Below are 43874 nucleotides of genomic sequence, written 5' to 3' on the forward strand. Positions count from 1 at the left end.
CAGAGATATGCAAGCACCCCAGCCACCCTAAGCTTCCAAAGCTTAGCTACCCCGAAATTCGCCCGCCAACACTGGGAAGCAGGCACAATCCATACACACGTTTTGTCCTATAACCCCCGATGGTTGTGGCCAGTCGTTTGCCGGTTCAGAATGGCAGCATGACAGCGTCCGGAGATGCAGCGCGCGACAAGAGGCTGGCGAAAATCGGTACGGCGGTGTTCGCCGTCGCTCCGGCTACCGCGGCCGGTCTGTTGCCATGGTTTGTGACCCGCTGGAGGGTGCAACAGCCTGTGCCGGGCGGACTGGCGGCCCAGTGCACAGGTGTTCTGCTGATCGGCGCCGGTGCGGCGGTGATCACCAATTCTTTCGCGCGGTTCGCCCTTGAAGGATTGGGAACGCCTGCGCCCTTTGCGCCACCGAAGAACCTTGTGGTCAGTGGTTTCTACAGGTTCGTGCGGAATCCCATCTACGTGGGCATTGGCGCCGCGATCGTCGGGCAGGGCCTCGTGCTGGGACAGCCAAAGCTGTTCGGCCTCGCGGCCTTGGGCGCAGTTCCCGTGGTGGCTTTCGTCAGGTTGTATGAGGAGCCCACCCTGGCCCGCAAGTTCGGCGCCGAGTATGAGGACTACCGTGCCAACGTCCCCCGCTGGCTGCCACGGCTCACTCCTTGGCAGCAGCCAGGCTAGCGTCGGCTCGGATTCGGTGCCGGGAATTGGAAAGCTCTCCACCGCGACTATTGGGGGATGCCGCGGTGGAGAGCTCATAGATGAATATACAGAGAATTTCTGGATATGGAAAGGAAGCCATCCCCCGTCCGGCGCGTCTCATCCCAGCACCAAGCCACTATGATGGTGGTTGTTCAGTGGATTGAACAAGCGTTGTGCCTCGGACCGGAGTTCCGCTGCCCCAGGGTGGCGTTTCTACCTGGCACGCGCCCACTCTGCGCCAGACGCACGAACCGCGAAGGAGAATCATGGCCGATTCCCGCACCCCCCGTTCCGCCGAAGGCTTGGGGAGCTCCTCGCCGGCGCCTGCCGTGACCCGCGCTGCTGCGGTCCTTGATGCCTTGGCGGAGGCCCCTTCAGGCAGGCTGACACTCAGTGACCTTGCGAGGGAACTCGGGATTCCGAAGTCTTCCACGTCAAACCTGCTGCTCGCTCTTGAGGAAGCCCGGCTGATTACCCGCGAAGGTGCCGATTTTTCACTTGGCCGGAAACTGGTTGAACTTGGCGCCGCCTACCTTAGCCGGCTCGACGAAGTCCAGGAGTTCTACAAGTTCTGTGAACAGGCGCCGACGCTCTCCGGCGAAACCGTGCGGATCGCGATGATCGACGGCGATCACATCATCTACCTGGCCCGCTACGAAGGGCACCCCGCCGTCCGGCTCACGTCGAACATCGGCGACAAAATGCCGCTTTCCCTCAGCGCCGTCGGAAAGGTCCTCCTGGCCCAGCTTCACGACCATGACATCGAGGCGATGTTCCCGGACGACGTGGAACTGCCTGTCATGACCCCGAAGTCCCTCCGGAGTGCCGCCGAGCTCAAGGCCCAGGTTGTCGCGATCCGCAAGCAGGGCTACGCCCTGGAGGATGAGGAATCCACACTAGGCGTGGTTTGCCTCGCCGTGCCCGTCCCCACCCACGGGGCGCATGGCCCCAGCCTCGGTCTCTCGGTGACAGCCCTGAAGGCCACTTTTTCCGAGGAACAGGCTGCCCTCATGGTGAAGGAACTCAAGGAGCTCGCCCACTCGCTGGGCAACCCGATGGGATAGATCTGGCCGCCCCGACGGGGTCATAAATAAATCTGATTACACCACTTGAAACTTGTACAACGTGCTGTACTCTGTTCAATATAGTGATTCACGCCATGGCGGCTGACACTATCTCGCCAGGCCAACGGGGGTCTGGAGTGTTCTTGAGGGAGTGCTTGTGACAACTCGTACTAAGACAAAGCTTGCTGATATGGACGGCGCAGTAGTTGAGCCGGAACAGCTGCGAAGGGCAACGCTTGCCAGCTCGGTAGGATCCGCCCTGGAGTACTACGACTTCTACATTTATGGTCTGGCTTCGGCCCTGATCTTCGGACCTCTGTTCTTCAAGCCCTTGGGTGAAAGCGGCGCATTGATCGCGTCTTTCGCTACCTATGGCGTTGGATTCGCTGCGCGGCCCTTCGGTGGCATTTTCTTCGGATTCATCGGAGACCGCTTTGGCCGCAAGGTGGTCCTCCTGATGACCATCGGCATGATGGGCCTTGCCAGCTTCGCGATCGGCTTGCTTCCGACGTTCGACCAGGCGGGCATGCTCGGAGCTGTCCTGCTGGTGACACTCCGTATTGTCCAGGGCCTGGGAGCTGGAGCCGAACAGGCTGGCGCAACCACGCTGATCTCCGAGGTTGCACCCCCTAAGCGCCGCGGCTACTTCGCTTCGCTGCCGTTCGTGGGCATCCAACTTGGAACCCTCCTCGGCGCCGGCACCTTTGCGCTCATTGGCATGGCCAATAAGGGCGTACTCGAAGGTTGGTTGTGGCGCGTGCCCTTCCTCGCGAGCATCATTCTGATCGTCGTGGCAATCTTCATCCGTCTGAAGCTGAAGGAAACCCCGGTGTTCCAGGAGCTTGAGAAGCACAAGAACGTGGTGAAGAACCCCGTTGGTGAGCTCTGGAAGCACTCCAAAAAGAATGTGCTCGTAGGCATCGGCCTCCGCATGGGTGAGAACGGCAACTCCTCGATCTACTCTGCCTTGCTCATCTCCTTCATGTCCGTCAAGGAAGGTGTCTTCCCTGGCGACAAGTTCATCGGCCCGGTCGGCTTGCTGATCGCCGCTGGATTCGCCGCCGTCATGGTGGTCACCTTCGGCGCCTTGTCTGACCGTATTGGTCGAGTCAAGGTCTACCGCTATGGGGCACTGTTCCAGGCGATCTTCGCTATTCCCGCGTTCTACTTGGTGACCCTCGGCAACGTGACCCTCGTGTGGGCCGTCATGGTTGTCGGCATCGCCCTTGGCGTGCAGTCAATGCTTGGTCCGCAGTGCCCGCTACTGCCGGAATTGTTCGGCTCGCAGTACCGTTTCACCGGTGTGGCATTGAGCCGCGAACTCTCTGCTGTCCTGGCCGGCGGACTCGTGCCCCTGGTTGGCGTCGCGCTCCTTGCTGCGACGGGCAACTCCTGGGTGGTCCTGGCGGTTTACTCGCTGGTCCTCGCGCTGATTTCATACATCACCACGTTCTTCACACCGGAAACAGCCGGCCGTGACCTTCTCTCCCTGGAGGATGCGAAGTAAGAAGTCCCGTACCACGAGGTACGCAAGCAGCGACGGTCCCCTCCTAGGTGCGGAGGGGACCGTCGCTTTTTCGTGCCCTACCCCCGGATAACCCCCGGCAAACCCGCCCCATACAGCAAAGCGGCCCCTCCGGAAACCGGAGGGGCCGCCACGATGGCGCTGGGAAGCCGGCGGTTTAGTAGAAGTGCACCGTGTCCACAAGGTGGGGGAGTTCCCCGCCGTCGAGGAACGTACGCAGGTTGCTGGCGAAGCGTTCGGCGATGAGGCGGTTCTCCGCGGCACTGAGTGCCGAGGTGTGCGGCGAGACCATGACCTTCGGGTGGTTCCACAGCGGGCTGTCCTGGGGGAGTGGCTCGACCGCGAAAACGTCCAGGCAGGCGTAGGACACTTGGCCGTTGTCCAAGGCTTCGAGGAGCGCGTCTTCGTCAACCACGGTTCCGCGGCCAACGTTGACGAAGACCGCGCCAGGCTTCATCGCCGAGAAGACCTCGTGGTTGAAGAGTTTCTCAGTGTAGGGAGTGCCCGGGAGGGTGTTGACAACGGCGTCGGCCGTGGCAAGGAGTCCGGCCAGGCCATCGTTGTCCGCGACCTCGTCGATTCCGTCGATCGCTTCGACGTTCCGCTTGGTTCCGCTCACCTTCATTCCAAGGGCGCGGGCGATGCGGGCGGTCTCAAGGCCGATTTCGCCGAGACCCGTGATGACCAGCTTGGAGCCGTTCACAAGTTTGGTGGGGGTGCGCAACTCGGGCCAGACCTTGGCAGCCTGGTCCTGTGCAAGTTCCCCGCTGCGCTTGAAGCCGTTGAGGATGCCCAGGGCTGCGAACTCGGCCAGCGGAAGGGCATGGACGCCTGCCGACGTGGTGACCTTGAACTTCTGCAGGGTCTCGCTGTCAAGCCCCGAGGCCTTCACGGCGCCACCGGCACCTGCGGCCATGGCGTGGATCCACTGCAGGTGCGGGTTGCTCTGTGCGATGCGGGCCAGGCCGGCCGGATTCTCGTTGGGGAAGCCGTACAGGATCTGGGCCTTGTTCAACATGGACCAGTAGCGTTCCTCTTGTTCGGGAGTCCGCTTGAAGTCCGGATCGCCCGAGTGGTCGGCAGGGAAGCGTTCCGGAGGAAGAAGCTCGGGTTCGTAGAGCACCGTGATGCTCGGATCTACTGCGCGGATACGCTCCACATGCTCGGCTTCGAGCGGGACTGCGATCGCGATGGTGAGTTCATCAGTCGTCATGGTGTTCATCATACTGAATTGAGGCTAGGATATTGAACAGTTTTTGAAAGATGAACCACAAAGAAGTGAGGTGTATGCGAAAGATGACCGCCAAGACCGCAGGTTTTGTGGGACTCGGGCTGATGGGCTTCCCCATGGCAGCCAATCTGCTCGGCAACGGCTGGGAAGTGACTGCGTGGAACCGTTCCGCCGAAGCGCTCGCCGAGTTGGAGAAGCTCGGCGGAAATCGTTCGGAGTCGGTTGCCGGACTCCGGGATCAGCCCGTCATCATTTTCATGCTTCCGGATCTCTCCTACATCCTGGATGCCGCCGCGCCGTTGCTCGAGTCCTGGCGCTCGGACGCGCCGCTTCCGGGGACCACGATCATCATCATGAGCAGCGTGTCTCCGGCCGCCGTGCAGGAATTCGGCCGGACGGTCCATAGCGCAAGCGGCGGGAACGCCGTCGTCGTCGATGCACCGGTCAGCGGGGGCACCAAAGGTGCGCAGGACGGCACGCTGGCCATCATGGTGGGAGCCGGCGAAGAAGACTTCCAGCGATCGCTTCCCGTGCTCCAATCCATGGGCACCACGGTCCGCCGCATGGGCAACTTGGGTGCCGGATCGCTGGCAAAGGCATGCAACCAACTGATTGTCGGGACTACGACGGCGGCCCTCGCGGAAGCCGCTGAACTCGCCGAGCGCTCGGGCATGGACGTCGAAACCCTGTTCGAGGTGCTTTCCGGAGGACTCGCCGGAAGCCGGGTCCTGGAGATTTTCGGACCCCGGCTGGCGGCCAAGGACTACGCGCCCACCGGTCCCGCGAAGTTCATGCACAAGGACCTCAAGTTCGTGCTCGAAAGCGCCGAAGCGGCCGGTGCCGCTGTCCCCATGGCGGCTGCCGGCGTCGAACTCTACCGCGAACTGATTGATCAGGGCCTTGGCGACCAGGACCTCGCCGTCGTCCGCCAGGCCATCGCGAACCTTAGTGACTCTTCCGTTAGCCCTTTGAACTACGTAAGGAAACAACCATGAGTGGACTCTTTGATCTCACCGGGCGCGTTGCGCTCGTGACCGGATCCAGCCGCGGCATCGGCAACGCGCTGGCCCGCGGATTGGCCGACGCCGGTGCCACCGTTGTCCTCAACGGCATCAACACGGAACGGCTCAAGGACGCGGAAGCCGCCATGGCGGCGGATTTCGGGCCCGGCCGGATCCACAGTTGTGCGTTCGACGTCACCAGCGATACTGAAGCGGCCCGGGGCATCGCCTGGGTCGAGGAGAACGTCGGCCCCCTCGATATCCTCGTCAACAACGCCGGTATCCAGCACCGGGTTCCGATGCTGGACCTGGATGTGAAGGACTGGGAGCGGGTCATCACCACCGACCTCACGAGCGCCTTCCTCGTAGGGCGCGAAGCCGCCCGTCACATGATCCCTAGGGGCCACGGCAAGATCATCAACATCTGCTCCGTGCAGACTGACCTGGCACGCCCCACGATCGCCCCCTATGTCGCCGCGAAGGGCGGGCTGCGCAATCTGACGCGCGCCATGACCGCGGAATGGGCGGCCTCCGGCCTTCAGATCAACGGCATCGCCCCCGGTTACATCCACACCGAGATGACCCAGAACCTCGTGGACGATCCCGACTTCAACTCCTGGATCCTCGGCCGGACGCCGGCCCACCGGTGGGGCACCGTGGCGGATCTCGCCGGTCCGGCAGTCTGGCTTGCCTCCGAGGCGTCGAACTTCGTCAACGGCCAGACGATCTTCGTTGACGGCGGAATGACGGTGGTCGTCTAATGAGCGCTTTCCAGCTTCCGCAGTCTTCACCCGCGGTCGTGGCCCACGCGGCCGGCGACCTTCGCATCGAGGACATAGCCCTCGTTGTTCCCGCCCCGGACCAGGCCGTTGTCGAGATCGCCTATGGGGGCATCTGTGGCTCGGACCTGCACTACTGGCTCCATGGCGCGGCGGGGGAATCGATCCTCAAGGCTCCGATGGTGCTCGGTCACGAAATCGTCGGGACCGTTGTCCAGCAGGCCGCGGACGGCAGCGGCCCGGCAGCCGGAACGCCCGTCGCCGTCCACCCCGCGACGCCGGCCCCGGGTGCCGCCAAGTATCCGGAAGACCGGCCCAACCTCTCCCCGGGCTGCACCTACCTTGGGAGCGCGGCGCGGTACCCGCACACGGACGGCGCCTTCAGCCGTTACGCCACGCTGCCGTCCCGCATGCTCCGGGCCCTCCCGGCCACGCTGGACTTGCGCACGGCGGCGCTGGTGGAACCGGCCAGTGTCGCCTGGCACGCCGTCGCCCGCGCAGGGGACGTTGCCGGGAAGACGGCGCTGGTGATCGGAAGCGGTCCGATCGGCGCGCTGGCAGTTGCCGTCCTCAAGCGCGCGGGGGCAGCCCGAATCGTGGCCGTCGACATGCACGACAAGCCTCTTGAGATCGCGCGCGCAGTGGGCGCCGACGAGGTCCTCAAGGGTGACGACGCCGAGGCGATCGCCGCGGTGGAAGCCGACGTCGTCATCGAGTCTTCCGGCAGCCACTTCGGACTGGCATCGGCCATCAAGGGCGCAGTACGCGGCGGGAAAGTGGTTATGGTCGGGCTGCTGCCCTCGGGGCCGCAGCCGGTCTTCATTTCGCTGGCCATCACCCGCGAGCTCGAACTGCTGGGCTCCTTCCGTTTCAACAACGAGATCGACGAGGTCATTGCCGCCCTCGCGGACGGTTCGCTCTACGTGGACCCGGTGGTGACGCACGAATTCACGCTGGACCGTGGATTGGAGGCCTTCGAGGTGGCCAAGAACTCGGCCGAATCGGGGAAGGTCCTGCTGAACTTCCAGCCTATGGCATAGGCTCTCAGCCGATGAGTCGGGCGGCGCGGGCGTTCAGCCGTCAGCGCCGCTCGACTGGAACAAATACCCGTGGCTGGCCTTCCCAGTCTGGTGACAGGTCGGCGATGGTCTCGCGCATGATGTTGGAGGCGGCCTCGCGGGCCTTGTCGCCGTCTCGGTCCCGGATGCCTTGGGCTACATCCAGATGCCATTGCAGGGCCGCTTCCTTCGGATGTTCCGGCATGAGGCCGTGAACGGTCCGGCCGGTGAGTGTCTCTGTGACCTGCCCGATCAGGTTCGCGAACATTTCATTGCCGGAACCGGAGAGCACCAGGGCGTGAAAGCGGATGTCGAGGTCCAGGAAGGTGGGCATGTCGCCCGCACGGCCTGCTTCCCGCATGGCCAGGGAAATGTCCACCAGTTCGCTGCGCAGGGACTCCGGAGCGTTTTCCGCGGCCAGTTCCGCCGCTACGGGCTCGACGGCGGAGCGGAGTTCGGCGAGGGAGCGCAACTGGGCGCCGCGGCCTTCTCCGGCCAGCCGCCAACGGATGACCAGCGGATCGAAGGGATTCCAGCGGTGCGCGGGGAGGACACGGATGCCAACACGCTTGATGGTTTCCACCAGTCCCAAAGACTGCAGCACCCTGACAGCCTCACGCACCACCGACCGCGACACTTTGAGCTCGTCCTCAAGGTGTTCAGCCAACATGACGTGACCGGTAGGGAGCTTACCGCCGACGATCCGGGTACCCAGATGCTCGACAGCGCGGTAGTGGAGACTGGTTGACATAGTCGTAAGCATAGTGGCGTTGATGGTTCCGCCACTGGAAGCCCGAGCGACGGTGAACTCCCCACAGCACGAGCTCGCAACATAGACTCTTTTGTGACGCGGACGTTTCCAAAACGTGGGCGCAACTTTCCCAGACGTGGTCCAAATACGTATGGTTTATTCCAGCTACTGCTCTAGAAAGCGTTTCCTCGCTCCTAGCAGGACTCGATGCACAAGAATGAATTGGAGTTTTGATGTCAGCACACATCGGTGTCACCGGCCTCGCGGTGATGGGCGCCAATCTGGCCCGCAACCTGGCCCGCAACGGCTTCACCGTTGCCCTCCACAACCGCTCCGTCGAAAAGACCGACGCCCTGCTGGCCAAGCATGGCACGGACGGCGACTTCATCCGCACGGAAACCCTCCAGGAACTCGTGGACTCCCTCGAGAAGCCCCGCCGCGTCCTGATCATGGTGAAGGCCGGCAAGCCGGTTGACGCCGTCATCGACCAGCTCGTTCCCTTGCTCGAGCCCGGCGATATCGTGATCGACGCCGGCAACTCGCACTACGAGGACACCCGCCGCCGCGAATCCGCGCTGGCCGAGAAGGACCTGCACTTCGTGGGCGTCGGTGTTTCCGGCGGCGAAGAGGGCGCCCTGAACGGCCCCTCCATCATGCCCGGTGGTTCGAAGGAGTCCTACGACGCTTTGGGCCCGCTGCTCGAAAAGATCTCCGCCAAGGTTGACGGCCAGCCCTGCTGCGCCTGGATCGGCACCGACGGCGCCGGCCACTTCGTCAAGATGGTCCACAACGGCATCGAATACGCCGACATGCAGGTTATCGGCGAAGCCTTCGATCTCCTGCGCTCCGGCGCCGGCATCGAGCCGGCCGAGCAGTCCAAGATCTTCGCCGAATGGAACAAGGGCGAACTTGCTTCCTTCCTGATCGAGATCTCCGCAGAGGTCCTCGGGCACGTCGACGCCAAGACGGGCAAGCCGTTCGTCGACGTCGTCGTGGACGCTGCCGGCCAGAAGGGCACCGGCCGCTGGACGGTCATCTCCGCCCTCGAGCTCGGCTCCCCGGTTTCGGGCATCGCCGAGTCCGTCTTCGCGCGTGCCCTCTCTTCCCAGGCAGAACAGCGCAAGCTTGGCCAGGAGCTGCTCGCCGGCGAGGAAATCGCCGTCGAGGTCCCCGAGAACTTCGTCGAGGACGTGCGCCAGGCGCTGTACGCCTCCAAGCTGGTTTCCTACGCCCAGGGCCTGGACATGCTGACCTCCGCCGCAAAGGAATACGGCTGGGACCTCAAGCTCGATGAAATCGCCTCCCTGTGGCGCGGCGGCTGCATCATCCGGGCCGAGCTGCTCAAGGAGATCACCAACGCCTACGCTGCCGTGGAGAAGCCGGCCAACCTGCTGTTCGCTCCGGCCTTCACCAAGGCGATCGCCGGCGCGCTGCCGGCATGGCGCCGCGTGGTGGCAACGGCTGTCCAGCTGGGCATCCCGGTTCCGGTGTTCTCCTCCTCGCTGGCCTACTACGACGGACTTCGCCGCAAGCGCCTCGCTGCAGCAGTCATTCAGGGACAGCGCGACCTCTTCGGAGCGCACACCTACGGCCGCGTTGACGCCGAGGGTACCTTCCACACCCTGTGGGGCGAAGACAAGTCCGAGATCTCGGCAGTCGACACCCACTAGGGCTTGCTGCCCCACTCGGTTCATGACAAAGGCCGGCACTTCCGCGTTACTGTGGAGGCGCCGGCCTTTGCCGTAGGCGGGTCGTGCGCATTCAACCCCGTCACACGAGGAGCAGTCCATGCCGCAACGCGTCGCATTTGTCACAGGTGCGTCAACCGGAATCGGTTTCGAAGCCGTCGTCGAGCTCAGCAAGGCGGGAATGGTCGTGTACGCGGGCGCTCGGCGGGTCGAAAAGATGGAACCGCTCAAAGCCCACGGAATCAAGGTGTTGTCCCTGGATGTCACCGAGGATGACTCGATGAAGGCCGCCGTGGATCTTGTCCTGGCAGAGCAGGGACGGATCGACGTACTGGTCAACAACGCCGGATACGGGTCCTATGGTTCCTTGGAAGAGGTGCCGCTGGATGAGGGCCGGCGCCAGTTCGAGGTCAACGTCTTCGGCCTCGCCCGGATGTCCCAGCTGGTGATTCCCGTGATGCGTGCTGCGGCTTCCGGCAGGATCATCAATGTGTCCTCGATCGGCGGCAAAATGTATGAACCCCTTGGCGCCTGGTACCACGCAACAAAATTCGCCGTCGAGGGCCTCAGCGACTCCCTGCGCCTTGAACTAAAGCCCCATGGCATCGACGTGGCAATCATTGAGCCCGCGGGCACGGACACGGAATGGGGAACCATCGCGGGGGAGAGCCTGCTGACTGTCTCGGGACACGGACCGTATCGCGGGCAGGCCGGGATCGTGGCGGCTGCTTTGGCGTCGACGTCGGGGACTGCGCTTTCGACCCGCCCGCGTACCGTGGCCCGCGCTATCGTGCACGCGGCAACGTCGGGAAGGCCCAGGACCCGATACCCGGTGGGCAGGGGAGCCTGGACCATTCTGGCCTTGCGGAGGGTGCTTCCCGACCGGGCCTTCGACACGGTTTTCTGGAACGCCTACAAACGTTTTTCCGGCTAGATCCGGTATTCGATGTAGTACTCGGCGGGGTCGACGGCGGGTTTCGTTTCGCTCTTGGCATCACGGTGCCGCCACGTTGCGGGCACACCGGTGATGATCGACTCAGGCGGTGCGTCCTTGACCACGACGGCGTTGGCGCCGATGGCACTGTCCGCGCCGATGGTGATGGGACCAAGGACCTTGGCCCCGGCTCCGATGGTGACGCGGTCTCCGATGGTGGGGTGGCGCTTGACCTTGGCCAAGGAACGGCCACCCAGCGTCACGCCGTGGTAGATCATGACGTCTTCGCCGATCTCGGCCGTCTCACCGATCACCACACCCATGCCATGGTCAATGAAGAACCTGCGGCCGATGGTAGCGCCGGGGTGGATCTCGATCCCGGTCAGGAACCGGGCAAGCTGGGAAATGAGCCGCGCCGGGAAGCGTAGCTCGGGGTTTTGCCACAATTTGTGCGTCAGGCGATGCGCCCAGATGGCATGCAGGCCGGAGTAGGCAAAAAAGTTCTCAAAGGAGCCTCGGGCCGCCGGGTCATGTGACCGGGCGGCCTCGAGGTCCTCCATAAGTCTTGCGAAGAAGCTCACAAAGACCTTTCTACAGGAAATGAAAGAAAGCGGTTGCGCGGGGTCCGCAATCAGCCGCGAATATCGTCAAAAAGCACCGTGGAGATGTAACGTTCGCCGAAGTCGGGAACGATTGCCACGATGAGCTTGTCCTTGTTCTCCGGACGCTTCGCGAGCTCCAGCGCACCCCAGACAGCCGCGCCGGCCGAGATGCCGCCCAGGATGCCTTCCTTGGTGCCGAGGGCGCGTGCGGTGGCCACGGAGTCCTCAAGGGTTGCGTCGAGGACCTCGTCGTAGACGTTGGTGTCAAGGATTTCCGGAATGAAGTTCGCGCCGAGACCCTGGATCTTGTGCGGGCCCGGGGCGCCGCCGTTCAGGATGGGGGAGTCCTTGGGCTCAACGGCCACGATCTGGATTTCGGGCTTGCGCTCCTTCAGGACCTGTCCGACGCCGGTGATGGTGCCGCCGGTGCCGACGCCGCCGACGAAGATGTCCACTCCGCCTTCGGTGTCCGCCCAGATTTCCTCGGCCGTGGTGGCGCGGTGGATTGCCGGGTTTGCCTCGTTGGCGAACTGCTGGGCCCAGATGGAGTTCTCCGTGTTAGCGACGATCTCCTGTGCCTTCTCGACGGCGCCGCGCATGCCTTCAGAGCCGGGGGTCAGCACAATCTCCGCACCGTAGGCGCGCAGCATGACGCGGCGCTCGGTGGACATGGTTTCCGGCATCGTCAGGATGACCTTGTAACCGCGTGCCGCACCGACCAGGGCCAGCGCGATGCCGGTGTTGCCCGACGTTCCTTCGACGATGGTGCCGCCCGGCTTCAGCGCACCGGACTTCTCGGCGGCGTCGACAATCGCCACGCCGATACGGTCTTTGACGCTGTTGGCGGGGTTGTAGAACTCCAGCTTCACGGCAACCGTGGCGTCCAAGCCTTCGGTGAGCCTGTTCAAGCGGACCAGGGGGGTTCCGCCGATCAGCTGGGTGACGTCGTCGTAGATCCGTGCCATGTAATCATGCCTATTCTCTGAATTCGCTGAAATAGCTACTGCTGAGGTCAGCCTAACGAGCGGTGCTACACGCTGCTACGCGCGGAGCCACGAAGAGTAATATTTCCGGGCCTTGGCGAGCTTCGGGTTGATGATGACCTGGCAATAACCTTGCTCGGGGAACTTGGCGTAGTAGTCCTGGTGGATGGACTCGGCTTCGTAGAATTCCGGCAGCCTGCTCACCTCGGTCACAATCGGCTTGGACCACAGTTCCTGGTTCCGGAGGATGGCTTCCTCGAAGAGGATCTTTTCTTCAGTGGTGGTGTAGAACATCGAGGAACGGTACTGGGTCCCGACGTCGTAGCCCTGGCGGTTGAGCGTGGTGGGATCGTGCAAGGCGAAGAACATGTCGAGGATGATGTCCGCCGGAATGATGTCCTCGTCGAAAGTCACTGCGACGACCTCTGCGTGGCCCGTCATTCCGGAACAGACGTCGTAATAGTCAGGGTTGCGGATGTGCCCGCCCGTGTAGCCGGAAACCACGGAACTGACGCCCTTGGTCTTCTGATAGACAGCGTCGAGGCACCAGAAGCAGCCTCCGCCAAGTACAAAAGTTTTCATGATCTCTTCAATGGCCGGGAGTCCTGGATGATTCCCGCACAACCTTACGGGAGTGTGACGGAGCAGATCCCGCCGGTGGCAACAATCTCAAACAGTCCGATGGCCGCAAGCGCGACTTGGCCGCCGGATGCGCAAGAATGTAATGCATGGAAGCTGTGAACACCGCGGTTGCAGATACGGGATCCGGGGAAGAATCGGAGAACGGTGCAGCCGGGACGCCAGGTACCCCCACGCTCGGTCAGGTCCTCTTGGCAGTGGAGGAGCTCTGGCCGGAATCGCTTGCCGAGGAATGGGACGAGGTAGGACTGGTTGTCGGACGGCCAACCGCTACCGTCACGAAGGTCATGTTCGCCGTGGATCCGACCCTCGCCGCCATTGAAGAGGCCATTGAATGGGGCGCCGAGCTCCTCGTTACGCACCATCCGTTGCTGCTCAAGGGCGTCACCTCCGTTGCTGCCACGAGCGCCAAGGGCCTCGCCGTCCATCGGCTCATTGAGTCCGGTACCGGGCTGCTGACCGTGCACACCAACGGGGACTCCGCCGTCGGTGGCGTTTCCGATGTCCTCGCCGACGCGTTCGGGCTGGACAATGTTGTCCCGCTGGCGCCTGCGGCCCACGGCCTGCCGGAAGAGGGGATCGGCCGGGTCGGCGACTTGCCCGAACTCATGACCCTGGGAGACTTTGCCGCGCGGGTGTTCGAGATCTTGCCTTCGGTGGCCGGCGGCGTGCGGGTCGCCGGGGACAAGGACGGGCTGGTGCGCCGTGTGGCCGTTTGCGGCGGCGCCGGAGACAGCCTCTTCGACGCCGTCCGGGCCAGCCAGGCGGACATCTACGTCACCGCGGATATGCGGCACCACCCGGCGTCCGAGGCGCGCGAAGCTGCCGTTGACGGGAGGCCGTACCTTGTTGACGTATCGCATTTCGCGAGCGAGTGGCTCTGGTTGCCCGCCGCGGCCGAAGCGCTCGGCAACGTGCTCGCGGACCAGGGCCACGACGTCGAGATCCGTGTGGCAACCACCAACAGCGATCCGTGGGACTTCATTCTGACTCCCGGCTAGGCCTGGCGGGCGAGGCAGGGGAGCGCCCTAGGCGATAGAGTCGAGACAAACAGGCCCAAGGCCTGGCTGGGGCTGAATACCAACCCTGGCACGATCAAGCGGAGGTAAGCGTGGCCAAGGCAGCACCGGCGGAACAGTTGAAATTGCTCGAACTGCAGGGGTTGGATGCGAAGCTCAAATCCTTGGCGAACCGCCGTCGCACGTTGGAGACAGACCCCCGCATCACTGATCTTCAGGACGCCCTCAGTGTGGCCAACGGTGCGCTCGGAACCGCGAAACTTGCCGTCCACGACGCCGAAACAGAGCTGCGCAGGTCAGAGGCCGACGTCGAGCAAGTGGCTAGCCGCATTGCACGGGATGAAGCCAGGTTGAACAGCGGCACCGGACTTTCCAAGGACCTCGTCGCGCTGCAAAGCGACATCGCATCACTGAACAAGCGCCGTTCGGACCTTGAGGATGTCGAGCTGGAAATCCTCGAACGCCTGGACGGACTCAGGGAGCGCCAAGCGGCGCAACAGCAGATCGTCGATGATATCCAGGGGTCCTTCTCCGGGATCCGTGCCGAGCTGGACGCCGCGATCGCCGAGATTGTTTCCGAAGAGACGGATGTACGCGCCCAGAGGACCGGCTTCGCCGAAGGGCTCGACGCCGGGATGCTGGCCATCTACGAAAAGACCCTTGCCAAGCGCGGTGTGGGGGCCGCCCGGCTTTTCCACGGCAAGTCCGAAGGCTCGGGAATGACGCTCAGCCCCGGCGACCTCGCCGAGGTCAAGGCCGCGGCCGAGGACGAGATCGTGTTCTGCCCCGACTCCGGCTGCATCCTGGTGCGCTCCGCCGAGTGGAACTAACCGCCTGTTCCCCACCCAACTAGCTCGCAGTTAATGTCGTTATGAGGCGTCAAAACGACATCTAGTGCTAGTTAGTTGGGGAGGATGATGCTGAGGGTGTGCGGCTTGCGGGCGGTGCCTTCCGTCAACTCCGCCGTCCAAATTTCCGAGGCTGCCTTGAGGAGTTGTTCGGGCGTCCCCGGCGCCTTTCCTCGGCGGCTCAGCAAGTGCCGGGCCAGTTCGCCGCGTGTGTGCTTGGCGAAGTGGCTGACGACGGTGCGTTTGCCATTGGACTCGGAAAAGACGTTGACGGAGACAGTTTGCGCCGCCGGCGGAGCCCAAGCCGCGGCATATGTGCTGGAGCGGCAATCCACCAGCAGTTCGCCCTGCACCCGCGAGGCGAGGGCCTGCGTGAGCTGCGGCTTCCAGAACGACGCGAGGCGCCCGACGTCGGGCAGTGCGGTTCCCATGGACAAGCGGTAGGCGGGCACGTGGTCGCCGAAACCGATGGCGCCCCACAGGGCGGACACCACAAGGATCGACTCCACCGCCTTGCGGCGCTGTGCCGGCGTCAGGGTCTTGTAGCCAAGCGCGTCGTAGAGGACACCGGAATACACCTGGTGGGCAGGGGCCGCGGGTNACCACAAGGATCGACTCCACCGCCTTGCGGCGCTGTGCCGGCGTCAGGGTCTTGTAGCCAAGCGCGTCGTAGAGGACACCGGAATACACCTGGTGGGCAGGGGCCGCGGGTTCGGCGTGGAGCCGGGTATTGCGTTCGACGTCGTCCCTCAAGGACGCGCCCACCCCCAGCAAGGCGAGGGCGTCCTCGTGCGCGCTGACCAGGCCCAGCGCATCGAGCACTTTGGCCCGGTAGCTGTTGAGTTCCGGAAAGCTCAGGGACTCCCATTCGACGGCGGAGCCCTTCTCAGCGGGGGTCTTGCCTTCGGAGGGCGGCAGCAGAATCAGCACCAGTCGATATTAGCTGTATTGCCAGTAATACAGGCGCCAGCTGCCTAGCGGTACCTTCCGGCAGTGCCGTCCGGAAATGCGCAGGGCCCGACGCCGGTAGACTGTAGGGCGGATGGGTTGACTAGGCGGCCGCGCGCCACGTGAGTGGCTCGAGGAACGTCCGGGCTCCATAGGGCAGGGTGGTGGGTAACGCCCACTCGGGGTAACCCGCAGGCTAGTGCCACAGAGAACAGACCGCCCGCGTCTGCTTGTGCCAGCACAGGCAGGCAGCAGGTAAGGGTGAAACGGTGGTGTAAGAGACCACCAGCTCCCTGGGTGACCAGGGAGGCTAGGTAAACCCCACCCGGAGCAAGGCCAGACAGGGCACGATCGAGGGCTGCTCGCCCGAGTGTCCGGGTAGGCCGCTGGAGGGCGTCGGCAACGGCGTTCGTAGATGGATGGTCGCCACTCCTTCGCCGGCAACGGCAGGGAGGACAGAACCCGGCGTATCGGTCAACCCATCCCTTCGCCTATGTGAGTGATTTCACGCGTTCCGGCGGCCAAGTCGTCCCGTGCCAGACCTTAGAATGGACAGTGAACGTAGAAGTTCCACCGCCGGTTCTGCGTTCGCAGCCGGCGGTTTTTCTTTGCAGCGTTCAAGGTGTCCGGGCAGACCGAAGTCCCGCCGATGCCAGTGCCGCAGGATTACTCCGGGCGGCCGCCATCTACGTACGAGGACGTATGTAGCTGACCCTAGGAAGGTAGTTCTGTGAGCCAGTCATCAGATTCTTGTCTTGATACGTGGATGGGCCGCGAAGCGCTGGCCGAGGCCATGATTCCGGTGATCGGCCGGCTGTACCGTGAGAACAACGTGGTGACGAGCATCCACGGGCGCAGCTTGATCAACAAGTCGTCGATGAACATCCTGAAAGCCCACCGTTTCGCGCGCCGGATGAGCAAGGACGAACTCCGTCTCGAAGAGACCGCGCCGCTGCTGAACATCCTGGCCGGACTTGACCTCGGGGCCGCTGCGATCGATATCGCCCGCCTGAACGAGAAGTACAAGGCCGAGGCCGCGGGCACGCCCCTGGAAGACTTCCTCCGCGCCGAGCTTGCCGGGGTTGTCGGGCGCCGCGGCGCGGACGACCGGACCAGCACCGACGTCGTGCTTTACGGTTTCGGCCGCATCGGCCGCCTGCTGGCCCGCCTCCTGATCGAAAAGGCCGGCGGCGGCCACGGCCTGCGCCTGCGTGCGATTGTGGTCCGCAAGGGCGCCGAGAACGACCTCGTCAAGCGCGCCAGCCTGCTGCGTCGCGACTCGGTGCACGGTTCCTTCGAGGGCACCATCCGCGTGGACGAGGCCGCCAACACGATCACGGCCAACGGCGTCCAGATCCAGGTCATCTACTCGGACAACCCCTCCACCGTCGACTACACGGCCTACGGCATCAAGGATGCCCTGGTGGTGGACAACACGGGCCGCTGGCGCGACGCCGAAGGCCTCTCCCAGCACCTGCAGAGCAAGGGTGTGGCCCGCGTGCTGCTCACGGCTCCGGGCAAGGGCGAGCTGAAGAACATCGTCCACGGCATCAACCACTCCTCCATCGAGGACTCGGACACGATCGTCACCGCGGCTTCCTGCACCACGAACGCCATCACCCCGGTGCTCAAGGCCCTCAACGACAAGTTCGGCGTCATCCACGGCCACGTGGAAACCGTGCACTCGTTCACGAACGACCAGAACCTGATCGACAACTTCCACAAGGGTGACCGCCGCGGCCGCTCGGCCGCCCTGAACATGGTCATCACCGAAACGGGTGCGGCCAAGGCTGTGGCGAAGGCCCTTCCGGAACTGCAGGGCAAGCTGACCGGCAACGCGATCCGCGTTCCCACCCCGGACGTGTCCATGGCCATCCTGAACCTGAACCTTGAAAAGGGAACCACGAAGGACGAAGTCAACAACTACCTTCGTGAAATGTCCCTGCACTCGGAGCTGCGCAAGCAGATCGACTTCATCGACTCACCCGAGGTCGTCTCCACGGACTTCGTGGGCTCCCGCCGTGCAGGCATCGTGGACGGCCTCGCCACGATCGCCACCGACAAGCACCTCGTGGTCTATGTCTGGTACGACAACGAATTCGGCTACTCCTGCCAGGTCGTCCGCGTCATGGAAGAAATGGCCGGCGTGAACCCGCCGTCGTTCCCGGCACGCGGCGTCGCGGTGAACCTTGAACCCAAGGCAACGTTGGAGCCCGCCGGCGTCTAGCGGCCTAGGCCGAGGCCAGGAAAGACACAGGGTATTCCCGGCTGATGCGCTGGTATCAGCCGGGAAACCTGACCAGAATGGACGCATGGAAAGCGAAAAGATTCTGGAACACGAAACAACCCTTGAACACGCACTGGACGTAGCGCGCGCCAATCTCAAGGAAGCCCAGCGGCTTCTCGACGAAGCCAAGGCCGCACATGCAGCGGGTGACATCTCCGAGGAGCGGGTCATCCAATTGGGGTCGCTTCTCGAGCTGGCCGCCGAAGACCTGAAGCGTGTCACCAGGGAGCAGTAAGCCGCCGAAACAGCTTGCGCGGTGATTATTCCGACACTGTGACTTGTCCTCCACACTGTGGATATCGACGTCGGTTGTCAGCGCCCTGATCTAGTCTCAAGGGACGTATTCCTCCCCGAAAGGACGCAATCCCTTGAGCACCACTTGGGCCGCCTATCGACGTGCCCGCCGCCACTCCCGGCAGGCCTGGGTACTGGTGATTCTCATCATCACGGGTGGGCTTACCGGCGTCGGGTGGTTCTTCACCGACGGCCAGTTCTCAGTGGGACAGGGCCCGGTCAACGGGCCAACGGAAGCTCCAGTCTTCGACCCGGAGTGGATGAAGCCGGTGGAATCGGTTCAGCCGGTGCCCCTCGGTTCGGCGGCTGATGCCCTGGAGGCACTTCCCGTGAAGGGGCGCGCCGCCAAGGACAACTACGACCGCAATGAATTCGGCCAGGCGTGGCTCGACGTCGACCGGAACGGCTGCGATACCAGGAACGACATCCTGAGGCGGGATCTTACGGCAGCGGAGTTCACGGCAGGCTCGAAATGCAGGATCGCGTCCGGGGAACTGCGTGAGCCGTACATCGGCGAAGACATCCATTTCCGCAGGGGCTCCGAAACCAGCTCAGCCGTACAGATCGACCATGTGGTGGCTCTCGGGGACGCCTGGCAGAAGGGGGCCCAGCAGCTCCCCGCCAAACAGCGCCAAAGCCTCGCCAATGACCCCCTCAACCTGATTGCCGTCGACGGGCCCGCCAACGTCAAGAAAGGCGCGAGCGACGCCGCAAGCTGGCTCCCTGCCAACAAGGGCTTTCGCTGCCATTACGTAGCCCGGCAGGTTTCCGTCAAAGCCGCCTACCGGCTCTGGGTCACCCAGGCGGAGAAGGACGCCATGAAGCGCGTCCTGGACTCGTGCCCCGGCCAGCGGACCATCAGGGCGATGTAGCAACTGAGGCCGCGAGGCGGCCGCTTCAGGCCGGGGTGCTCCGTGCTGCGGGAAGCACCAGGTGGCCGTGTCCAAGTTGCCAGACCCCGCCGTCGTCGATCCTCTCCAGCACCACCCGCTGAAGCGAGGTCTCGCGGGGGAGCCGATCGAGGTTTTCCATGCCGCGCTGCCGGAAAGTGAAATAGACAGCGTCGCCCGGAGCGTCTGAGCAGCGGTCCAGGGTGAATCGGCGGGCAAAAGCGGCGATGTTGCTGTGCGGGAGTTTCCGGGCCAGGTAGGGGTCCAGCATCCAGGAGTCGCAGCTCGCCACGGAGACCGCTTTGTCCGGGAAGTAACGGTCGAAGAACTCCCTGGCCTGGCTGAAGCTCGTGTCCACGAGGGCAGGGGACAGGCCGCCATCCTCGGGGATGTGCACACCCAGCACCCAGGAGTCACTTGCGGCGGCGGAGCCTTCCTCGTCGCTGCGGACAAGGTGGAATTGCAGGCGGCCGATACGGAAGATGTTTCCGGCCATGTGGAGGGTCAGCCATGCCCACGTGTCCAAGCCGAAGCGACCATGGACCCTTCGGTTGATTCGAAGGTTCAGTCCCACATCGGCCAGGATCGCGGCGGACGATTCCGGCGGAATGCCAAGGGAAAGATGATGGCCGTGGACTACAGGCGCAAAGCGCAGGAGCGCCTCGATCCAGTCCGTTTCCGTGCAGCCATCGGCGGAGGCGGACGTGCTCGGAAAGACGCCCAGACGGGCGTCAAGGCTGGCAAGGGCCCGTCGGGTGCCGTCTCCAGGAGGTGACGCCAGCAGCGAGGCACACTCAAGAGCGTCCTCGCCCTGGATGTCGAGAAGCGTGAACAATTCGTCCTGCGCGACGCCCGTCATCGCTCAGTGACCGAAGGGGTCCGGGTCGACACCTGGCATCCAGCTCAGCCCGGGCACTCCCCAGCCGTTCTTCTTGGCCTGCTTCATCGCCTTCTTGGCGTATCGGTCAACCAGGCGGTTCACATAGAGCTTGCCGTCGAGGTGGTCGAATTCGTGCTGCATGACCCTCGCGAACCAACCGGTCGCGACGAAATCCACCGGTTGGCCGTGGCCGTCGAAGCCCTGGACGCGGGCCCAATCGGCCCTCTGCAGGGGGTAGTGCTCCCCTGGGAAGGACAAACAGCCTTCGACGTCTTCCTCGGGATCGGGAAGGGCGCCAGGGATCTTGGAGAGGGTGAGGACCGGGTTCACCAGGACGCCTTCGTCCGGAGCGTCGTCGTCGTTTGCGTATTTGAAGATGAAGATCCGCTTGCCTACCCCCACCTGGGGTGCCGCCAGACCGACGCCGTTGGCCGCCTCGTTCGTTTCGAACATGTCGGCAATCAAGGTGCGCAGCTCGTCGTCGAACACTTCCACCTCGCTCGCCCGGCGGTGAAGCACGGGTTCGCCCCAGATGGTGACTGGCAGGACGGTCATGTCAGGTGTTCCTCTGGTTCTCGGGTCTGGAATGGCCGGAATCGGCCGGAACAAAGCAAAGGCCGCACTGGATAACCAGTACGGCCTTTGGCTGCGATCGATAAACTGCTACCGACCTCATGAGGGTGAGCGACGGGGGTTGAACCCGCGACCTCCTGGACCACAACCAGGCGCTCTGCCAACTGAGCTACGCCCACCATGAGCCTTTTGCGCTTTCGGAATGACCCGTTAGCTGCGAAGGCAACGACAAAAACTATACCCCGTCTTGAGGGGTGGTTTTGCCACTTTTGACCGTTTGGCTGAAATTTCCCGAAAAGGTGCCCCAGATCACGTGTCCTCCGGAGTCTCCGGGCCGGCTGCGATCTGCTTGGAAATCTTCTGCGCTGTGGCCGTATCGGGACCCGGAGCCGGGACGAACACCGCCTCCCGGTAATAGCGCAGTTCGTCGATGGAGTCCCTGATGTCGCCAAGCGCGCGGTGGCCGCCGTGTTTAGCGGGGGACTGGAAATAGGCGCGGGGGAACCATCGGCGCGAGAGTTCCTTGATGGTGCTCACATCGATGACCCGGTAGTGGAGGTGTTCAACGATGTTGGGCATGTCCCGTGCGAGGAACATCCGGTCGGTTCCGACTGAGTTGCCACCCAGCGGGGCCTTCTTCGGATCCGGTACCCACTTCTCGATGTACTCCAGGACGATCGCTTCGGCTTCGGCCATGGTCTTGCCGTGCGGGAGTTCATCCAGGAGTTTCGAGCGGGTGTGCATGTCGCGGACGAAGTCGTTCATCTGTTCAAGTGCGGCGTCTTCGGGTTTGATGACGACGTCGACGCCGTCACCCAGGATGTTCAGCTCCGAATCGGTGACCAAGGCCGCAACCTCGATCAGGGCGTCGTTCACCAGATCGAGACCGGTCATCTCACAGTCGATCCAGACGATGCGTTCATTAGTAATAGGCACCCGACCAGCCTACCGTTCAGGCGCATGGGAAGGGTGGCGGGGCGCTCCATTCAGCCCCTGCGGCGTACCGCGGCTGGTAAACTGGGCCGTTGTCGAGCGGTTGTTGCCTGCATCGATGAGCTGGACCAATGTACGTAGGGACTGGAATATCATGACGGCAGGCGGAACGGGCGTGGGCACCTCAAATAGCCGGGATGAGGCAAAGGAACCCGCGGTGCCGTCAGAGAAGGCCGCCGCCGGTCTCTACTCCCCGGATGCCGCGCACATCGGAGCCGGCACCCCCGGACAGATCAAGGCCTACGTGGCTGTCTGGCAAGGTTTTTTTGGATCCCTGATGATCTTCGTCGGCTCAATCGGAGCCGGCTGGATCGCCAACGGCTCGCCCATGTTCAGGCACCCCCTTGTCATCGCCCTGCGCACCGAAGGTTGGGGCGTGACGACCTCCACGATCCTGCTGACGGCGGGGGCCATGCTTTTGGTCAGGTCATGGTTGAGGCTCGGGCAAAGGCTCAAGGACTGGGGGCCGGGCTCGCTCAGGTCCGTGGTTGTCGCCGTTGCGGCGTGGGCGGCTCCCCTCATGTTTGCCGTGCCCATCTATTCGCGCGACGTATACGCCTACACCGGCCAGGGCAGGCTGGTGCTGGAAGGCCAGAACCCTTACACGGCCGGCATTTCCACGCTCAGCAACTGGTTTTCCCTGGGCGCCGATCCTGCCTGGGCTGAAGCCAAGACGCCGTACGGACCCTACTTCCTGTGGCTTGCCAGATGGGTTGTGGGCATCACCGACGCCCAGCCCGACTTTTCCGTTCTGCTCTTTCGGGTGCTTGCGACCGTGGGGGTGGTGCTCTGTGTGGCGTATGTTCCCAGGCTCGCCGAACTCCACGGGATCAACCCCGGCCGTGCGCTGTGGATCGCCGTGGCCAACCCGCTCTTTCTCATCAGCTTCGTCGCCAGTGCCCACAACGATGCCCTCATGGTGGGCCTGGCGGTGGCCGGAATGTACTTTGCAGCCACCGGTCGCCATATCACCGGGCTTCTGCTGGTGACCGCTTCCATCGGCATCAAGCCGATCACCGTTCTCCTCTTGCCTTTCATAGGCCTCATGTGGGCTGGTCCTGCCGCGAGTTGGGCCCGCAAGTTCCTGTTCTGGGGCGCGACGGCGGGTATCAGCTTCGCCGTCCTGGCAGTGAGCGGAATTCCTTACAACCTTGGCTTTGGATGGGTCTGGGCCATCCTCGATCCCACACCGGGCTATACGGGATATTCACCTTCGGGCTTCCTCGGCCAGCAGGTCGAGGTGATCGCCAATCTCCTGGGCTTGCCGGGTTCCACCGTGGCCACCGGGCTCCGGACCCTCATGAAGTGGGCCGGAATCGGGTTGGTGGTTGTCCTGATGTTCCGCGGCGACTATTCACGGCTGGTGCGGCGCGCCGCCCTCGCGTTTGCCGCCGTCGTCATGCTTTCGCCGATTATCCAGCCGTGGTACATCCTGTGGTTCATCCCGCTGCTCGCGGTCACGGGCATCAGGGACGACTGGCAGATCAAGTCCCTCTATGTCGCAGTCACGTTTTTCGTTGCCTTTGGCGCGCAGGACCAGATTTCGGTGTTGTCTTTCGTGGAATTGAACGTCAAAGTGTCCTCCCTGGCCTTCCTGGTGGCCGTGGGATTCACCGTCTACCTGATGGTGTTGGACGTTCACACACGCCGACTCTTGATCCGCTCCAGCCCAACGCAACTGCTTCGCAGGCTTGAACGGCGGCTCAGGCGCTCCGAATAGCGCTTCGTGCGCCGGACTTGCGGCCCAGCTCCACGGTCCGCTGCACGGACCACCAGAGCAGGACCACCAAAAGCACATTCCGTGTGGTGAGCACTGTCGCCATCACGGGGTTGGCATGGATCAGCGGCGTGTAGAACAGCGGGTAGATGACGAAAGTTGTCATGGCGATCCCCATCAGGAGGGCGGCAGGAACCCTCCAACGGTTCCAATCGTGGGTCAGCCCGGCTACAACCACCGGCGCAAGCCAGATGATGAATTGCGGCGAACCCACCTTGTTGAACACGATGAACGCGGTGGTCATCATGAGGGCGCCCTCGAGAAACAACTCTTCCGGCTCGGCACCCCGCCGAAGCGCCCAAAGCAAAAGGGCAGAGCCCGCGACGGCGGCAAGCACCAAGAGCGGCTGCATCAGGAACGCTGCCACGTTGGCTCCCGGCCCATACACCTCCGTGGAATTGATGGCGACGTTGTCGGCGATTTTGGAACCGCCGATATTGAGCACGCTCAACCAGACCCAGGGGGTTGAGAACGTGGCTTCAAGTTGCATGCCGCGTTCGCCCTGGTTGGTCAAGAAGTCGAGGATATGCGGCAGGCCGCCCGAAAGGTAGGTGCCCAGTGCGACGGCGGCAGTGACGGCGGCGCCGCAGGCGATGATCCGCAGTCTGCGGTGGCTTGCGATGACGATGGGTACCAGAACGGCGGCTGGCCAGACTTTGATCCATGTGGCGATGCTGAGGAGGATCCCGGCTGCCACAGGTCGCGTGGCCGCATACAGCAGGGCGACCAACACGATGGGTGCCGTGATGCCCTCCACCCGGGCGAAGCTGAGATAGCCCATGAAGGCGGTGAAGAACAGCCACCACCAAGCAGGGGCAATTCCCGTTGTCCTGCGCGGGCCGCGGGTCAGGATGAACAAGCCGGCGGCGTTGAGCGCCGTGATGATTAACGTCCACACCAGCAGGTAAGGACCCGGGCCCGCGATGTTGGCCAGGAAGATCGGAATCTGGGCAAGCACCGGGTAAACCCAAGGGCTGATCGCTCCGTGGAGATCCGCGGGGTTGTAGCCGGCCATCGCCCATTGGCGGTACTGCTCAGTATCGCTGAACGTGTTTCCGGCCAGGAAGAAGCTTGCCATCCAGCCGAGGAAATACACATGGATCGCGGCGAAACCCCACCGAACGCTGGATGGACGGCCGAACCAGGCGACGGCGGCAGGCGGCAGGGCGGCGTCGCGCACGCGGGCCAGCCCGTCAAAGAATCGAACGGAAATCTCAGGACTCCTTGGCAGCGGCGGCCGGTTCGTTGGCAGGGATCTTCTTGCCCAAAAGGTACAGGCGGCGAACGGACCAGCAGAACAGGACCACCAGCAGGACATTTCGCACAGTCAAAACCAGCGCCATGAAGGGGTTGTTGTGGCTGAGCGCGTCGTAGAAGAGGGGATAGATAAAGTATGTGGCCACCCCGATGGCGATGAGCATCGCCGCGGGAACCCGCCATTCTTTCCAGCTGTGGGCAAGCCCGACGGCGACTGCAGGCGCGAGCCACACCATGAACTGGGGTGACCCGACCTTATTGAACACGACGAAAGCCGTGGCCATCGTCAGGGATCCAGCCAACAACAGTTCGGTGCGGTCCGCCCCGCCGGTTCGCTTGCCGTTGTGGAGTGCCCAGAAGGTCAGGGCCGCCACCAGGATCGCGGCCAGGGCGAGAAGCGGCTGCATGAGGAAGGACATGAAGGCGGTGCCGGGGCCATCCACTTGCATCGAGTTGATGTCCGTGTTCATGTACATCCTCGAGTCACCCACGTGGAGGACCGAGAGCCACAACCAAGGGGTGGTGAAGGTGGCTTCCAATTGCATGCCACGATCGCCTTGCTGGGTCAGGAAGTTGAGGAGCCGCGGCAGTTGACCCACTGCCGCCGTGAGGGCGATGACCAAAACGCTGGTCAGAATTCCGGCAGCGACCACTTTGGTTCGCTGCTTGACCACGGTGAACAACGAAAGCATGACGGCGGCCGGCCAAACCTTCATCCACGTGGCAATGCTCAGGAGGGTCGAGGCAATGAAAGGGTGTGATACGCCGTATGCCAAGGCGATCAGCACGATCGGGGCAGTCAATCCGTCCACCCGGGCGAATCCAAGCCAACCCATGATGAAGACGAAGACCAGCCACCACCATCCCGCCGGGATGGCCTCGTGACGGCGGCCCCGTCCGGTGAGCTTGGCTAGAGCGACGCCGTTGAGCACGGTGATCATGAGCACCCAGAGAAAGAAGAACGGACCGGGTCCGGCCAAGCCCGCGATCGCCATAGGCACCAAGGCGAGAACGGGGTAGACCCACGGGCTGGGGCCGCCGCTGAGGTTCTCATCCCGGAACCCGGCGGAGGTCCAGTCCCGGTAGATGAAAGTGTCGCTAAAGGCCTCGCCGCGCAGGGAAAGGATCAGCGCGAACACCAGGAAGACCAAGTGCACGACGCAGAAGCCTACAAGCAGGCCTTTGGGGGAATTGAGCCTTGCCTCCAGCGAAGGGGGAAGAACCCGATGACGGAACCGTGTGAGCGCGCTGAAGAATGAGTCCGTGGAAATGGGAGGATCCTTGTCAGGTAGTAATCGTCACAGGGTGCCGTAAGGCGCAGCGGCCCGGAGCCGCCAGAGCCCCATCCATTCTATCTCAGGCCACTTTCGCAGGCCGACCGATGGTCCGGTTGGCCCCGGGAAGCCAAGGGTGGCGATGCTACAGTTGCAATAATCCATGGCATCCGGAAGTGCCACTTTGGCCCGGATGCGGCAGGGAACCGGACAGGATTTTGTTTGATGGTGACGTCGAAGTTTCGTGAGCGTGAGGTGGGGAGTTCGTTGGCTCATCCAGAGGCGCTTGGCGATTCCAACGCCCCGGTACACGGCACCGTGATAGCCAAAGCGGCGAGGACGGCGATCCTCCAAGGGTTCGTCGGGTCGTTGCTCATGGTGGCAGGCTCGATCGGCGTCGGCTGGCTGGCCAGCAGCAGCGCCTTGATCCGTACTCCTCTTTTCATCATGGCCAGGACATCTCCGGTTGGCGTGATCCTTTGCACCGTGATGCTCTGCCTCGGTGCACTCCTGCTCCTACGCTCTTGGCTGCGCATTGCCCAGCGGATCGGCGGATGGAACCCGTCCTCGCGTCCGGTGCTGCGGCGAGCACTGTGGATGTGGGCACTCCCGATGATGTTCAGTTTGCCGTTGTTCAGCAGGGACGCTTATGCCTACATCGGCCAAGGCCGGCTCATGGAGCAGGGCCTGAACCCATACACCAACGGCATCTCGGCCCTGAGCAACTACTTTTCACTCGGGCCCGACAAATTATGGACGGAAGCACCTACGCCTTACGGTCCGCTATGGCTCTGGATCGAACAAGGTGCCGTGTGGGTGAGCGCCAGCGTCCCCGAGCTTGCTTTGATTCCCTTCCGCCTGGCTGCCCTCGCCGGTGTCATCCTGCTCGCTGTCTACGTTCCCCGTCTGGCCGCGCTCCACGGCGTGAACCCGGACCGTGCGCTCTGGCTTGGCGTCCTCAACCCGGTCCTCCTGATCAACTTCATCGCCAGCGCGCACAATGACTCCCTGATGCTGGGACTGGTTGTTGCCGGACTGTACTTCGCCTCGGTAAAACGGCCTGTGTTGGGAATCGTGCTGATCACGGCCTCGATCGCCATCAAGCCGATTACCTTGATTGCCTTGCCTTTTGCGGGGCTGCTGTGGGCCGGTGCCCGTGCCGGTTGGGGCCGCAGAATGCTCTGTTGGACGGCCACCTTGGGTTTGTCCTTAGGCTTGCTGGCCGCCGCAGGACTGGTGAATGGCCTGGGCTTTGGCTGGCTTGGCGCCCTGCAGACTCCGGGCGCCGTCTGGATCTGGTACGCGCCGGTGGGTTTGCTGGCACACACGGTGGGATTCGTCGTCGGACTTTTCGGCGGTCCAGGCGTTCCGGTGACGGATGTTATCCAGACTGCCGGAACGGCGGTCTCGGCGCTTGCCATCGTCTGGCTCGCCGTTCGGACCCCCGGCCGCGGAATCGGCATGCCCGCGCCGCTCGACGACGAACCCGAGTTCAACAAGACTGTGCTTCGCCGGATGGCCTGGGCATTCGCCGCTGTCGTCGTCCTGGCGCCTGTGATTCAGCCTTGGTACATGGTGTGGCTGCTGGTGTTCTTCACCGTGACGGGAGTCGCGGACGGCGCCCAGCTCCGGACGGTCTTCTATTTGACGGCGTTCTTCACCCTTATCGCCCTGACAGACCAATTGAGTGTCTTCCAGTGGATCCCCATCGAGGTGGTACGCGGAGTGGCCATTGCCATTGCGGTTTCTTTCATCGCCTACTTGGTGTTCTTTGACAAGAAGACCCACGTGCTGTTCCGCCCGCGTCGCGGGATTTTGAAGCTCAAGCCGAAGTCCTGAACCGGATTCAGCCGAGGTGTTTCATGGCTTCACGCAGGGATAGCGGGCTGAGCCTGGTCCTCCGGCTTTCAACGTAGCTCCGCACCCATTGAGGATCGGTCTTGGCGTACTCCCGCAGGGTCCAGCCGATTGCCTTCCTGATGAAGAACTCCTGGTCGGCAAGGTTGGCGTCAAGTGCCGCGGCCAGAAGTTCTTGGTCAGTGGCCGACTTTGCCTTGAGCTGGGAGGTGATGGCCGCCCGACGGATCCAGAAGTCCTCGTCGCTTGCCCATGTCCGCAAGAGCGGGGTCAGCGTGCTTCGGTGGTGTTGCAGAAGGGCGCAAATACGGTCGGAGACACCGTCAACGAAGTCCCACCATGCGCCGGTCCGGATGATTTCTTCGTACAGCGGCAGCATCTCCAGATCCTTGGCCACGGACTTGAGCGAGGTCAGATCGATGGCCGCGTAGCGTTCTTCCCGCCATGTGGCTTCCCGCCACAGCAGCCGGACATTGTCACGAAGTTCGGAAGGGGACCCGAAAGGGATTTCCTTCGCGGTCGCAAGGACAATGCGACGGACTACGGGGACCCTGACACCGAGGACAGGCATGGATGATTTCATGTAGGCCTGTGCTGCTTTCGCGCGGTCCGGGTCTGCCTCTGCCTGCAGGCGTTCACGGATGATGGCGATTCTTCGGTGTTCCATACGGCGACTTTAGGACACCCGTGGGCCGGCGCGGACGCGCAACCCTGTTGACCGGGCTGATGGTGCCCATAGAGTGGGTGGAAGGGTTTGTCCGGTGGCCGGTCCGGCCTCCTCTTCTTGATGCTTGGAGGCCTTTGATGTCCATGGTGAAGACGCCAGCAGAGATTGCGCTCATGCGCGAAGCCGGAAGGGTGGTTGCCAACACGCTTTCGGCGGTTCGTTCGCACGCCGGGGTTGGCGTGTCGCTCAAGGAACTGGACGAGGTTGCAGCCGCTTTCATGGAGGCCGCCGGAGCTAAGCCGGCGTTCCTGAACTATCGACCGCGGTGGGCGTCCACGCCCTTTTCAGGGGTCATCTGCACGAGCGTCAACGACGCCGTGGTGCACGGCATCCCGGACGGGTATGTGTTGCAGGATGGCGATCTGTTGAGCGTCGATTGCGGGGCCTTCGTGGAGGGCTGGTGCGGGGACGCGGCAGTCAGTTTCATTGTGGGCACCTCGGATCCGGTGGACCAGGAATTGATCGATGCCACGGACGCCGCCCTCGCCCGCGGTATCGACGCTGCCCGGATTGGAAACAAGATGGGCGACCTTGCGTACGCCATTGGCGGAGAAGCCAAGCGCAGCGGCTACGGGATCCTCGCCGATCACGGCGGGCACGGCGTTGGCCGGACCATGCACGCCGAACCGAGCGTGCCGAACATGGGGCGGCCCGGCCGCGGCGTGAAGCTCATGGACGGCTTGGTGATCGCCATCGAGCCGATGTTGATCCTGGGCGGCAGCGACGACTACTACCACGACGACGACCAGTGGACCTTGCGCTCGGCCAACGGCCGCCGTGCTGCGCATAGCGAACATACCGTGGCGATCACCGCGGATGGACCGCTTGTCTTGACCTTGCCCTAGCTGGGTAGTTTCGGCATACGGGACCGGAAAGTCAGCGCCGCAGGCGCATGACCGCCCTTCCGGGCACCGCCGTGGAAACCGTGGAGAAGCCGGCCGCCCCAAACAACTTCACAGTTCCCTGGTAGAGATCGGCCGGACCGGCCTTGGGCCGAGGCGACGGATCCACGGGGTAGCCTTCCACGATGTCGGCGCCATGCGCGAAGGCATGCCCGACGGCGGCCTCCAGCAATGCGCCGGCCACCCCGCTCCGGCGGTGGCCGGGAGAAACCACGAAACAGCTCACCGACCAAACTTCCGCGCCTTCCAGGCCGCCCGTTCCTGCGGCCTTGAGGACTTGGGATCGTTCGATGCGCGGATAGCACTGGCGCGGCTCCACCGCGCACCAGCCCACTGCTTCGCCGCCCCGGAAAGCGAGGACGCCAGGTTCGGGGCCGTCGTCGAATTTGGCTTTGAGCTGTTCCTTCCGTGCCTTGGGGGGAGTGTTCTTCCAATCCTGACCGGCGAGAGCGAACCACCGGCACCAACAGCGCGAAGGCTCGCCGCGGACGCCGAATAGCCTTTCGACATCCGGCCAGCTTGCGGGGCCCGTGATGATGGCTTCGGAAGTGTTTCTCATCCGACCAGCCTAGATACCGGACGCCCTGCCCGCCTCAGTTGGACGCAGAGAATGAAAAACACCCCGGTCCGAAGACCGGGGTGTAACCGATGGCCCGACTCATCCATGAAGGATGTCTCGACTCATCACACAAGTGCCCCAGGAGGGAATCGAACCCCCGACCGTCGGATTAGAAGGCCGCTGCTCTATCCTCTGAGCTACTGGGGCTGGAACCGCACCCAAGTGTATCGCTGGGTTTGGCTAGCCAACAATTCAGGAGGATTGCCGGGCCTTCAGGACCGGGCAGGGGATTCGTACTATGCCTTTGAAAAATACAGGAGAGGTCGGAATATCGTAGAAGTCCGTATCGGACGCGGGTGCACAGAGATTGCGCGCGGTGCGGACGTGCTCGGCCCAGACAGGACCATTGTTTCTGGACGTCGAGGGCGGGAAGTACATCGACGCCAAGAGAAGCGAGAAAGCCATGAGTGCCGCAATGGGTGCAGCACGCCCAAACCTTGCCAACGCGGAAGCAAGCAACGGAACCGTGGCGAGGACGAACATCGTAGGCACTACCGAGTACCTCCCAAACACGAACCTGGCGGGCCAATCCGCCGCCGAGAAGGTTGCGTAGTCCAGGTACGGTGCCGGGTTCGAAGCGACGCAGGCAACCCAAATAACCATCGAGGCCGTGATGAAGAACGCGGCCAGCCATTTCTCCCGCGCAGAGCCCAAGATCAGGACAGCCACCGGGACGGCGAGGACGAGGAGGGAGGCCACGATCATCGGAGCAGCTCCGAAGTTCACGATTTGTTGCATGACACCGGACGCGGTGCCGTAGACGATGGGTCCTGCGGTGTTGATGAACCACCCGTAAAACGGGGACCAGGGGTCAAGCTGGTAGCTCGCGCCGCCGCTTGTTCGAGGATGCGTCACCGTCGCAATAACCTGGCAGGCAAGGCCCAGGCTGAGACCCGCGCGGGCGGCCCACATGTTTTTGTCCCTCAGCCGGTAAAGGAAGAGCGGAACAAAGACAATCGAGATGATCTCGGTCAAGGAGGCGAGGGCCGCGACGACAAAAAGCATGCCTCCCTCGAGTTTGGACTTTGCCGGTTTCATCAATAGCCAGGGAGTGAGCCAGAGCAGGTACCAGTGCAGGTTCGCGAAGTTTCCAAGAGCCTCAAAAGCGCCGACGTTCACGAAAATGGGAACCGCGGCCCAAGCTACGCGGATCCAGGTGTTGCTGGTCAAGGCTTGGGCGCAGTGGTACGTCATGAGGGCGACGCCGGCCACAGCCGCGCAAGCCAATACAGTAAGCGCAATAGCGTAGTCCTCAAGTGCGAAGAACCGGACAACCACCTCGGCTGCGAGGCGGGGGACGACGTGGAGATAGCCTGCGTAGGGCCGGATCGGCGTGAAAGTCCGGGTCGGGTTCAAAGCGTCCGTGAGAAACACCGCGCCGTCTTCCGCCCAGACGACGCCTTGGGCCGTTGCTGGGATCCGCCAGAACGACACCAGCGTCAGCAAAATAAGGGCGCCCACATAGGACGCACTTCTAGCCAGAGTAATTTTCACGATCTGTCCCCCAAAGAGCAGGCCCGAGACTGGGCGATCGTACCCAATTTAGATGGCGGTTCCGTATTTTCAAAAACCCCGCCGGTCCTTGTGGGCGGCGCCCCATTCTGCGTCTAACTTGTCCTCCACAATCCGCGTAAGAACAGGGCTATCCACATACGTGGATTTGGTACTCCCGCGGGCGTTCGCGGCACGCGAAGCTGGGAGAGCCAGACAGGCAGCTCAACTCACGTTAGGACAAGACCATGAATGACATCATCACTGTCCGGGGATTCGTTGCCACGGAACCCAAAAGTTCGACGACCCCGGGCGGAACCCGGACGGCATCGTTCCGGCTCGGTTCAACGGAGCGCAGGTTCGACCGAGCCAATGATGTCTGGGTGGATGGCAACACAAATTGGTTCAGCGTCCAGGCGTTCAGGCATCTAGCGGGAAACATTGGCTGCAGCGTCAAGAAGGGCCAGCGGGTCATCGTCGTCGGGAAACTGAAGCTGAGGCAATGGGAACACGACGGCAAGATCTACCACGTCGCCGAAATCGTCGCCGAGTCGGTGGGTCACGACCTCATGTGGGGCTCGGCGAACTTCATCCGGACCACCGGCAGCAACAGCCCGCAGACCATGCCCGCCGCCCCCGAGGTGGAGCCAGAGACCCCATGGCCTTCGGCGGAGGAAGATGCGGAAGGCGACCCGCATGACGACGAGGATGGCAGTGCCGCAGCCGAGCGGGAAGTTATCCTTCCGGCAGGAGAAGGCGATGAGTCGGTTCTCGTTGATACTGAGACGGGAGAACTTGTGGACGCCAAGGTTTGAAATGGAACTGGCCTTGAAATGGAGCCGGTCTTGAAACAGGGGCCGCCGCGGATGCCATGCGGCGCGGCGCGTGGTGTACCGCATGGCAGAATAGCCGGGTGATGAGCAGGGGAAAGCCGCAAAAACCATCTGGACGCCGCCACGCTGCCGGAAGCCCGGGTTTGCTGCTTGCGGTGCCGTTACTTCTGGCCGGACTGGTGTCCGGCTGCACGGCGCCTGCACCAACGGTGTCAAGAAGCACTGGGGTTTCATCGCCTACCCCCTCGACTACAGCCAGCTCCACTCCCGCCGTCACACCCAGTGCTGGCAACCCCTCGGCATCGACTTCGCTCAGCGCGGGCACTGCCGCGCTGAAGCAGACCATGGAGTCCGTACTCAAGACCATTGCCGCGGCAACCCCCAAACCGGCACAAGACGCACTGCGATCACAGCTCGTTTCGGCCGGCATCGCCGACTCTGCCGTAGAGGTGTCCGCGAGCAAGACGCCGACGGGACTGGATGTCGACGCCATCGAGGCCGCGGCCAGGCTGGACAAGGACTGCGTCATGGGTGAGATCAGGGACGGGCAGGTTTCAGTGTCGGTCCTGCCCGTGTTGGCCAGCGGCAAATGCTTCGTCGGGGATTCCCGCTAGCAGGGCCGAATGTGAGTTATGCCTTGCCACCCATTAGATTTAACGGCATGGCGGAATTCATTTACACGATGACCAAGGCTCGCAAGGCCGTTGGCGAAAAACTAATCCTGGACGATGTCAGCATGTCGTTCTTCCCTGGCGCGAAGATCGGTGTCGTTGGCCCGAACGGAGCCGGTAAATCCACGATCCTGAAGATCATGGCTGGTATCGACACACCGTCGAACGGCGAAGCCCGCCTCAGCCCCGGCTACTCCGTGGGCATCCTTCTGCAGGAGCCGCCCCTGAACGAGGAAAAGACCGTCCTGGGCAACGTCCAGGAAGGCGTGGGCGAGATCTACTCGAAGATCCAGCGCTTTAACGCGATCTCCGAGGAAATGGCCAACCCGGATGCAGACTACGACACCCTGCTGGAGGAAATGGGCCACCTTCAGGAAGCCATCGACGCTGCGGATGCGTGGGACATCGATTCCCAGCTCGAGCAGGCCATGGACGCACTCCGCTGCCCGCCGGGCGACTCCGACGTGACGGTCCTGTCAGGTGGTGAGCGCCGCCGCGTGGCGCTCTGCAAGCTCCTGCTGCAGAAGCCTGACCTCCTGCTCCTTGACGAGCCCACCAACCACTTGGACGCCGAAAGTGTTCTGTGGCTCGAGCAGCACCTCTCTTCCTACCCCGGTGCCGTCCTCGCCATCACCCACGACCGCTACTTCCTCGACCACGTCGCCGAGTGGATCTGTGAAGTGGACCGCGGCCGTCTTTACCCCTACGAAGGCAACTACTCCACGTACTTGGAGAAGAAGCGCGCCCGCCTCGAAATCCAGGGCAAGAAGGACGCCAAGCAAGCCAAGCGCCTCAGCGAGGAACTTGAGTGGGTCCGCTCCAACGCCAAGGGTCGCCAGACCAAGTCGAAGGCCCGTCTGGCCCGGTACGAGGAAATGGCAGCCGAGGCTGACCGCACCAGGAAACTCGACTTCGAGGAAATCCAGATTCCGCCGGGACCGCGTCTGGGTGGCCTGGTCCTGGAAGCGAAGAACCTGCAGAAGGGCTTCGAGGACCGGACCCTGATCGACGGGCTTTCGTTCACACTGCCCAGGAACGGCATCGTCGGCGTCATCGGTCCTAACGGCGTGGGCAAGACCACCTTGTTCAAGACCATCGTCGGGCTGGAACCGCTGGACGGTGGCGACCTCAAGATCGGTGACTCGGTCAAGATCTCCTACGCCGACCAGAGCCGTGGCGGTATCGACCCCAACAAGACCCTGTGGGAGGTCGTCTCAGACGGCCTGGACTTCATTCAGGTCGGCCATGTTGAAATGCCGTCCCGCGCCTACGTCGCGGCCTTCGGCTTCAAGGGGCCGGACCAGCAGAAGAAGGCTGGTGTGCTCTCCGGTGGTGAGCGTAACCGCCTGAACCTGGCGCTGACCCTTAAGCAGGGCGGAAACCTCCTGCTTCTTGACGAGCCCACCAACGACCTCGACGTCGAAACCCTCAGCAGCCTTGAGAACGCGCTGCTCGAGTTCCCCGGCTGCGCCGTCGTGGTCTCGCACGACCGGTGGTTCCTCGACCGCGTTGCAACCCACATCCTGGCCTACGAAGGCGACGAGGAAAACCCCTCGAAGTGGTACTGGTTCGAGGGCAACTTCGAGTCCTACGAGGAGAACAAGGTGGAGCGACTCGGCCCGGACGCTGCCAAGCCACACCGTGTCACGCACCGCAAGCTGACCCGCGACTAAATCGGATCGCTCCGCAGAAGGCCGGCGCACTGGATATATCTTCCGGGGCGCCGGCCTTCTTTGCTGTACGGAATCTCGGCCGTGTTGCGGCAGCTACCTGAGCAGCGATTACGGGATCCGGAGCATGCCCTCTTGCGCCACCGTGGCGACATGCTGGCCATCGCGGCTGAAGATCTTGCCCGTGGCAAGTCCGCGGGCGCCTTGGGCGCTGGGGGACTCCTGCACGTAAAGCAGCCACTCGTCGACGCGGACGGGCCGGTGCCACCACATGGCGTGGTCAAGGCTAGCGACGCTCATGCCTGGCGTCATCCAGCTCAATCCGTTCTTGCGAAGCACCGATTCCAGGATGGTGTAGTCGCTCGCGTAGGCCAGGGCGGCCAAATGAAGGTTGGGGTCGTCCGGCATCGGGCCAAAGGTCTTCATCCAGACGGCATTGCTGGCTATCCGGTCTTGGGGCGCTTCGACATAGATTGCGGGATCGACGTGGCGGACATCGAAGGGCCGTTCGAAGGACATGTGGCGGGCGAGCGGGTGGTCGTACTTCTGCAGGAGTTCGGCGGTACTCGGCAGCGTTTCGGGGTCCGGGATTCCGCCCGGCATCAAGGACTGGTGTTCCACGCCCTCCGCCTCGGTCTGGAAGGACGCGATCATTGACAGGATCGGTTGGCCTTCCTGGTAGGCGTGCACCCGCCGGGCCGAGAACGAGCGTCCGTCGCGAAGCCGCTCCACACTGAAAGTGATCGGCTGGTTGGCGTCGCCCGGACGAAGAAAATAGCCGTGCATGGAATGGACCGTCCGATCCTCGTCCACCGTGCGCATTCCGGCCACGAGCGACTGGGCGAGCACCTGCCCGCCAAATACCCGGTGGCGCGGCTGTTTCTGGGAGGGTCCAAGGAAGATGTCCTCGGCTGTCCTCGCGCCGTCGAAGTCGGCCAGGGACAACAGTTCGATGAGGGTGGATGTGGGGTCCTCAAGGGCAACCTGATGTTCCAGGCCGGCGTGCGCGTCAGTCATGGTTCGACTCTAGACGCCACCCTGACCCCTCTCAACCGCGGACATGCCGGTAGAGTCGATGATGTGTCCGATGTATTGACCCAGTCCTTCCATTTCGTCGATCCCCGTGATCTGGCGGATCTCCGCACCTATGTCACGCGTGCCAAGAGCATCGATGATGGCGCCATCCGGCTGCAGGCCTCCGGCCGCGTCCTGGCTGCATATGTGTGCGTCTTGAGGCCGCGCCTCCTGGGCGAAGCGACCCCCACCATTCTCGGGCTACGGACTATCGCCCTTGCCGAAGACGCGCATGCGGACGTCACCGTGGCTCTTTCCTCGGTCCTCGACCGCCTGGCGCGTTCCGGTGCCGACGACGTCGAGCTTCCTATCCCGCCGTCGACCGTTTCCGAATCGTGGGCGGGAGTCGGGGCGCCCCGCAGCGGCTGGGAGCCGCTGCGTTCAGTGCCCGACGCCGAACTCAAGTCTGTCGCGAATGCCGGCATTGCCGAGGTGGCCGGGATCGTTCCGGATCAGCCCGGCGCATTGATCGTCAACAACGCGAGGGCCGCGGTGTGGGGACGGGAGATCCCGGGACTCGACGGCGTGCCCGCAGGCGCTGCGTTCGCCGCCTTGGCGCTCGGTTTCCTGGGCGACGGCGAACACCGGCTCTTCCGCAACGGCCGTTGGTTCCGGCTCAGTGGGAGCCGGGGCCACATCCTGGCTCGATCCGGATCAGGCCTGGGCTTCCAGGCCCGCTGAACCCGAGCCTAGGCCCGGCCCGACACACAGCACCGTCCTCCAAGCTCAGGGCTGCTGGACCGACGGGCTATTGACCATCGTGAGCGCAGCCCGCTCCATGTAATCCCACAACGTCCCTTCGTGAAGCGGCGACAAGTTGAGCGAATCGACTGCCGCGCGCATGTGGAAGAGCCAACGGTCCTTGGCTTCGGGCGTCACTTGGAACGGCATGTGCCGCATCCTCAAGCGGGGGTGCCCGCGTTCCTCGCTGTACGTGCCCGGACCGCCCCAATACTGCTCAAGAAACATGAGGAACCGCCGCTTTGCGGGGTCGAGGTCTTGTTCCGGGTACATCGGCCGGAGCAACGGGTCTCCCGCTACACCGTCGTAAAAGACATCGATCAGTTTCACGAAAGTCTCGTGGCCACCGATGGCCTCATAGAAACTGTCGGTGTACGCAGGCTGGCTGAACGGATCGTTTTGCATCAACTGACGCCGCTCTGCCGGCTGGGGTGCTGCGGATTCCGGCTGGCTGCCCATGTCACTCACCTGCTTTCTGCTCTCGAATCTTGAGGGCTTCCTTTGAAGTCGGAGGCGCACCGGAGGCGGCGGTTTCGGCAGGCGCCGTCCCTGGAGGTGCAGGCGGAACGTCGTCCGGGACGGTTGAGTCTTCAGGCACGTAATCGCCTTGCGAGCGGTTGCCCACCCGCAGGATTTCTCCGTTGCGCAGATACCAGATGGCCCCGTCTTCAGCCTTGAGCCGGGTGATCCGGAGTCCTACCGATTCAACGGTGCCGATCACTTCAGTGGTTACGATCACATCGCCGATCCCGAACTGGTCCTCGATGGTAATGAAGATGCCGGACAGGAAATCGCGAATGAGCTGTTGGGCGCCGAAGCCAATGGCCACACCCAAAATACCGACGCTCGTGAGCAGCGGGGCAATATCCACATTCAGGTATTTGAGGACGTAGATGATGACAATGACCACCACCACCACGCTGAGCACGCTTGTCAGCAGTGAGCCGATGGTGTGGGCGCGCTGGGCGCGGCGTTCATGGTCGAGCGCCCGGAAAGCCGGCTGGACCCACCTGAAATGCGGTTTCTTGAAGAAGCTGGTGCCCTCTGCCACCCGGCGGGTTATGCGCAGAATGATGAACCGGGCCACAACCCAGACCACCAACCCGATGCCTAGCGTCACGAAGATGGACGCGTAATCGATCTTGGCTGCATCGGCCACGATGTTGTCGGTCGACGAGGCGACGTTCATATGCGGGAATGCTCCTCACGGGATCCAATTGTTCGCCTGGCCCCTGATTGCCGGGCGCTGAACACTCTGTCCACGGTCAACCCTATCGCCGTAGCGTGGCCGGATCCGCATCGTGGTTCTTGGCCGGACGGCCTTCTTGACACCTGATTAGCTGGCGGCCGCCGTCGTGCTCGGCTCATGCAGAACGGGAAAATTGACGCTCCGGGCAATAAAGCACACCTGGTTGGCCTCATGGTGCAGTTTGTCCACCAGGGAAAGATGCGCCGGGTCGGCAACCGTGACGTGCGGCTTCAAGGTGACGTTCTCGAACTGGCCGCTGCCATCGCGATTGAGCCTCATCATGCCCTCGGCGTGATCCACGTAATCGGTCACTACCACCCCGTGCTTGACGGCGACATGCAGGAAAGACAGCATGTGGCACTGCGAGAGGGCGGTGAGGAGCAGTTGTTCGGGGTTGTATCGGCTGCGGTCGCCATGGAAGGTGGGGTCCGAGGAGCCCTTCAGGACGGGCAGGCCGGGGATCTCGACGTCGTGGTCCCGGGTGTAGCCACGGTAGGTGGATGTCCCGGTGCCCAGGTTTCCGGTCCAGCGCACGGTCAGCGAGTAGTGGTGTTCGTCCAGGCTCATGCGGAAAGTCTATCGGCGGTGCACTCGCGGGCGGCACACGGAAAGGCCCCGGTTCCAGTGAAGCGGAACCGGGGCCTTTCGGTGGGCTATCCGACCGTTTTAGATGTCTGCCGCGCGGGCCTTCAAAGCACGGGCTACGCCGTCGCGGTTTTCTAGCATCATGCGGCGCAGGGCACTGCTATCCGCCGGCAGTTCGGCGAGGAACTTGTCCGTGCGGTCAACCGTGGCCTGCGTTGTCAGTTGCGCAGGGTAGAGCCCGACGACGATTTGCTGGGCCAGCGCATGGGTGCGGTTGGCAACAATCTCCGGAACCGCCTCGAAATACTGTTCCGCGTACGGCTCCAACAGGGAGGTGTCCAGCACCCGGGTGAAGCCCGTGACGGCGGAGCTTTGAATGGCGTTGGAGAGCTCGCCCGTGACCACGATCTTCTTCCACGCGGCGGCCTTGGCCTCGGGTGTGGGAAGGGCCGCCGTCGCCAAGGCGGCGGCGTTCTGGCCATTGGCCGTGTGGTCGCGCTCGAGTTCCGCGTCGATCCGGTCCTGGCCCTGGCGCCCGCCAACCACCAATGCGGTGAGAAGTTCCCAGCGCAAGTCCTGGTCGACCGTCAGGCCATCCAGGACCATGCTGCCGTCCAGGACAGACTGGACTGCGTCGAATTGGGAGCTGCTTGCGGCGAGCAGCGCGAAGGACTTGACGAATTGGAGTTGCGCGTCCGATCCCGCAGCCGCCGTGCTCGAAAGCTCCCAGAGAGCGTCCACCGCGGCCACCGTAGCGGCATCCTTGTGCTCGGCTGCGACGTAGTACGTCAGGGTGGTGGCCAGCTGTCGGAGCTGGGTCTGGATCACTGAGGAATCGGTCTCGGACGCGATGTTCGCCAGGATCAACTCGGCGTAGCCGCGGGCCGGGGTTTCGCCGTCCCGCGCCGCATCCCAGGCCGAGCCCCACACGAGGGTGCGTGGCAGGCTGCCGGCGAAGTCCTTCAGGTGGGCTTTCGCAGTGGCCAAGGATGCGGGGTCGAGGCGCACCTTCGCGTAGGCGAGATCGTCGTCGTTGAGCAGGACCAGGTCCGGACGCGCCTGTCCGGCAAGGGCAGGGACGTGGGTCCGGGCGCCGTCGACGTCGAGCTCCTCCCTGTGGGTCCTCTCAAGCTTGCCTTCGGCTGAGAGGTCGTAGAAGCCGACGGCGAGGCGGTGCGGGCGCAGCGTGGGCTGCTCGTCGATAGCGGTCTGCACGATCGCAAAGGACGTGATGGTGCCGTTGGTGTCGACCTCGATCTCGGGGGAGAGAGTATTGACGCCGGCAGTCTCGAGCCAGAGCTTGCCCCACTGGTCCAGGTCGCGGCCGCTGGCAGCTTCGAGTTCCTTCATGAGGTCCACAAGCTCGGTGTTCTGCCAGGCATGCTTCTGGAAGTATTCGCGGACGCCGGCCATGAACTGTTCCGGCCCAACCCAGGCGACCAACTGCCGCAGCACGGAAGCTCCCTTGGCGTATGTGATGCCGTCGAAGTTGACCTCGACGTCCTGGAGATCGTTGATCTCGGCAAAAATCGGGTGCGTCGTGGGCAATTGGTCCTGCCGGTACGCCCAGGATTTCTCCACCGAGGCAAAGGTGGTCCAGGCCCGGTCGAATTCGGTGTTTTCGACCGCGGCCAGGTGGGACATGTACTCGGCAAAGGACTCGTTGAGCCAAAGGTCGTTCCACCAGCGCATCGTGACGAGGTCCCCGAACCACATGTGGGCCAGTTCGTGCAGCACGGTGATGGCGCGGCGTTCGATCTGGGCGTCGGTGACCTTTCCGCGGAAGACGTAGCCCTCGAGGATGGTCACCGCGCCGGCGTTTTCCATGGCACCGGCATTGAACTCGGGAACGAAGAGCTGATCGTACTTCTCGAAGGGATACGGGAATCCGAACTGGGCCTCGAAGAACTCAAAACCCTGGCGGGTCAGTTCGAAGATGTTGTCGGCGTCCAGGTACTGCATGAGGGACTTGCGGGCGAACACCCCAAGCGGAATGACCCGGCCATCGGAGCTCGTGACCTTGCTGCGGACCGATTGGTACGGTCCCGCGATCAAGGCGGTGACGTAGGAAGAGATGCGGGGAGTGGGGGCGAAATGCCAAACCGAGCGCGCCCCGCCGTCGTCCCCGGGAGTGGTTTCCAGCGGTACGGGAGTGGGCGAGTTGGAGATGAGGTCCCAATGCGACGGTGCGGTGACCGTGAAGGTGAATGCGGCCTTCAGGTCCGGCTGCTCGAACACAGCGAACATGCGGCGCGAATCCGGCACCTCGAATTGCGTGTACAGGTAGGCCTCGTTGTCCACCGGGTCCACGAATCGGTGCAGGCCCTCACCGGTGTTCATGTACGGGGCATCGGCGACTAACTTCAGCTCGTTTTCGGCGGCGAGCCCGGGCAGTTGGATGCGCACGCCGTCGGACACCACCGCCGGATCGAGTTCGGTGCCGTTCAGCGTCACGCTGTGCACGGTTTCCGTGATCGCGTCGATGAAGCTCGAGGAACCCTCGACGGCGGAGAACTTCACCACGGTCGTGGAGCCGAAGACCGTGGCGCCCTTGGTCAAGTCGAGGGTGACGTCGTACGAGGTCACGGTGAGCAATTCTGCGCGCTGTCCGGCTTCGGCGCGCGTCAGGTTCAGGCCTGGCAAGGTTTGCCTCCAAGAATGGTTTCGAGAAGCCGGTTGGTTTCAGCCAGCGCCGGCGCTGTGAAGTCATTCTTTCACTTGATTCCGCCTTGGCAAGGAAGCTCGATCACAGTGTCGCCGGCGCGGGGTAGCGTTGGAATATGGGAAAGATGCGCGACTCGCTGGACCTCCGGGCACTCCGCTTTGCAGTGGCATTTCCGCTGCTGCTGGCCGCCGCATTTGCCGTGTGCGCCCTCATGTTGCGCAACAACCTCCCGGATCCCGTGGCCATCGCTTGGAATGCCGACGGCGGAATCAGCTTTGCGCCGTTCCTCGCCTACGTACTCGGCGGAGGAGGGTTTCTGGTCGTCGCGGGTTGGCTGGTGTTCATCCAGGCTGTTCCCCTTGCCCGGCCGGTGATTATGCGCAGGGTCATGATGGGCATGGGCCTCATGGTGACCCTCTTCATTACCTCCGTGCTGGCCGCTGGCCTTGTGGGGCAAACAGGCCTCGCCGACGCCCGCAGCTCGCACGTTGATGGCACGGTCCTTGCCCTCGGCGCGGGTGCGGCTTTGCCCTTGGGCGTGGTCATGATGATGGCTTTCAAACCGGACCCGCATTGGACTCCGGAAGACGACGCCGCCCTCGAGGCCGAGCGGATCCGGACGGAAGACCCTGGCCTGGCGGAAGATTCCATGTTGCTGTGGGTCCATGCGCGGAGTTCGGTGTTCGTCATGATCTGCGTCGCCACCTTGTTCCCGGCCATGCTGATCGCTATTGCGCTCCCGTGGTTGGGCGCATTGTTGGCAGTGGTCGCGGTCATCGGAGCGTGTTTCCTGTTTGTCCGGGTGAGGGCGGACAGGAGAGGGGTGCAGGTCTTTGTTGCGGGGGTCCTGCGGGTCCTCACGGTGCCGGCCGTTGACATCGCGGGCGCAGCCGCTCAGGAAGTCAGGGCCGCGGACTTTGGCGGCTGGGGACTCCGGCACCACGGAGGCGCGACGGCCATGCTCGTGAGCAGCGGTCCCGCCGTCGTCGTCCGCCAGGTCAGCGGCCGCAGGGTGGCGTTCAGCGCCGGGACCTCGGCCACTGCGGACCGGCTCGCCGGGATCCTGAACCGCGTCGCGGCACGTGCCCAGCGCGGCGAGCAGCCTCCAGCCCCGTGAGCGCCGGAAGGTCGTCCGGTCTGCCGGCTTCGTCTTAAGAGGTGGGCCGGGGCACGATCCTAGTAACCTAGGAACCGCATCCCTCAACGCCGCGCCCGGCTTTGCCGCGTTCGCGCGCCAGACTGAATGGACTTCCTGTGACCACACCCCGCGTCCACATTGCCACGGACCACGCCGGCATGGAGCTCAGCGCCCACCTCGTAAGCCACTTGACCGCCAAAGGCTACGACGTCGTTGACCACGGCCCCAAGGTGTACGACGCCCTCGATGACTACCCTTCGTTCTGCATCAACGCTGCCACCGCGGTGGTCGCCGACCAAGAGGGCGGCGTTCACGCATTGGGCATCGTCCTGGGCGGATCCGGCAACGGCGAACAAATCGCCGCGAACAAGGTCAAGGGTGTCCGGGCCGCGCTCGCCTGGAACCTTTCGACCGCAAAGCTTGCCCGGGAGCACAACGACGCCAACGTGGTTGCCGTCGGCGGCCGCCAGCACACCGTCGAGGAAGCCACCGAACTGATCGAGGCCTTCCTGGAAGAACCGTTCAGCAACGACGAACGCCACGTGCGCCGCATCGGAAAAATCGCTACCTATGAGAACACCGGCGAAATCGTTGCCTAATGCCTGAAGGGCATTCCATCCATCGCCTGGCGCGCCAGTTCCAGGATGTTTTCGCCGGCCACGTGCTGGAAGTCTCCAGCCCCCAGGGCCGTTTCACCGCGGGTGCGGCGCTTTTGGACCGCCACGAACTGCTCGAAGCGACGGCGCACGGCAAGCAGCTCTTCCTCCGTTTTGACCACGGGGTGCTCCTGCATGTCCATCTGGGTCTCTACGGTGCGTGGAGCTTCGGTGGCGATGAATCCTTCACCGGGGCCTCGAGCATCGGGGCTCCGCGGCGGATCGGCGAACGGGAGAGTTTCTCGCAGGAAGCAGAGCAAGGTGCCGGCGAAGGGGGCGCCAGAAGCTACGCGGGTCCGCCTGAGCCCGTGGGTGCCGTCCGCGTTCGCCTCATTTCAGCGAACGGCTGGGCGGATCTCAGGGGCGCTACGACGTGCGCAGCGATCACCGATGCGGAGGCCGCTGCCGTCCTGGCGCGCCTGGGTCCCGATCCTCTCCACAACCGGCCCGACGATCGCGACGAGTTCGTCCGCCGCTTGCTGCGCCGCAAGACCGCCGTCGGGCTCCTCCTCATGGACCAGGCAATCGTGGCCGGAATCGGCAATATCTATCGCGCGGAGGTGCTGTTCCGCCAGCGCGTTGATCCGTGGACCCCGGGCAGCTCTCTGGGCGCCGAAACCGCCGGACGACTGTGGGATGACACCGTGGCGGCGATGTCCGACGGCGTCCGTGACGGGCGGATTGTTACGACCCCATCGGCTTTGTGGAGCGGCGGGAACGCCGGAGCGCTCGACGGCGAGGCGCACTTTGTCTACAAGCGGCACGGACAGCCGTGCCGGCGATGCGGCGAAACAGTGGGACTGGCCGAGATCGGTGCGCGCAAACTCTATTGGTGCCCCGGCTGCCAGAACTGAAGTGCGCCTTTGGCGGGCGCAAACAGGGTTATAGGACAAAACGTGTGTATGGATTGTGCCTGCTTCCCAGTGTTGGCGGGCGAATTTCGGGGTAGCTAAGCTTTGGAAGCTTAGGGTGGCTGGGGTGCTTGCATATCTCT

The 43874-nt window shown here is 63.4% G+C and carries 41 protein-coding genes, 2 tRNA genes, 1 other RNA gene and 2 pseudogenes; 24 read left to right on the forward strand and 22 right to left on the reverse strand.

What is annotated here, in order from left to right; all coding sequences use genetic code 11:
• Positions 1 to 158: 158 nt before the first annotated feature.
• From VLA65_RS20460 to VLA65_RS20470, 3 genes are all read left to right on the forward strand, one after another.
• A complete protein-coding gene (locus VLA65_RS20460) occupies positions 159 to 686 on the forward strand; it encodes a methyltransferase family protein (protein ID WP_284991163.1) in 528 nt (175 codons plus the stop codon).
• 287 nt (positions 687 to 973) lie between these two features.
• Positions 974 to 1771: an IclR family transcriptional regulator gene (locus VLA65_RS20465; protein WP_284991164.1), complete on the forward strand. Its 798-nt coding sequence runs from the start codon at positions 974 to 976 to the stop codon at positions 1769 to 1771.
• A 190-nt stretch (positions 1772 to 1961) separates the two neighbouring features.
• Complete coding sequence (locus tag VLA65_RS20470) at positions 1962 to 3278, forward strand: MFS transporter (RefSeq protein WP_172465496.1); 1317 nt, start codon at positions 1962 to 1964, stop codon at positions 3276 to 3278.
• Positions 3279 to 3453: 175 nt separating this feature from the next.
• Here the strand turns inward: VLA65_RS20470 and VLA65_RS20475 are convergent, their stop codons facing one another.
• A complete protein-coding gene (locus VLA65_RS20475) occupies positions 3454 to 4521 on the reverse strand; it encodes a D-2-hydroxyacid dehydrogenase (RefSeq protein WP_332603578.1) in 1068 nt (355 codons plus the stop codon).
• A gap of 71 nt (positions 4522 to 4592) precedes the next feature.
• Here VLA65_RS20475 and VLA65_RS20480 point away from each other — a divergent pair, with 71 nt between their 5' ends.
• The 3 genes from VLA65_RS20480 to VLA65_RS20490 are packed head-to-tail and all read left to right on the forward strand — an operon-like array spanning position 4593 to position 7347.
• Entirely contained in the window at positions 4593 to 5522 is a 930-nt protein-coding gene (locus VLA65_RS20480) for an NAD(P)-dependent oxidoreductase (RefSeq protein WP_332603594.1), read from the forward strand.
• Positions 5519 to 6289, forward strand: a complete 771-nt coding sequence (locus tag VLA65_RS20485; protein ID WP_284751975.1) for an SDR family oxidoreductase — start codon at positions 5519 to 5521, stop codon at positions 6287 to 6289. Before VLA65_RS20480 ends, VLA65_RS20485 begins: the two co-directional genes overlap by 4 nt.
• Entirely contained in the window at positions 6289 to 7347 is a 1059-nt protein-coding gene (locus VLA65_RS20490) for an L-idonate 5-dehydrogenase (RefSeq protein ID WP_284991165.1), read from the forward strand. The genes VLA65_RS20485 and VLA65_RS20490 overlap by 1 nt, the downstream gene beginning before the upstream one ends.
• Positions 7348 to 7387: 40 nt before the next feature.
• Here the strand turns inward: VLA65_RS20490 and VLA65_RS20495 are convergent, their stop codons facing one another.
• Positions 7388 to 8116, reverse strand: a complete 729-nt coding sequence (locus tag VLA65_RS20495; protein ID WP_059387761.1) for a FadR/GntR family transcriptional regulator — start codon at positions 8114 to 8116, stop codon at positions 7388 to 7390.
• A gap of 233 nt (positions 8117 to 8349) precedes the next feature.
• Between VLA65_RS20495 and gndA the strand changes: the two genes are divergently transcribed.
• Positions 8350 to 9786 (forward strand): NADP-dependent phosphogluconate dehydrogenase, encoded by a 1437-nt coding sequence (gndA, locus tag VLA65_RS20500; protein WP_284991168.1) that lies wholly within the window; start codon positions 8350 to 8352, stop codon positions 9784 to 9786.
• A gap of 118 nt (positions 9787 to 9904) precedes the next feature.
• Entirely contained in the window at positions 9905 to 10738 is an 834-nt protein-coding gene (locus VLA65_RS20505) for an oxidoreductase (protein WP_332603579.1), read from the forward strand.
• On the opposite strand, the gene epsC is transcribed toward VLA65_RS20505, so the two are convergent.
• From epsC to msrA, 3 genes are all read right to left on the reverse strand, one after another.
• On the reverse strand, positions 10735 to 11319 hold the full coding sequence (gene epsC, locus VLA65_RS20510; RefSeq protein ID WP_059387763.1) for a serine O-acetyltransferase EpsC: 585 nt from the start codon (positions 11317 to 11319) through the stop codon (positions 10735 to 10737). The genes VLA65_RS20505 and epsC overlap by 4 nt on opposite strands.
• A 50-nt stretch (positions 11320 to 11369) precedes the next feature.
• Positions 11370 to 12305: a cysteine synthase A gene (gene cysK / locus VLA65_RS20515; protein ID WP_059387764.1), complete on the reverse strand. Its 936-nt coding sequence runs from the start codon at positions 12303 to 12305 to the stop codon at positions 11370 to 11372.
• Positions 12306 to 12380: 75 nt separating this feature from the next.
• The gene (gene msrA / locus VLA65_RS20520; RefSeq protein ID WP_059387765.1) at positions 12381 to 12905 is read right to left on the reverse strand and encodes a peptide-methionine (S)-S-oxide reductase MsrA; all 525 of its coding nucleotides are present in this window, start codon (positions 12903 to 12905) and stop codon (positions 12381 to 12383) included.
• A 146-nt stretch (positions 12906 to 13051) separates the two neighbouring features.
• On the opposite strand from msrA, the gene VLA65_RS20525 reads away from it, so the two are divergent.
• Together VLA65_RS20525 and VLA65_RS20530 are read left to right on the forward strand one after the other, a co-directional pair.
• A complete protein-coding gene (locus tag VLA65_RS20525; protein ID WP_284991172.1) occupies positions 13052 to 13963 on the forward strand; it encodes a Nif3-like dinuclear metal center hexameric protein in 912 nt (303 codons plus the stop codon).
• A gap of 110 nt (positions 13964 to 14073) precedes the next feature.
• Positions 14074 to 14811: a zinc ribbon domain-containing protein gene (locus VLA65_RS20530; protein ID WP_284991174.1), complete on the forward strand. Its 738-nt coding sequence runs from the start codon at positions 14074 to 14076 to the stop codon at positions 14809 to 14811.
• A 71-nt stretch (positions 14812 to 14882) separates the two neighbouring features.
• On the opposite strand, the pseudogene VLA65_RS20535 reads toward VLA65_RS20530, so the two are convergent.
• Positions 14883 to 15428, reverse strand: a pseudogene (locus VLA65_RS20535) (YaaA family protein); the annotation flags it as partial.
• 19 nt (positions 15429 to 15447) lie between these two features.
• Positions 15448 to 15759, reverse strand: a pseudogene (gene yaaA, locus VLA65_RS22065) (peroxide stress protein YaaA); the annotation flags it as partial.
• Between the two features lie 113 nt (positions 15760 to 15872).
• On the opposite strand from yaaA, the gene rnpB reads away from it, so the two are divergent.
• The 4 genes from rnpB to VLA65_RS20555 all read left to right on the forward strand — a co-directional run bounded on the left by rnpB (position 15873) and on the right by VLA65_RS20555 (position 19230).
• Positions 15873 to 16263: RNase P RNA component class A (gene rnpB / locus VLA65_RS20540), an RNA gene on the forward strand.
• A 244-nt stretch (positions 16264 to 16507) separates the two neighbouring features.
• Entirely contained in the window at positions 16508 to 18004 is a 1497-nt protein-coding gene (locus tag VLA65_RS20545; protein WP_332603580.1) for a glyceraldehyde-3-phosphate dehydrogenase, read from the forward strand.
• Between the two features lie 85 nt (positions 18005 to 18089).
• Positions 18090 to 18299: a hypothetical protein gene (locus tag VLA65_RS20550; protein WP_284991178.1), complete on the forward strand. Its 210-nt coding sequence runs from the start codon at positions 18090 to 18092 to the stop codon at positions 18297 to 18299.
• Positions 18300 to 18432: 133 nt separating this feature from the next.
• Positions 18433 to 19230 carry an HNH endonuclease family protein gene (locus VLA65_RS20555; RefSeq protein ID WP_332603581.1) on the forward strand — a complete coding sequence of 266 codons (798 nt, stop codon included), beginning with the start codon at positions 18433 to 18435 and terminating at the stop codon, positions 19228 to 19230.
• Between the two features lie 25 nt (positions 19231 to 19255).
• Here the strand turns inward: VLA65_RS20555 and VLA65_RS20560 are convergent, their stop codons facing one another.
• From VLA65_RS20560 to orn, 4 genes are all read right to left on the reverse strand, one after another.
• Entirely contained in the window at positions 19256 to 20107 is an 852-nt protein-coding gene (locus VLA65_RS20560; RefSeq protein WP_332603582.1) for an acyltransferase domain-containing protein, read from the reverse strand.
• A gap of 3 nt (positions 20108 to 20110) precedes the next feature.
• Positions 20111 to 20683, reverse strand: a complete 573-nt coding sequence (gene def, locus VLA65_RS20565; RefSeq protein WP_059387769.1) for a peptide deformylase — start codon at positions 20681 to 20683, stop codon at positions 20111 to 20113.
• A gap of 124 nt (positions 20684 to 20807) precedes the next feature.
• Positions 20808 to 20880: transfer RNA gene (locus VLA65_RS20570), tRNA-His, on the reverse strand.
• A 130-nt stretch (positions 20881 to 21010) separates the two neighbouring features.
• Positions 21011 to 21637: an oligoribonuclease gene (orn, locus tag VLA65_RS20575; RefSeq protein WP_084784354.1), complete on the reverse strand. Its 627-nt coding sequence runs from the start codon at positions 21635 to 21637 to the stop codon at positions 21011 to 21013.
• 151 nt (positions 21638 to 21788) lie between these two features.
• Here orn and mptB (VLA65_RS20580) point away from each other — a divergent pair, with 151 nt between their 5' ends.
• Positions 21789 to 23414, forward strand: a complete 1626-nt coding sequence (mptB, locus tag VLA65_RS20580) for a polyprenol phosphomannose-dependent alpha 1,6 mannosyltransferase MptB (RefSeq protein ID WP_332603595.1) — start codon at positions 21789 to 21791, stop codon at positions 23412 to 23414.
• Here the strand turns inward: mptB (VLA65_RS20580) and VLA65_RS20585 are convergent.
• Together VLA65_RS20585 and VLA65_RS20590 are read right to left on the reverse strand one after the other, a co-directional pair.
• A complete protein-coding gene (locus VLA65_RS20585) occupies positions 23398 to 24651 on the reverse strand; it encodes a glycosyltransferase 87 family protein (RefSeq protein WP_332603583.1) in 1254 nt (417 codons plus the stop codon). The genes mptB (VLA65_RS20580) and VLA65_RS20585 overlap by 17 nt on opposite strands.
• A 34-nt stretch (positions 24652 to 24685) precedes the next feature.
• Complete coding sequence (locus VLA65_RS20590) at positions 24686 to 25999, reverse strand: glycosyltransferase family 87 protein (protein WP_332603596.1); 1314 nt, start codon at positions 25997 to 25999, stop codon at positions 24686 to 24688.
• 228 nt (positions 26000 to 26227) lie between these two features.
• On the opposite strand from VLA65_RS20590, the gene mptB (VLA65_RS20595) reads away from it, so the two are divergent.
• Entirely contained in the window at positions 26228 to 27841 is a 1614-nt protein-coding gene (mptB, locus tag VLA65_RS20595; RefSeq protein WP_332603584.1) for a polyprenol phosphomannose-dependent alpha 1,6 mannosyltransferase MptB, read from the forward strand.
• A 7-nt stretch (positions 27842 to 27848) separates the two neighbouring features.
• Here the strand turns inward: mptB (VLA65_RS20595) and VLA65_RS20600 are convergent, their stop codons facing one another.
• Complete coding sequence (locus tag VLA65_RS20600; RefSeq protein WP_306959385.1) at positions 27849 to 28526, reverse strand: DNA alkylation repair protein; 678 nt, start codon at positions 28524 to 28526, stop codon at positions 27849 to 27851.
• Positions 28527 to 28663: 137 nt separating this feature from the next.
• Between VLA65_RS20600 and map the strand changes: the two genes are divergently transcribed.
• Positions 28664 to 29431, forward strand: a complete 768-nt coding sequence (map, locus tag VLA65_RS20605) for a type I methionyl aminopeptidase (protein WP_332603585.1) — start codon at positions 28664 to 28666, stop codon at positions 29429 to 29431.
• Between the two features lie 31 nt (positions 29432 to 29462).
• Here the strand turns inward: map and VLA65_RS20610 are convergent, their stop codons facing one another.
• The 3 genes from VLA65_RS20610 to VLA65_RS20620 form a co-directional block, all read right to left on the reverse strand.
• Positions 29463 to 30047 (reverse strand): GNAT family N-acetyltransferase, encoded by a 585-nt coding sequence (locus tag VLA65_RS20610; RefSeq protein WP_332603586.1) that lies wholly within the window; start codon positions 30045 to 30047, stop codon positions 29463 to 29465.
• Positions 30048 to 30181: 134 nt separating this feature from the next.
• Positions 30182 to 30254, reverse strand: a tRNA-Arg gene (locus VLA65_RS20615).
• 45 nt (positions 30255 to 30299) lie between these two features.
• On the reverse strand, positions 30300 to 31601 hold the full coding sequence (locus VLA65_RS20620) for a hypothetical protein (protein ID WP_332603587.1): 1302 nt from the start codon (positions 31599 to 31601) through the stop codon (positions 30300 to 30302).
• 245 nt (positions 31602 to 31846) lie between these two features.
• Here VLA65_RS20620 and VLA65_RS20625 point away from each other — a divergent pair, with 245 nt between their 5' ends.
• The 3 genes from VLA65_RS20625 to ettA all read left to right on the forward strand — a co-directional run bounded on the left by VLA65_RS20625 (position 31847) and on the right by ettA (position 34775).
• Positions 31847 to 32413 (forward strand): single-stranded DNA-binding protein, encoded by a 567-nt coding sequence (locus VLA65_RS20625; RefSeq protein ID WP_332603588.1) that lies wholly within the window; start codon positions 31847 to 31849, stop codon positions 32411 to 32413.
• A gap of 362 nt (positions 32414 to 32775) precedes the next feature.
• Positions 32776 to 33045 (forward strand): DUF6993 domain-containing protein, encoded by a 270-nt coding sequence (locus tag VLA65_RS20630; RefSeq protein WP_059387777.1) that lies wholly within the window; start codon positions 32776 to 32778, stop codon positions 33043 to 33045.
• A 47-nt stretch (positions 33046 to 33092) separates the two neighbouring features.
• Entirely contained in the window at positions 33093 to 34775 is a 1683-nt protein-coding gene (ettA, locus tag VLA65_RS20635) for an energy-dependent translational throttle protein EttA (protein WP_306959392.1), read from the forward strand.
• Between the two features lie 108 nt (positions 34776 to 34883).
• Here the strand turns inward: ettA and tesB are convergent, their stop codons facing one another.
• On the reverse strand, positions 34884 to 35789 hold the full coding sequence (tesB, locus tag VLA65_RS20640; protein WP_332603589.1) for an acyl-CoA thioesterase II: 906 nt from the start codon (positions 35787 to 35789) through the stop codon (positions 34884 to 34886).
• Positions 35790 to 35852: 63 nt separating this feature from the next.
• On the opposite strand from tesB, the gene VLA65_RS20645 reads away from it, so the two are divergent.
• Positions 35853 to 36527, forward strand: a complete 675-nt coding sequence (locus tag VLA65_RS20645; protein ID WP_284991193.1) for a hypothetical protein — start codon at positions 35853 to 35855, stop codon at positions 36525 to 36527.
• A gap of 45 nt (positions 36528 to 36572) precedes the next feature.
• On the opposite strand, the gene VLA65_RS20650 is transcribed toward VLA65_RS20645, so the two are convergent.
• From VLA65_RS20650 to pepN, 4 genes are all read right to left on the reverse strand, one after another.
• Positions 36573 to 37046: a globin gene (locus VLA65_RS20650; protein WP_284991194.1), complete on the reverse strand. Its 474-nt coding sequence runs from the start codon at positions 37044 to 37046 to the stop codon at positions 36573 to 36575.
• A 1-nt stretch (position 37047) separates the two neighbouring features.
• On the reverse strand, positions 37048 to 37776 hold the full coding sequence (locus tag VLA65_RS20655; RefSeq protein ID WP_059387781.1) for a mechanosensitive ion channel family protein: 729 nt from the start codon (positions 37774 to 37776) through the stop codon (positions 37048 to 37050).
• A 147-nt stretch (positions 37777 to 37923) separates the two neighbouring features.
• Positions 37924 to 38403 carry an OsmC family protein gene (locus VLA65_RS20660; protein ID WP_059387782.1) on the reverse strand — a complete coding sequence of 160 codons (480 nt, stop codon included), beginning with the start codon at positions 38401 to 38403 and terminating at the stop codon, positions 37924 to 37926.
• A 99-nt stretch (positions 38404 to 38502) separates the two neighbouring features.
• Entirely contained in the window at positions 38503 to 41064 is a 2562-nt protein-coding gene (gene pepN / locus VLA65_RS20665) for an aminopeptidase N (RefSeq protein ID WP_332603590.1), read from the reverse strand.
• A 137-nt stretch (positions 41065 to 41201) separates the two neighbouring features.
• On the opposite strand from pepN, the gene VLA65_RS20670 reads away from it, so the two are divergent.
• From VLA65_RS20670 to VLA65_RS20680, 3 genes are all read left to right on the forward strand, one after another.
• Positions 41202 to 42203: a hypothetical protein gene (locus VLA65_RS20670; RefSeq protein WP_332603591.1), complete on the forward strand. Its 1002-nt coding sequence runs from the start codon at positions 41202 to 41204 to the stop codon at positions 42201 to 42203.
• A 137-nt stretch (positions 42204 to 42340) separates the two neighbouring features.
• Complete coding sequence (locus VLA65_RS20675) at positions 42341 to 42823, forward strand: ribose-5-phosphate isomerase (protein WP_332603592.1); 483 nt, start codon at positions 42341 to 42343, stop codon at positions 42821 to 42823.
• A complete protein-coding gene (locus VLA65_RS20680; protein WP_332603593.1) occupies positions 42823 to 43734 on the forward strand; it encodes an Fpg/Nei family DNA glycosylase in 912 nt (303 codons plus the stop codon). Before VLA65_RS20675 ends, VLA65_RS20680 begins: the two co-directional genes overlap by 1 nt.
• The last annotated feature ends 140 nt before the right edge of the window (positions 43735 to 43874 follow it).

The organism is Arthrobacter sp. S2(2024), from assembly GCF_036662515.1.
Lineage (GTDB): Bacteria > Actinomycetota > Actinomycetes > Actinomycetales > Micrococcaceae > Arthrobacter.

Excerpts from the sequence above, each read along its gene's own strand:
- VLA65_RS20460 (WP_284991163.1), top strand. The coding sequence starts at position 159 with ATGACAGCGTCCGGAGATGCAGCGCGCGACAAGAGGCTGGCGAAAATC.
- VLA65_RS20465 (WP_284991164.1), top strand. The coding sequence starts at position 974 with ATGGCCGATTCCCGCACCCCCCGTTCCGCCGAAGGCTTGGGGAGCTCC.
- VLA65_RS20470 (WP_172465496.1), top strand. The coding sequence starts at position 1,962 with ATGGACGGCGCAGTAGTTGAGCCGGAACAGCTGCGAAGGGCAACGCTT.
- VLA65_RS20475 (WP_332603578.1), bottom strand. The coding sequence starts at position 4,521 with ATGATGAACACCATGACGACTGATGAACTCACCATCGCGATCGCAGTC.
- VLA65_RS20480 (WP_332603594.1), top strand. The coding sequence starts at position 4,593 with ATGACCGCCAAGACCGCAGGTTTTGTGGGACTCGGGCTGATGGGCTTC.
- VLA65_RS20485 (WP_284751975.1), top strand. The coding sequence starts at position 5,519 with ATGAGTGGACTCTTTGATCTCACCGGGCGCGTTGCGCTCGTGACCGGA.
- VLA65_RS20490 (WP_284991165.1), top strand. The coding sequence starts at position 6,289 with ATGAGCGCTTTCCAGCTTCCGCAGTCTTCACCCGCGGTCGTGGCCCAC.
- VLA65_RS20495 (WP_059387761.1), bottom strand. The coding sequence starts at position 8,116 with ATGTCAACCAGTCTCCACTACCGCGCTGTCGAGCATCTGGGTACCCGG.
- gndA (WP_284991168.1), top strand. The coding sequence starts at position 8,350 with ATGTCAGCACACATCGGTGTCACCGGCCTCGCGGTGATGGGCGCCAAT.
- VLA65_RS20505 (WP_332603579.1), top strand. The coding sequence starts at position 9,905 with ATGCCGCAACGCGTCGCATTTGTCACAGGTGCGTCAACCGGAATCGGT.
- cysK (WP_059387764.1), bottom strand. The coding sequence starts at position 12,305 with ATGGCACGGATCTACGACGACGTCACCCAGCTGATCGGCGGAACCCCC.
- msrA (WP_059387765.1), bottom strand. The coding sequence starts at position 12,905 with ATGAAAACTTTTGTACTTGGCGGAGGCTGCTTCTGGTGCCTCGACGCT.
- VLA65_RS20525 (WP_284991172.1), top strand. The coding sequence starts at position 13,052 with ATGGAAGCTGTGAACACCGCGGTTGCAGATACGGGATCCGGGGAAGAA.
- VLA65_RS20550 (WP_284991178.1), top strand. The coding sequence starts at position 18,090 with ATGGAAAGCGAAAAGATTCTGGAACACGAAACAACCCTTGAACACGCA.
- VLA65_RS20560 (WP_332603582.1), bottom strand. The coding sequence starts at position 20,107 with ATGACGGGCGTCGCGCAGGACGAATTGTTCACGCTTCTCGACATCCAG.
- def (WP_059387769.1), bottom strand. The coding sequence starts at position 20,683 with ATGACCGTCCTGCCAGTCACCATCTGGGGCGAACCCGTGCTTCACCGC.
- mptB (WP_332603595.1), top strand. The coding sequence starts at position 21,789 with ATGACGGCAGGCGGAACGGGCGTGGGCACCTCAAATAGCCGGGATGAG.
- mptB (WP_332603584.1), top strand. The coding sequence starts at position 26,228 with ATGGTGACGTCGAAGTTTCGTGAGCGTGAGGTGGGGAGTTCGTTGGCT.
- VLA65_RS20600 (WP_306959385.1), bottom strand. The coding sequence starts at position 28,526 with ATGGAACACCGAAGAATCGCCATCATCCGTGAACGCCTGCAGGCAGAG.
- map (WP_332603585.1), top strand. The coding sequence starts at position 28,664 with ATGTCCATGGTGAAGACGCCAGCAGAGATTGCGCTCATGCGCGAAGCC.
- VLA65_RS20610 (WP_332603586.1), bottom strand. The coding sequence starts at position 30,047 with ATGAGAAACACTTCCGAAGCCATCATCACGGGCCCCGCAAGCTGGCCG.
- VLA65_RS20625 (WP_332603588.1), top strand. The coding sequence starts at position 31,847 with ATGAATGACATCATCACTGTCCGGGGATTCGTTGCCACGGAACCCAAA.
- VLA65_RS20630 (WP_059387777.1), top strand. The coding sequence starts at position 32,776 with ATGGAGTCCGTACTCAAGACCATTGCCGCGGCAACCCCCAAACCGGCA.
- ettA (WP_306959392.1), top strand. The coding sequence starts at position 33,093 with ATGGCGGAATTCATTTACACGATGACCAAGGCTCGCAAGGCCGTTGGC.
- tesB (WP_332603589.1), bottom strand. The coding sequence starts at position 35,789 with ATGACTGACGCGCACGCCGGCCTGGAACATCAGGTTGCCCTTGAGGAC.
- VLA65_RS20650 (WP_284991194.1), bottom strand. The coding sequence starts at position 37,046 with ATGGGCAGCCAGCCGGAATCCGCAGCACCCCAGCCGGCAGAGCGGCGT.
- VLA65_RS20655 (WP_059387781.1), bottom strand. The coding sequence starts at position 37,776 with ATGAACGTCGCCTCGTCGACCGACAACATCGTGGCCGATGCAGCCAAG.
- VLA65_RS20660 (WP_059387782.1), bottom strand. The coding sequence starts at position 38,403 with ATGAGCCTGGACGAACACCACTACTCGCTGACCGTGCGCTGGACCGGA.
- VLA65_RS20670 (WP_332603591.1), top strand. The coding sequence starts at position 41,202 with ATGGGAAAGATGCGCGACTCGCTGGACCTCCGGGCACTCCGCTTTGCA.
- VLA65_RS20680 (WP_332603593.1), top strand. The coding sequence starts at position 42,823 with ATGCCTGAAGGGCATTCCATCCATCGCCTGGCGCGCCAGTTCCAGGAT.